Source organism: Klebsiella grimontii, from assembly GCF_900200035.1.
GTDB classification, from domain to species: Bacteria; Pseudomonadota; Gammaproteobacteria; order Enterobacterales; family Enterobacteriaceae; genus Klebsiella; species Klebsiella grimontii.
In genome coordinates this window covers 1-55,232 of the sequence record NZ_FZTC01000029.1, presented here as the reverse complement: position 1 = coordinate 55,232, position 55,232 = coordinate 1, and the positions used below count along the sequence as shown (strand labels likewise).

Below are 55,232 nucleotides of genomic sequence, written 5' to 3'. Positions count from 1 at the left end.
GTCAGTTGTTCTATCGTAATGACACGCAGCAAAACCAATAATTTCCCTTCCTGAAGGGAAGTAGTGAGTCCATTCCAGTGGAAGCACATACTTTGTTCTGCCAGGAGAATTTTCTGTAACCAACCCTCCAATTATTTTGTCTCCAGGACCAAAAATCGTTGCTCCCGGGATAACTTCACCAATAATTGGTTCAAGAATATCTTCCTCGGTCAGGTCCTTGCAGACCCAGACATCACAATAACTGGAAGATGTTCCAGGCACATGGTCGAAGGCGAGAAGTGCCAGAGCGCCGGTATTCTCCGGATTCTGGAGAGGATTTTGTCTGCCAAAGCCCGTCAGACGCTTTTCATCACGGGTTCCCCCGAAAAATTTATTGTTGTAGTAAATGGCCCTTACATCATGAAGGTCAGGGCAATCAGGATGAGATGACACGTGAACAGAAAAAAGAGCTTCAGGATTTCTTAACTGAGTATCACGGAGGGAGGGGAAGAGCTCATCAATGACGGCTCCCGGCATGTAAAGACCAGACTGGTGGGATCTTGTAGCGCCGGTATCGTTAGCGGATAAGCGCTTAACGTATATCCAAACATTCGCAGAACACTTTGTTTGCAACCACTCCGCCAGAAGACTCATTCAAACCACTCCACCATAAACACTCACTGTTTATGAGTGATGTTACGGATCCTGAGGTTAGAAGCAAGGCTAAAAGAGACAGAGTGGGGCTGGGGAAATGGGATGATTAACTGTGAATTTATTTAAATGTTCAAGAAGTTACGCTGATAAAAAAACGTGAATACTAGCACTAAATGTTTGAAAACAACGCTAATGACATAGGTTTAAATATCATCACCACCTCAACATTATGTTCCTCAACGTAGTCACACCAACATTTTAAATCAAGTTAGAAAACACAATGGCGCTATTTCTTCTTTATAATTTCTCACTGTTTATGAGATGGAAAATACCTGTTGAATTCAAATGTGGCATCCAAAGAATTTAAGGGATTGACGAAGCGACTTTAAATGTAAGAATAGATATGCGCGATGTTCTCATCAATGAAAGACTCACAGGAAAGAGCATTAAACTCGTTCCGATAAGTCTACACCATGCGTACTCATTATTATTTATTACAATCAAAATGCGGGATTTTATTGACTAAGCATTTATATGTGGAAAAATAGATGCATCCCGTATCACTCTAAAAGGTAACATATGAAAATCCGAGACCAGATTACTGCAGAATTGAATTACCAGGCATCTGTAGAAGGAGAGACGGGTAATATAAAAATGTGTCGTATTATTCTGGAATCTGTGAACAATGTTGTTGTTTACAATACAATGACAAAGGTGGAGAAAGCACCAAACGCTGACTCTAAAACCGACGAAGAGCAGTATTTCCACTATGTTCGGCCCTGGGTTATCCCGTTCATTGAAAAGATGTATATGGCTAAAGACAAATGAATGCTGCATCGCTAGAAAGGAAGAACTTATGGCATTACTGATTACAGCAGATGATAGTATACGCAAGCTATCCCCTCAGGACCTTGAAGGTAGCCGTAATAATGACGGTGCATTCTCGCTTGCAGATATGCAACAAATGGTAGGCGGTTACATTCAGGCTGTAATGCTCAATCCTGTTATTGTACATGATGGCATTCGTTACAGCTGGTTGGTCATTAATGAAGAAGGAAAGCTTCTGTCCTTACCAGGAAACAACAATGCGACACTCATAGCGAAAAGTGCTATCAGGCCTGATGACTATATAGTAGGCAATGCGTTGATGCTTGAAGAAAGCGAGTTTCAGTAATATCGAAGTTTTAAAATATTTATGTGGTGCACTGAGTTTGAGTTTTTAGTTTAGCCTGTCAATGACAGGCTTTTTTTTCAAAGAAAAATACCGGAACCGGGCTAAAAGTGAAGTGCAATCAGGTAGAGGAAAGTTACTTTTTTGATTTTCCGCAGCAGAGATGGAGTGCCAAGGTATCAGGCTTAACATCAACCATTGCCAATAAACATTCTTTATGCCCGTATGTGCTACCCCCTGATTTATCGATATATACGACTCCATTTTCTTTCAACCTTTCCCTTCCATAGCGGGCTGCATACGACTCGGACATATTTTCCGAGCAAATCTCGCAAGGCCCTAGGTAGTCACTACTCCGGCCTGTCGTCCTAATGACTTTTACCATCCGACCTGTAGGTACGTTAGAAATCATTTAAATAAGCCTCCAGCAAAATCCAAATTGAAGATTAAACGTTCCCCGTAAAAAAATTGTAAAGTAAAAAAACTAAAACACTAAACCCAAAAATATAGATCGTGATGATAAAGATTCTGGCGGAAATGGTTGGCGTCATTCTTGCGTTAAATGCACTGATGAATAGTGCGATTGCCGCAATGATTTTTATAATATACTCAGGGATAACATTGTTTTCACCTAAAATCTCGTATACCTGTGAGCTTAACAGGCAAAAAGAAAGAATAACAAGCGGACTCAACCATTTAAGGTTGCGAATTAAATACCAATCCTCTTTGCTGTTTTTCATACTCATTCATACCCTCTAAATTTAATTATCGACCAGATTCTAATTTCACATTACTTTTTTAGCTTAGATAGTACTTTTTTGAACGGGGTGTACTTATATGCGATCAATGTCATCACTGAAATCATACCAATAGACAGAATAAAAAGATTGAAACAATTTAAATAAAACTCAAGCCGAATGCTCAATTTTCTCAAGTCTTCAAGTTGCTTGAGTTCGTTACTGACATCATTCATTTCCTGATTACCTGCTAATGTCATCGAACGAAAGAGCGCATTTTTATCAATGGCGACAAGAGTCTCTTGAGCTTCTTTTGCGATATCAGAAGCCATCAAATCAACAATCTCACTCTTTGTTAATGTTAACTTATTGAGTTCCGCACCAACATTCGAAATATCCGCTTCGTTGTCTTTGCTTTCAATAATAGTAATCAGATGCTTAATGTTCGAATTAAGCTCTTCAATGTCACCTTGTTTAACTGTGTTCATCAACATCAGGGACATTTTATTTGACAGTTCGTCCAGTTCTTGATGAAGTGCGTTTTCCTCTGAAATCTTCACAGAGGTAGGGCCTCGTTCATTCATCAGATCGGTAATGTGATTCAACTCTCGTGAATCATTAGAGCAAAATGTATCTATGGGTGGCTCATCAAAACCTCTGGCAAAGCTACCAGAACTCATGAATACCGTCAGCAGAAGGGCTGGCAGTAGGGCACGGGGCAAGTTTGAAAATTTGGGGGTTTTCATAATAGCTTCCTGAACTTTTTGGATCGTAGTCTCTCTATCGTAAAGGTCAATGCTGTGGATTTTCTGTCTTTACTGACCATAAAAAAGGATTTAGCTTTTTTTTTTTGCAAAGTCAGTCTTGCGTATGCCCGCAACAGATAGGTGCTGATAGAATCAGCACCCCATCATCCGTTCCATTTTTTCCATTTGAGCTAAGTCAGCCAACTCACGACGATCGCGGCGTTCTAAGACCAGAGCTTTTTTTCACTGAAAGTCAGGGCACTGATGATGGGGACCTTAATTTTCCCACTGCCTTTACAGCTGCTGCAGGCAACATCATATGCACCGTTGAGGATCCTGTGCCGTTCCTCTGGCTCCATATCGTAAAGTTCAGAGCTGGTAAAACCATCCGAAAACGCCGGGTTGTCCATGGTACCGTGGCCTTCACAGTGAGGACAAATTGCCCAATAATACTTACCCATTTATGGCTCCCTTAATCAGCTGTTACACCATTCATCGTAAGTTTTTAGTGGTTTTCCGGTAGTGACGTCAATACCGTTACCATTATCTGCACAGGCAAGGTAAATCTGGTATTCACTGTCGTTATCACCACGAGAGCGGGTTTGCCAGTTTTCATTTTGTTGAAGTTTCATGACCACCTCTTTTTGAGTTATTAGTGTTATCCTACTCCATTTAACTCGCCCATCAACCCCCTAACATCTAGAATTATATTTAATAAAATATAGCTCCATAATAAAACCACTCATGTTCTTTCCTTTTTCTATAAAAGAAATGTTGCTTGCTATTTCAGTTAAAGATAATAAAAACTCTCACTGAGAGGAAGTCATATCATAATACTGTCCATAGGTTAATTTTTTAAACTCAGGGGGGATAGATACTTCGTTTCTGAATCTGTCTTCTCTATTCGGAATACAAAATACCAGAACATCATTTCTTTCACGGAGCATACCGCAATTTGTTGTCAGCATGGCTGTGGCATGCTTGTGGAAGGAGGATGGACCTCCTTGTGCTGTACGCATCACGCCATAGTGGTTAATGATGTAAGATGCCCAACAAGGGTAAGAACCGAGGCTTTCATTTGCTGATTTAATGACTGAATCCAGTTTTTTATTGTACTCACGACCTTCCTTTGTGTTGCCTTTGCCACGTACAATTACTACCGGTTTATTATTGAATATAGACCGTTCTTTTATCGTGATGGGGCACGGAAACGTAAAATCGGCATCCCAGGCAAAGGCGCGCAATTTATCCCCTTTATCCCCCAAACCGCTTGAATTAATGAATGCAATTGCCCCGACTAACTTGCAGGCGTCATCAAGCACCCTGGAACGTTGTTCGCCGAGTGCATAATAGGATTCAATTAACTCCTTAACCTTTGGCCCTTCAACAAGGTAATAATCATAATACTTAGCCTGGTCCGACATAGTGGTCTCTCTCGTGTTGTTGATAGTTGCTGCAATCAAAGAAAGTTACTTTTCTGAGACAGAAAGCCCAAGAACTTCTTTCATCTGTTTCTGTGTCCATATCGTTTTGGTAATGGTCAGTTCTACATCACCGCGATAGGCCGTACCATCAGGCAAGATCACCAGGCTAATTAGTTTTTTACCTGGTTTAGAAATTTCAAACCGGTCTTCACTTCTGTTTACGGTATAACCCTTTAACAGAGCCTCCTGTACGATTTTTTCTATTCCTTTCTTCGCCATAGCCCCCCCCCGGGTTTTAAAGCGTAGCAATCAGGGTTTATGATCAAATATCAAGGACTACATCGCCACAGGGACGGCAGCAGCATGGAAGAATTTCATCCGCACCCACGTAAGCCAGGGGGACGCAGTCGTAAGTGACTTCTCCTGATTTTTTCTTGAGCCTGCATGCACCACAAAAACCTGAACGGCATTGTGATTCAACAGGAACCCCCGCCGACTCAAGTTGCTCCAGGATAGAGTTTGCACTATTTTCTGAGGTTATAAGCATTTTGCTTTTTTCAGTAAAGATAGTCTGACAATTGATACAACCTGACATAAGCCGCCCCCTTTATCTTTATCATATTATATCATTTCACCAAGCCACCATAACCCCCTAATTATGCGATGAGTGAAAAATCACCTCGGAAAAGTATTATCATCATAAACATTCAGAAATTATGAAGTCAGAACCAGCCCTGTTGGAAAATCATCAATCATAAATGGCGGATGTTTATGGTAATTAATTTATGAATTTTCACGATCAAACTAAAAATGACCCCTTGATGCAGCGTTTTAATATGCAATCATGTTTTCAACAAAGGAGAAAATATGATTCATTCATTTGAAGAAAAGAACCTTGAGAAGTTATTTAAAAGCGGGAAATCGCAGTCAGGTCTTCCAACGGATATAACTAACAGTCTGAAAAGGGCGCTTGAGGAGCTGCATAATGCGGCAAGCGAAGCTGACCTGATACGCCTGAAGAGCCGCAACTATGAAAAAATCCATCATACCCGGCTGCGTGAACGTGAAAGGGCAGGCGAAATGTCGTCTATCCGGGTTTCATCAAAATACCGCCTGCTCTTTACCTGGGGTGATGGTGGCGCAAGCCGGGTCAAGCTTACCGCTCATGCCCATGCGTAAGGAGTTATGATGAAACAGCCAGAAACGGAAAGTACTCTGGACGAGGTACGGGCGATCGAACTGTTCAAGTCTCTTGGTCGGGAATGCGTACAAACCCGTCTTGATAGCCTTTCGGCTATAGCGATATCACGCTGGGAGGATGCAAAGCCGTTGCCGCCTGATTATTCGGGTACTCCGATCGATTTTCTCACGGATGAGGAGCGCGGAGAAAGGCATCTTATGTTGATAGGACAGATGCTCTGCATAGATGAAAGAGCAGAAGCCCGGGTACGGATCAAACAACGTATAGCCAATCGTCAGATGAGACGCCACCAGCTTTGTGCTGACTGACATTAATCATAGAACGGTCATTAGATTAAAATGTTAGAGAAAATTTACTACCTCGCCCTTATTCTGATTGCGTTTTTTATTACCTGTGGGTTTGTTTTAGCATGGTGCAGACGTAGTCCACTCGCTCTGACTTTAACAGTCAGCGCCCTGGTTATTTGTCTGGCTTTCCATTCCCTTGAAACCTCTGTAGCGGTTGGAATTGAGGAAGTATCGTCCGGCTCCAGGGACTTTACTCAGTGTACGTTCATTGACCAGCAAGGACCCGAAGTAAGCGGCCTTGGTTATCCCATCGTCGTTCTGATGTGTGATGACGGGCAACATGTTATCGACGCCAGGATTTATAGCCAGCAGCTGACGCACTATCAAGTGTGCAGCACTTCAGAAAATGAGGGGACTTTCTGCCCTTATGTGTAGCGACCTGCGTTTGAAATAGCTCCGACCTGCATTCAGCGGCTTTTTTGACCAGAATTAACTGCGACCAGCGCCCACCTCAAACCAAAGATAACTGCGAATGAACCTGCATTCAATCGCGCTGACCTGCATTTCATCGCCGCCAACCAGAATTAACTGCGACTGAAATATTGAAAAGGGGCAGGTTGTTCCATGCAAAAATTTGTTTCCTGGATGGCCAGTTTCGACCCAAAGGCGCCAGTGGCCATGAAAGTAAGCTGCCGCTCAACGTCCCGCATTAGCGGACGGAGCCAGTGGCGCGGAGCGCCGCTGGTGACGGTCCGTCTCGATGCGGTGGTTGGGCGTCATCTCGTACCAAGCACGCGGGCGAGCATGTAAACACCAAGTACGACGAGGCCAATAAAGAACCACCTGCGAAACATCTCTGGCTGGAGCTTACTGCGTACGCGCTGCCCGATGAACATACCCGCCAAGGCGGGCACAACAGCCAGGAGCGAGTTCGAGGCTGCTGTGAGCTGAAATTGACCACTCAGACCCAGGGCACACGCAAGCGCAACAGTGGAGACAGTAAAGGAGAGCCCAAGTGCTTGAATGAGATCTTCCTTCGCCAGGCCAAGAGAATTGAGGTAAGGGACCGCTGGTATGACGAAGACTCCCGTTGCGCCGGTGACAAGGCCTGTGACAAGACCGATCAGGGGCGAGAGCCAAGGCTCGACTTTCGCGGGAACCGTGAAGCGGGGCGCGGCGAGGCCGACTACCCCATAGAGCGCCAAGACGGCTCCGAGCGCCGCACCCGCCAATGATGCTGACTGCCCAGTGAGCACACCGATACCAAGGATGGTCCCTGCGAAGACTGCAACCATCATTGTTGCCAGCCGTCGAAGTAGCGCTCCAAACGCCGGCCCTGCCAGCAACTGCCAGACATTTGTAACGAGGGATGGAACAATCAACATCGCTGCGGCAGAAGCCGGCGCCATGACGAGACTGAGCACGCCCATCGCGACCGTGGGGAGGCCCATACCAACAACGCCTTTGATCAAGCCCGCGGCGACGAACGTCAGGCCGACCCAGATGATGATTGTGGTGGAGTCACTCATGCGTTTATGACGCCCAACGTTTGAGTTAAGCGGCGCCGTCAGGCGTCCGCTTGAACGAAGGGTTAGACATCTTCTCGCATGAGACGGATGTCGACCTCTCTGTCAACGTACTTCCATTCCTCTGTTGCACGCAGTTCGGAAAGCAATGCGTTGAACTCAGCCTCATGGGCTGGCGCGAACTCGAACCAATTGAGAAAATCGAACGGTTCATTTTCTGAGAGGTCACGGCAGTGGTGGAGCTTGCGCGCTACTGCAGGCAAGTAGTTAAGCCCGATTTGGATGTGCTTTGACTTTTCGAAAACACTCCGGCGCTCGTCTTGCGTGAATTCCCACCAAGCTGCGTTTTTTCGGATCGGTATCAACGCTGCGCAAGTTGCTTCCGGGCGCGCCAGCCCTTGCTGCTTCGCCACAATTTCGCTCTTCTCTTCGCGCATGACATACCGTTCATTGCTTGTTATTCCACGAAGTACCCAGGGCGCACTGGTTTCAGGTTGCAACTCTGAGGCAGATATTACGTTGAGCCTTTTGGCTTCAGGCAGTGACTTGCCAACTATGGTTTCGGTTCCAACGATCCGCCAAAGACCGATGTCTCCTCCGACGAATGCAAATAATCGTGTATTCATACCAACCCCCTTTCATGTGAGTGTTTTCATTTTTTCACAGCTTCAAAGAACCTATTTTCCCATCCCATTCTTCTGCATCATCGTCTTGTGTAGTATTGTATCCTTACCAGCGCACCCCAGTCAAATTGCCGATCTAACATCGAACTGGTCTGTGATACGAGCGGCAGAAAATGGCCGTTTGCTACCGGTCGCCTATGCCAAGTGTAGTCCAAAAAACGGAGGTTTTTTGCACTATCTCAAGTAAACCGCAAAAAGTGGCTATATCCTGCATTCCGGTGCTCCATCATCCCTTTCCAAGATTCAAAGTCCAGCTACACTGAAATTCCGTGATTAATTGGACTTGACGCCATGCTGCTCGGCTACGCTCGGATATCGACCGATGACCAGAACCTCGACTTGCAACGGGATGCCTTGGAGGCGGCCGGTTGCGAGCGGATGTTCGAGGACATGGCAAGCGGCGCGAAGGCCGATCGCATTGGCCTGGCCGCACTGATGACGGTGCTGCGCGCCGGTGACACCGTCGTCATCTGGCGCCTGGACCGGCTAGGCCGCTCGCTCAAGAACCTGATCACACTGGTGGAACGGCTCGAAGCAGCCAAGGTCGGGTTGCGCAGCTTGCAGGAAAACATCGACACCACGTCCAGCGGCGGACGCCTGGTGTTCCACCTGTTCGGCGCCCTCGCCGAGTTCGAGCGCAACCTGGTCCGCGAGCGCACTCTGGCGGGCCTGGCCGCTGCCCGTGCGCGCGGCCGGATGGGTGGCCGGCCAAAACGGCTCGACCCCGCCAAACTGGCATTGGCCTTGCGGCTCCACCATGAAGACAAGCACACGATCAAGGAAATCTGCCAGATGATGGGCATTTCCAAATTGACGCTCTACAACTATCTGACCAAAGCGGACAGCGATGTCGTCGGGGCGGCGTAAGCAGATCCCGTCCGATTCGCTACTGCAGTTGCGGCAGCGGTTGGACCGCTTGCCCCGCAAAAGTCCGGAGCGGACGGCGCAGGTGCAAGCGAGCGCAGAACTGTACGGCATCTCCGCCAGCACCGTGTATCGGGCGCTGAAGGACTTCCTCAAGCCGCGCGCGGCGCATCGTGTCGATCACGGCACGCCGCGCCTGATGCCCCGATCGGAGCTGGAACGTTATTGCGAGCTGGTCGCCGCCCTCAAACTCAGAACCACCAACAAGGCAGGGCGGCACCTGTCCACCAAGCGTGCCATTGAGCTGCTGGAAGAGTATGGCGTCGAAACTGGGCAAGGCTTGGTGCGCGCACCGCAAGGTGTTCTGACGCGCAGCACGGTGAATGAATACCTCACGCGTTGGCACCTGGATCAGGCGCGCCTGCGCCGGCAGCCGCCCGCCGTACGTTTCCAGGCCGAATACAGCAATGATTGCTGGCAGTTCGACATGTCGCCGTCCGACCTGAAACGCATCGAAGCGCCGTCTTGGGTGGACCCGGCCAAAGGCGATCCCACCTTGATGCTGTACAGCGTAGTCGATGACCGAAGCGGCGTGTGCTTTCTCGAATACCGCTGCGTCTACGGCGAAGATGCAGAATCGGCACTGCGCTTTCTGTTCAATGCGATGGCGGCGAAGGGCGAGGCCGAATTTCCATTCCAGGGCCGGCCCAAGATGATCTATCTCGACAATGGCCCGGTGGCCAAGAGTCGCGTATTCCAGAACGTGATGCAGTCCCTGGGCATCGAGTGGCTGACCCACATCCCGGCAGGCAAGGATGGCGAACGCGTGACAGCCCGCTCGAAGGGCAAGGTCGAGCGCCCCTTCCGCACCGTCAAGGATGCCCACGAAACGCTGTACCACTTTCACAAGCCGGAAACCGAACAACAGGCCAACGCGTGGCTGATGCGTTACCTGTTGCGCTACAACCGGCAAGACCACCGCGCTGAACCACATTCCCGGATCGAGGACTGGATCGCCAATTTCCCGCCCGACGGCATCCGGGCCATGTGCGCCTGGGAACAATACTGCCGCTTCGCCCGCGAACCGGAGCGGCGCAAAGTCGGCATTGATGCGCGCGTCTCGGTGGATGGCACCGCCTATGAGGTGGAACCGGACATGGCCGGCGAAACGGTGCTGTTGTTGTGGGGGCTGTTCGACAGCGAACTGTATGTCGAGTACGAGGGAACCCGAAGCGGCCCTTACCATCCGGTGTCCGGTCCGATTCCGTTGGGCCGCTACCGGGCATTCAAGCGCGGCGCCGCCTGCGAGCGGGCCGACCGCATCCGCTCGCTGGCGGACCAGCTCAAGCTGCCGATCGCGGCGCTGGCCGGGGAGGATCTGCGGCTGGCGCCGTTGAATCTATCCAGCGAGTTTCCCATACAGCCATTCGATGCGGAAGCGCACGAATACCATTTCGCCAGCATCATCGCCGCCAAGCTGGCAATCGCCAACGACCTGGCGCAACCGCTGGCCAAGCTCCCGCCGGCCGATCGGGCCTTCATCGACCAGGTGCTGGGCGAGACGCTGACCCGCAGCATTGTGCTGACGCGCGTACGCGATTATTTTCGCAATAAAAAATCCGGAGAAGACCATGCGAGTTGAAGTAATGCAGTATTACGGACTGACGCAAGCGCTCAGCCAGGCGGGCTATCATGAAACCGAGCATCACCAGCAGCTCATCAAGGACATCAGGGGCGCCATCATGCAAGGGCGGCTAATTGCGGTCTGCGGTGTCGTGGGCAGCGGCAAGACGGTCACCTTGCGCCGCCTGCAGCAGATCCTGAAGGAGGAGAACCGGGTGACCGTCGCCAAATCGATTTCGGTGGAAAAGCACAGCATCAAGCTCGCCACCCTGATTACGGCCCTCTACTACGACCTGGCCCAGGACAAGCTGGTTCAGATTCCCAAGCAGAACGAGCGACGCGACCGGGAGCTGCAAGAGCTCCTGAAAAAGGGCAAGCGCCCGGTGGCACTGTTCATCGACGAAGCGCACGACCTGAACGGACACACGCTGATCGGATTGAAACGCTTGATGGAACTGGCGGAAGATGTCGGCGGCCGGCTGTCGGTGATCCTGGCGGGCCATCCCAAATTGCGCAACGACCTGCGCCGGCCGACGATGGAAGAAATCGGCTATCGCACCGACATCTTCACGTTGGACGGCATCGCCGGCAGCCAACGCGACTACATTCATTGGCTGCTTGGCGTCAGTACCGGCAACACGGTCGAGTCGGAGTCGATCTTGACGGCCGATGCAATCGACATACTGGCCACCAAGCTGCGCACGCCGCTGCAAGTCCAGCTGCATCTAACATTGGCGCTGGAAGCGGGCTACCAGACCGGCGAAAAACCGGTGACGGCGGAATTGGTGGAAACGGTGATGTCGCGCCAGCTCGACGACCTGGAGCCGACGTTGGCGCGACATGGCTACCGGCTCAAGGACATGGTCGAGCAGTTCGACGCTAAGGCATCGGAGATCCGATCGCTGTTCAGCAATCAGCTTGAACCGAAGCGCACGGCAGAAATCCGTGAGCGCATGCTGGCTGCTGGCTTGCCGATATAGGACCAACGCAAGGGCCGAATGGCCCGCGCCGTATCTGGCCAGCGCCTCCCGGTCACTCGCAGTTAATTCTGGTTCGCGCCGATGGAATGCAGGTCGGCGCGATTGAATGCAGGTTCATTCGCAGTTATCTCTGGTTTGAGGTGGGCGCTGGTCGCAGTTAATTCCGGTCGAAAAAGCCGCTGAATGCAGGTCGGACCGTTTTCGATTGCAGGTCGCTACACTTAACAGTCAGAGAAAGTAACTTTCAAAATATAAATTGTCTGTAACGGCGTTTAATGGTGCCAAACGGGAAAAGCTCATTTTGAATCTGATAGTCTCGCCACTGGATAGAAAATTCAGTGATAGTTAACACTCAAAATTACATAGAGAAAAATCATGGCTTATGAACACAGCAAGTCCCCTCAGAATAATGATGCAGGTAAGAATGAGAAGGGTTGTGATAAAAAAGACCAGGGCAAAGAGTGCAGCATTTTGGCTCCTACGCCGGGAGTAAATAAGATTTTCCTCGACCAGCTTCGTGGTGGGCCTATGGACAAAGCATCGGTGAACTATGAATACCTCTCACCTGATCCTGCTGAAACTGCACAACGTCTTGCTTTAGCTCATTATGTTTCTTCAGGCCTGGACAGAAAGGTCTCTTTCAAACCTCTCAATCTGATTCATATTATGATGGACTATAATTTGGACGCGGATAAAGTTGCGGTGATCGCGGGTGTCGATTCTGCTGATGTCGAATCATGGTTTCACACCGGCCTTGCCCGCGAATCGGACTTATATAACATCGCTAGTGCTATTGGTGTGTCAACGGAATGGATACGCGGCTTTGTATCCGGAGAAGAGGATTCGTTGAAGGCTAATTGTGACGGTCTGGCTAAAGAACTGCAGAAGCTTCCAGATGAAGAAATCACTACTCTGGAAAGAAGCTTCAGGCTCAAGCTTGAACAATGTCAGGCGCTGGATACTCTCATCGAGCTTAATGAACCGCAAGAGAACCGGGAACAATCGCCTGATACGGTTAATCCATTCGATAAGACTGATTCAGAGCTTCTGATCTCGATCTACCGGTCTATGGACGAACCTGAGAGACAAAATCTGTATCGTATCGTCTGTTTACGCAGTAAAGAGCTCAATGCGTTACTGGAGCATCACAGTCAAAATATTTTACCTAATTATTGAATCTGTATGGTTGATGAGCTGGGCATTCGGTTTCATAGGGTGTTCAGTTTCACTCCCCTAAATGGTTTCAACTATTAAAAACACCATAAAGATTGAATGGGTTTATATATAACAGCGAAACAAATCTACACCTGGCAATGCCATTTTTAATACGATAATATACTCATGCTACTTATTGTTTTTATGGTGATGTACTTATTTAACTCGAAAATAAATGTTCAAGGATTAATTATGGCAATCTCAGACATCAGCAAAGCCGTTTCAGTCAAGGACCAGGACGTTTTCCTCGTTGAAGTTGTAGATGGCAAACCAGTTGTAAAACAAATTACTGAGGATTTTGTAATTATCAGTTCAGGAGATATTCCCTCTAACCGGGAAGAGTTCATGCATTTCAATGAGAAATACTTGGCTCCAAATGGGGTCGGTATCGATATAAACTCACTTTCTGACGACAAAATCGAGAAGTATATAAACGTATTAAAAGAATCCTTATCTAAGGATATGGCGTCTGAGATTACGACTGACTACTCTGGCCCCGCATTCAATTCACTTAATTAAACTACGGCACCAGCAATCAGGGGGGGCGATATGCCATCAGAAAACAGCGTAAAAATCACCTTCACTTTTAACGGTATGGCTCCTCAAAATTGGAAATCTGCTTTAAACAGTCAGAAGAAGGATTCGTGGATTGATCCGCAATCCAGTGGCAGTAAGGTACTTCAAGAAATCCTCCGCAATTCCGGTACCTCGGAAGACCGTACCTGTGGTTACGATGTTCTGTCGTTTTCGTTTCCCTCTCAGCGTGATATTTTGTCGCAACTCCTTGGTCTCTATGCTGTTGCAGACGCCATGGTCCTTCTCATGGCTGCGACGCCTCTTTGTCGCAACGTGTATACCGTTGTAGTCACCACCCACCAGCTGCTTTCAGACGGGAGCTCTATTCTCTCAGAACAAAAAGCCGTACGCAGCCTGTACTTCATGACACAAAACGGCATTTGTATTCAGTCCGACTTTTCAGTGGATCTGGATACTGACAAGTTACCGGGTGCCCGGTTTTTTTCCAGCGGAGATGACCTGGAACAGGCAGGCTTGCAGTACTGGGGGGAGAATGGAGGGGATGCCTGGAGAGCCATTGTTACAACCATGCATGGAAATAAAATGCTCCTCAATGGGGCCGGACAGATACTTGAACTTGGGGATACACCGGAAGAGCGAATTAACGCTGTCAGCAATTAAATTCATTTAAAGGGCGACGTTTATGAACACAACTTTTCTGGGTCAGAGAGAGTTTATCAAGCATGGATGTTTTTTATTCCTGTTATCTGACGAAAGCTGTTTTGCTGTTAATAATATTGAATGGGCGGAAAAAATCTTATCCAGTGATAATGTTAAATTTCAAAATGGTCGGATGTCTCATGAAGTCGCCCGCGAAGTTATGGAAGAATCTCAAGATGTTTTATTAAACTTTTTGAGTCTGACATTACCGCAAATTTCCACCCGATAATTTATCTACTGGAATCGAAAGAGACTATCGGGCCCCCTGAATTCAGGAGGGGCTCGTAACCATAACCAGAGCTCCTTCAGTCAATACAATCAGAAGTAAATAGTTTTATCAAAATATGAATGCAAACCAACCATAAACAGTTAATGTTTATGTTGGTGTCATCAACAACACACAATAAATTTTCCTTTTTTATAATCTACCCCTGGCGTACAGATCTAAATGTGAGATAATGGGTTTGTGAAATTTACCGGAGTCTTTTATGTCACGTCTGAACATGGATTTAATCGAAGCTATTTATTCTGAATCTGACCGCGAACTCACTAATGATGAGTTGTATCGGGAGGTTCAGTCTCGCCTTGCTATTTCAGATGATGCGTTCAATACAAAAGAAAAATTCGGTACGGCGGGTGTTGCCCATAATAAAATTAAACACCGTATTCGCTGGTTTCAACAAACACTAAAATCCATGAACGTCATCGAACGTTTAAGCTCTGGCCGTTCTCTATGGCGTCACTGCAGGAAAAACAAATCCGGACTTTCCGAAGCGCGGGAAGGGGCACGTCTAGTGGCATTCAGTACGGACCTTGGGGTAGCTATTTTTGGTAACTCTACGATGGCTCTACCAGGAAATACAGAACCGGTTCATCTTTGCCTGACGTCTCCGCCATATCCGCTAAGAAAGCAGCGTGATTATGCCGCCGCCTTCAAAACCGACAGTGACTATATTGATTTCATCGTAGACGCTATTCGCCCGATTGCACGCCAGCTGGTCGACGGTGGTTCTCTCGTACTGAATATCGGTCAGGACATTTTTAATCCGGGTCAGCCTTCACGTTCTCTCTATCCGGAGCGACTGTTACTGTCTTTGTGCGAGAAGCTTGACCTCTACCTTATGGACCGGTTGCCATGGGTCAATATGAGTAAGGCACCTTCGCCGACATATTGGGCTTGCCGCAAAAAAATCCACCTGCTGGCAGGCCATGAAATGATTTTCTGGCTGACCAATAATCCTGATGCTGTCCGCTCCTGCAACCAGCGTGTGTTGCAGCCCCATACTGAGAGGCATAGCGCATTGATCGCCCAGGGCGGAGAGATGCGTACGGCCATGTACGGTGACGGTGCTCATACCCTGAAACCCGGGGCCTTTTCTCACAACACAAACGGGGCTATCCCTAAAAATGTGATTATCAGAGGGCATGCATGTGCAGACACTCGCCGGTTTCATCAGGAGGCTAAGCGCTTAGGGCTGCCGGCACATGGGGCAATGTTCCCGACGGCCATCCCTGACTTTTTCATTCGGTTCCTGACAGACGAAAACGAACTTGTCGTTGATCCTTTCGCCGGGTCTCTCAAAACAGGCCTTGCCGCCGAACGGCTCAACCGCAGGTGGATGTGTTTTGATAGTATTCTCGAATGGTTACGAATTTCGTCCACCGGTTTTTTCTCAGAATTTCCGGGATTTGAGATGAACCCGATTATTGATAACGGTGAGTTATTCGCGTAGCGGCCGTTTTAGGTAAAAAACTCATTATTCATTCTGCCTGTAGCGGAGTGAACAATCACAGGAGATGGCTTTATGCCTGACATTATCCCACACGAACAGCAACCAGAGCGCCTTCAGAAATTCCATTCTCTCCAGGGTGGACAATACTGGCGTGCTAAGCACGCTATTCCTGAAGAACGTATTGAACAGGATGAAGTGCTACTGATTGAGTCGCTCCGCTGGGTCGATAATGCTCTGCACACTGTGATCCTCCGCACCCACCCATCAAAATTCAATAAGGACTTTGTTTACAAATATACCGATGCAGCTGGTCGCAGCTGCAGCACAGCAAAATCGTTCAAAGAGCATCGCTTTCTGTTCAACGACTTTCTGGACAAGTTTGAATTTGCAGATGACGGACAGGATATCCGTAGCCACGAACTTATGGCTGCTCAGAACCGTGTGAGCCAGCTTACTCAGCAAATGACCGAAACCATGGCTGATCCTGATGCTCTGCGAACTGAATTACTCTCGCGCGTAGAAGCTAAGAAGGCTAGTTCATCAGCTGCAGGTAATGATAAAAAACAGCTGCCCATGCTTACGCGTCACTCGCCGTCTACCGAAATAACCTCTCTTGGCTCCGCTCTGTCATCTGGTATCGACGAAACAAAGATAGCGCAGCTGCAGCAGGTCGTAGAGTTCAGACATGAAATCGCACAGGCTCAAATCGACTGGATTAAAGAAAAAAATTCTGCGATTTCGAGGGCGGTTCAGGCTATCACACCCTATCTGGAAGAATCAGCAGCAGCTCAACTTGCTGTCGCGGAAGAAAGCCGGGAAACGCTTAACAAGCTGATGGATGGTATTAAATCCCTCGACCTCTACATCGGAAAAGATGTTGTCGTGAACACTATCAAAGAAGGCGATTCGGCACCGGCACACGTTCCGTTAACCTTTGTTCAACGTAAGCTGGTGGTCGATGAAGAAACGGCGATTTACCTCGATATCGGAGAATGGTTCGATTTTGAAAAACTACCACTGTTTTTCAAAGCACTGAATGACCATCCTGGCTTGGTAGAGCAGATATTCCCGTCTGAGCGGTGTGTCGTGTGTATGACAACCACCCGCCGCTATATTGATTATCAGGACCGGTGGGCTAACTGGGAGATGAATGCCAGAAACCAGACCGTTTTCCTTATGGTCCGGGACGGAGAAAGACTGTTCCAGGTATACTCCGGTGTAGAATCTCACCTCGGCGCCCATACGCTTTTCCCGACAACTGATGAACAGGGGAATATTTTTCGCGGTGCTGATGGTGCACAGGTTACCTTCAATGACGTGTCCTATACGGACCGCCTGAAAACGCATGAGATGGTTGCTCTGCACTATTATCGGTTCCTCATCCTCTGCTGTGGTCTTGACCACCGGCTCAAGCTGTTTGGTGAGTTCTACGACCCGCAGGATCGCTTTAGTTTTGTTTCTATGGACTTCCAGGAAAAGTATTGTCGCTTTATTCATGACCATGACGGTACCGGGTTACTGGACGATCCTGACGCAAAAGTCCGTCCTTCTATTGAAGAATACATAAGTGAAGCCAACAGCCATTTGCGGCCTGGTTCAAGGGTGTTTTGCGAATGGAGAACTGTTTGTAACCCTAAAACCGCGCCGAGTGCTACGAAACCTGACACTGGCTCCAGTTATCGGGGCTCCTATTATTTTACGGCCGATTTTATCAATGATGAGGGAATGGCGGTGGCCTATACCCGAAACAATGAGATCTGCGTGGATGTACCGGTCAAAAAGGATATCTACCGGCGTAAACGGCCTAATGATGTGCGCGAGTTTAATGCGAAAGTGTCACTCACGAATTTCAAACGTGATGTGTGGGAAGATTCCAGCAGTGTGGGATACCTCTGTCTTGATGCGGTAAAAGCAGACGACCTCGACTATTACATTCACAGCCGACCAAGCCGTAAAGGTTTCATGTACTTCATAAAGCTATTCAAGCGTCTCTCTGCCGTTCTTCGAAAGGAAGAAGAACATGAGCAGCCATATCGACAAAAGCTCCTCAGAGCGCTGGTGGATGGCAACATAGGGACGAAAGCAAACCGTGCGGAGATCGTCGATAAGACAATCATCAACTGGCGGGCAGATAGAAAAGGCCAACCACTTAGCGAAGGCATTGAAAACGAGAAAAGCTGGAAAGAAATACTTGGCATGATGGACCTGATCGCATGGCGTGGTTTGAGCCATAAAGAGGCCGCCGTGGAGATGGCCATTTCTCGTGGGAGCCTGCCATTACGTCTGGTTGTTACCACTAATTCCCGGCTGGCGTTGTATGTTACCCCTACTGACGAGGAACGAGATGACCGCCTGGAAACCCATAAATGGGTTATATTGCTGACCTTTAAATTGTCACTAAAGGGGCTAAAACTCGATTCTTCCAGACCTGTATTGCTAAGCAAAAATAGCGTATGTGAAACCACACTCTACCAATGGCCGGAGGCCAGCGAGTGGAAAGGGTTGAAATCGGCTTTCGGCAGTTTCGAAGAGAAACAAAGAGCCTTTGAATTTATTGAAACGGGTAAAGAGGATCTGCAAAAGCTGTCTCCGGCTAATCCCGTAGAATTTGAGGCTGGAGTGCGTGAATGGATGATGGCTTACTGCGAAATGAATGATTACCGCAAAACCGGAGGCCAGGTGCAACAGCCCACTTTAATGATACCTGTTGGCATCTACATCGATCGCGGAGTCTGGCAGTACGTATACGTAACCACAGGAAATGAGGCTGTGGGGTATTTTTACCACAATGCCAGCGATTCCTTAAAAAAGGAACTTTTCCATGAGTACGTCTCGCGCTTTGCTCAAAAGGAAGGCAAACGGGAAAGGATTGAAAAACAGGGTAACCGACTGGCATTGGGCATGTCGCAGAAAACTCCAGATGTCGGCATGTTTAGCGCTGACCGTAAGCTTAGTATGGATAACGTTGAATACGGTTCTATTTCGTTCAGTGCCTACAGCCAACTCCGGATGTTAGAAAACCGACTCTTTTTTGTTATCTCGGAAGCTGAACGCGGACTACACCGCAATATATATATTGCCGATAATCTCAAAGACGATAACGACGAGTTTATCATCGATAAACTACTGGGCTCGTCTCACCAACAGGAGCAGGAAGCTGTTGATGTATTCGAAGTAAAACTGCCCAAGTCTCTGTCAGAAGGCCCACTCCCGGTGCTGAAATGTGATGGGGAAATATATCGAATTCACCACTGGTTCGATATCTGTCCACAAGGGTCGGACGGAACCATTTCATTGAGCAATATCGAAGCGCCGGTACATACGGTCACCAGGCACAGTTTTGATAATAAAGAGTTGGCAATGATGTTTATCCTTAAGGAGGACAGTTCCGTAAGGAAACATACGTCCGGTGATAAATTCAAACCGCCAGCAGGAATTAACGAAAGGTGGTATTAGGGGGGCTTAATGTTTAGCCAGTTCTTTGTTTTAACCAGTATTGTTGTGTGGATTATGCCGGTGATGACCATCGCCGGAGCAATTTTCCGTAAGGACCTGTTAAACCGGAAAGAATGGACATTTCTCGTATTCTTTAGCGTTATCGCTGCATCGTACGTGTCTTATTCCAGCTGGCAGGACAGAAACATGGGCCTGGTACCAATAGGGAAAGAATATTTATCTTGCAAGTTAAAATCGCGTAATGAGCCAGACCTCACAAGTTTCAGTTTCAGGACCGTGACACTTGATTGTGGCGGAGAAGAAAAAATGGCTAAAGAGGAATTGTATGATGCAGCCGTAAAAGCCGCCACGAAATACGGTTACGAGTAAATCATCAAGATCCACTTTTCTCCATTTTAACCCCCTGCAATTTAAATTTCGTTCAATCCACCAGCACAGGCCCACGGTCCCCGGTTTGCCGGGTACCGGGACCTGTGCCGTGAGACCACTTTAGCCGGGTCACATCACTTCAAAGGGAAGCTATCGCCGCCTCAGTCACCCGGTCACAAAATTTTTACAGGCATTCAGCCTGCAAAAATTTTGAGCTGCGGCTTCCTTCATCGCCCTTTTTTGTTCTGTTTTCCCCGTCTGCGTTTGTCTCACGGCACAGGTCAAGCCGCACACTATCCTTAACTGCTGGAGAATCCGCAATGAACGCTTTTAACAATCTGTTTAACCGTCACTGTCAAAACACTCTGCTGGGTCATGGTTGGCCTGCCGATCTGGAACTGGACTATTCATTACGTTACTGCCAGGGAGATGGAGTGGCATTTTACGGTGTGCTGCATGACAAAGAAATTTTGACCTTACTGTCTGGTCTGCTGAAAGATAACCACATCTCTGAAAAACTAGCAGAAGAGGTTGCCGAAGTAATAAAAGGCAGTGGCACTACACTCATCCTTGAGCGCAACGGTTATGGCTACCGATATTCGCATGCCAATACAATTCGGACCCTGTTAGAAAATTACCCTGACAACATCGAATATGAAGTCCGCTTTAATGACGTTCTGGAGAGCATAAGGGAAAGTATTGAGCAGATTTGTAACACGCTTGAAAACGACGGTTATAAAATTCATGAAAGCATGACTCCAGCCTATGAAGGCGAGCTTGTTATGTCACGAGCAACAGCCAATTTCGAAATCATTGTCACCGAAAGCGAAGAGGAGTTCTGGGACACGTCTGATACTTGGGATGATGAATATAAAGATTCGTGTATAGCGGATATTCTTAACGGAAAATGTGTACTGAAGAACCTCGAAATCATAGTGAGAGGGAAATCTACAGGAAAAGTTTACGGGCAACATTATGCCGAACTGGTCCACATTTACGAAAATAGTCCGGTGCGGAACTGGTTTGACCGGGAATGGTTAAGGGTAGCGTTTGAAGAAGCGCGTGGAAATATTGAAGATGCACGTAGTGAACTGAAAAACATCAGGTCATAATTTGTATTCAGGGAGGTGCGCCTATATATGATGTCGCACCTTATTTTAAATATTTCCAAACGAAGAACAAAAATACCTGTCACATTCAGAAAGGAAAATCATTATAGCACTATCCAGTAATTCATAAGGAATTATGGCGTAGAGAATATCCGATGTTTACTGGCTTAAATTTCGCTGAAAAAAATACGGCTGTTAAGTAGATACAGGTATCGGAATGCCCAGAACTTCCGTCATTTCGGCCCCGGTAGGGCAGTGGAACAGCGAAAGGTGATTGCCGCGCTTCGCCTTTCCAACCGGTGACAGCGAACGAAGAAATATCTATTCGTCCCCTATGGACGGTTCCGGTTAACGTCCTCAAAATGGTCAATGTCTCTAGGCTTTCAGGGATCCGCTTGGCCCGCTAATCCAACATTTCGCAGATCCTTTCCGGATCAAACAAGATCTAACCTTTCAGCAAGCCAATCCGTCAGTCAATTAGCCCCTCAGAAGCCCGTAAACGCTCTCTGGACACATTTATCAGAAAAAAGGTATCTACCTACGTAAAAATTTTACGATTAATCCTGTGGCGTTTCAGGGGCATTTTGTCCTAGAGGCGATTATTTTCACCGTTAGCTGTTCTAAAATTCTACCACCAGCATTGCCCGGCAGAGATACAACAGCCATTGTCATTTTATTTATCATATTAATAAATAACAGTTTTTAAAACAAAATGACAGCGCTCGTACGTTGTCTTTTTCCGCTTGTTTGCCGTTGTTTATCCCGATCTGGAATCCAGCTTCGGGAGGTGCAGGGGGTGAATACCCGGAAAGGAGCTATTTTGCTGGTTTTGCGAGCAACCTGGAGGGTCAAGACACTTATCACCGTTATCCACAGGGTATAACCAATAATAGATCCCAATATGATCCAAGATCTAACCCAAATAAAACCTAAAGGATCCCCGCTCCTTCATCCCATTGATTATATGAGAAAAATCGTCACTTTTTTACATCGTTCGTATGGGATTTTGACACCGTTCGTACGTGATTTTGTCATTGGTAGGTTGAAATTAGTCATCGTTTGTATGTATTTTTAACATCGTTGATATGATATTAGGTACTCGTTCGTACGTTTGCACAAGGATAGCCTGTGAAGAAAGTAAACCAAGAAATATCTAAAGATATCAGTGGGAAGGGTGATTTTTCTTTTGAAGTGACAGGACAAACAGGCAAAGTTACTCACTTCGCACCTGGGAACACAGGCACTGTCCAACCCGTTGCGCTGCTAAGACTAGGGGTATTTGTCCCGACTCCCTTGGCTACTGGCAAAACACGTTCCATTGATAAAGTCGTGACTATGGACGTGTCAAACGAGCTCCAGCATATGGAGGTCGCTTCCAGTGAAGGGTACAAGGAGATCTCCCTATCTAGCCCCCGGCTGGATATGAACACCGATTTTCGAGTCTGGCTGGGAATTGTCAGGACGATTCACGATTTTAACGATGTCTCAGTTTCGGGAAGAATAAAATTACCATTCTCAACGTTCCTCAAAAACTGTGGATTTGACCCGGCACGATCGAATAAGCACATGAAAGCGCGTATCGACGCCTCGATGGTTAAGCTAAGAATGGTGACCTTTCAGTTCAGAAACGAAGATTCCACGCTTACTACCGGCCTGATAAACTGGGCACGTTATAACATCAAAACAAATGAGATCGAGATAGAAGGTGACCCCCGCATCAAAGAGCTTTACGCGATTGATTATAAGGTTTTTTTGCGGCTTAAGGCACTGGACAGCTTACAACGAAAAGAGTCTGCACAGGCGTTGTATACCTATCTGGCGAGCTTGCCGAAGAACCCGGCTCCAATCAGCATGAAACGATTCCGAGACCGACTGCGGTTAACTTCCCGCGTCTCCGCTCAGAATGAAATTATACGGCGCTCACTTCATGAGCTACATGAGATAGGTTATCTGCAATACCATGAAGAGAAGGTCGGTAGAAACATCAAATTTCATATCCTAAAAAGAAGCCCATCTCTCGGTGCGAAAAAGGAACCTATTCTGGCACCCGCACAAAATGACCCGATCCTGGATGACCCGTTGCTTGAAAAACTGAAAATGATGAAAGCAGCTGGGTTTACCGGCGAAGAGATTGCTGCAGTTCTTGTTTCCATCGATAAGATGAAAAAGATAAACGGCAAGAATAATGATGAAGAGGCTGAAGACGCGGATTTTAGCGAGGAGTGAGACTGCTCAACTAACAGAGGGAGACTTGGATTTCTGAAACTACACGGGAAGCGCTTCCCTACCGTTCAGGGATGCCATGAGACTCGTTCATTTTCTGATTGCCTTCCTTCGGACGCAAAAAAACCTGGGGCATACCCCATCTAACTATCAAAACGTCATCGTTCGTACGTTCAAGGTCTCCGGATGCGTGTATCCGGACCTATTGTCATCGTTCGTACGTTAACGTACTTTGCTCGTCAAAAATACTCCCGACAAAAAGGCAAATGCCAGGAACGTTCTGGAACAAAACAGATTGTATGGATTGATGATTAAATTAATAAAAATCAATTGGATATATTGTCGCGAGCTACATATACACCTTCCCTTCACTCATACTGTCTTCTAAAGACAGTTCCCGCTATCACTAGCGCAACGCAAAAAGTCATCGTTCGTACGTATGAGCGATGACAAAATGGATCAGAATCATTGTTCTACTGAACAGAAAATCTGATAACAGATGTGTGCGGAACTAGTCTCCGGCCTAAACCCTTAACATTCAGCGTTATTTAATTGGTATTGATACTCGTACGGCGGTACTCCCTTACTCAAAAGTAACTTTTCATATTTGCCCGATGCGTTGTCCTGTTTAAAACTCATCAGAGTTTTCCAGACAGCGCGCTTTAGAGATTCAATCTTCCACCACTTAACTGGGACTAAAAGTTACTTTTGGCGATAAGCCCTGTCAGAGCAGCTGATCCCATTTCGTCGTGCATCCGGACGAACATATAAATGAGAGATAGGACTGAGCAAGGCATCGAAGGCCATAAATGAGTCTTCACTTGTACGTCTGGCTTGTCCTGGCCTCAATTGATCACTCAAGGCTTATCACAATCAAAAGTAACTTTTTTAAACTAACCCACCAGATGTAGCACCGGAATGTCGTTGCTCATCACAGGTTGAACAATTTTACAATGTGCTGAAATAATTTTTCGGAACTATGGGACTTTTTGGGAAGGATATAGGAAATAAACTCATTAGATATCAATACTGTATAAATAAACAGTGCGTCGATGATGCAGTAATCGATCTTCAAACTTTCAGTGAGGAAAAGAAATAACTTAAACAGTCCGTTACTGCTAGGAAGTCAGGGAAATGCTTTTAGATGGATGGTTATAATGAGTATTATTTAGATAGTTTAACTTCCGGGCGAGGTAACAAAATGAATAACATGAAACATTTACCACTCAAAGACACCCTTGTTGTGGGTATTCCCGCATTGCTGTTTATGGCGTTGCTTTACTCACTTAAAAGCAACTTTCCAGAGGTAGTCGAGCTTATAGGTACTTTAGTCGTTTTTATCATAACACCAGCCCTGGTTGCTCTGTTGGCAATAATAAGACGGGGAGCTTTCATGTTCTTTGCCGGAGCTCTCGTTACACAGGTGCTTACCGCTTGTCTGGTTTATCTTGTTTCTACCCGGGACATTAGCGAATCACTGGGCCTTGGAGCGTGTGCAATCGTGATTTACGTAATTGGTCTGTCGAAATTTGAAGATATCAACTCATAGGTAAAATAGGCAAATAAGCATAACTCAGCACATTAGTGCTGGCGGGTTTTACTTCCATCAGCACAATTTCATCTCAACATTGTAGCTTCAGTCTCTTCATTCATTTTATTCTAAAATCACTGAATGTTTATGAAACTAAAAGGATTTTTATTTCTAAATATTAACTTTGGGGGTTTACACAACGTTTAAATCTGTATAATTGTTCCTGTTGATTAGGAAGTAAAAGAAGGTGTAGAACGCTTATGGGGGGGAGAGGAAGCTGTCGGAGAACACGTAGCCTGCGTTGCGTACCTTGCTACGAAAAGAACTGGCACCGGGCCAGAGCAGGGCTCGATTATACTGGTTGGGAAGACGTCTCGGTCGAGGAAGCCAAAGGTACCGGCTATGTCTGTCGATGCAGGCAATGTGGACATGAATACATATCTTACTCATCTGCTGCGCGTCGTGTGCATCAATACCTGATGATAAGGAAAACAGGCATACTTGGCATTCAGGGAAAATAAATTTTCTACAAAGGGTAATTCATCTACATAACTAAGAAATTTATTTGTGCTTCAGGATACAATTTTGTTGTATTCAGGTCTTGCACGGATGTTATGAACAAACTATGTGCCGGTCACAAGATTCTATGTCCTTATATAGTTAATAAGGAATTATATCGGAGCAGCGAAGGTATATGATCCCTACTATTGAACCATTTCTGTATGGAAGGAATATTTCTGATATTTCGGAAAAACATTTCGCGCCCTGGTTTTGCCCTAATGATGAATACCCAGTTCTGGTGCTGGCCTCAACGATCACTGTCCCTGATTCACCCTCACAGGACTGGTTTCTCGGGGAAGAACAATGTGGAGGGTACAGTTGTAACCAGTTCCAGGCTGCGGTGTTACCGCTAAAAATACTCCCAGAAAAAATTGTGGTACTGGAGCAGGTTGCAGGCGAAGTATTTTGTCCAAAATCCCTCGACTATTTTAACTTTGATAGCGATGAGGTTCGACAATGTATCCGTCGGGATTACCAGTCATTTGTTATGTCTGCCGGGTTAACGTGCTCGGATGACAATGCGCTTCTTTTGACACAACCGCTATACCCCCTGGATGCGTCTGAATCAAACCTCAGGGCTTTAACCTCAGATCAGATCAATCTCGACAGACTTAATGTCAGTAATGGATTGGTCCTTTTTGTTGTGGGGGTGAACTGCGACTGAGAGCAAAGAAGGGTAGTCACACAATACACGAACTGCACATCAACCAATAAAAGTAACTTTTGAGGTAAAAATGAAGAACATTAAACGCGAAGCATTACTGGTGCCCATCATCGGCCTGCTGATTCTGTCTTATCATATGGGCTATTTCCTCTCGGATTGGGCGTTCTGGCAGGTATACGGGATCCTGGCTGTGGCCTATTTTATATGCCACATTGGACTGAAGAAAAAAGAAGCAAAAGATGCTGACCAAACGGGTGACGCAACCGGACAGTAAACAATTCCAGTGATGGCCTGGACTTTCATAATTCTGGGCCACACGATTTTGCTGATACACGTTAACTCAGAAAAGGAATCTTATGAGCAGCATGACAGTTTCATTTTATAGTCAGAAACACTACCAAAACTCAACTGAAGCTATCAAGTCAAGGGCGACGGTATCAATTGAGATCTGTTGTAATCCCAGCCTGAACAAACTTATGGCTATCTCAGAGGCTATCTGCACGTGCGCAGGCATTGAGCCATCGGTTGGTATCATTGTCGATGATGCTCTCACAGAGGACATTAGTGAGGGTGAGAGTATCTGTGTGGCCTTCTATAACCACAACAAGTACAAAACTGCTGATGCGGCTAGTCAAGCAGATGCTATCAGGCGCGTGAATCTGGATTTTTCCTTAACTCTTAATGATTTGCACATGATTATGGGTGCTGTAAGTCGATGTGCCGCTATTGATAATGTAATCGGTATTGCATTCCCTACGGCGACGGTTATTGATATTGGGCATTCCGGGCAATCTATGGACCAGAAAAGCATGCTGCATTCTTAAAACTCACTCGCAAAAGTTACTTTTGCATGGAGGTGCTTATGCTTTTTCGGAAATTGGTGCTGTTGGGTGGGGGCTGTATCTTACTTCTGGCCTATCACGGAGGCTATTTATTACGTAACTGGCCTTGGTTGTTTTATTACGGGATGATCGCATGGTTGTTTTCATTTAGCTGGCATCTTTTCATTACCCGTAACGCAACTTTTGAACCGGGAACGATAAAGAACGAAGAGAAATCATTACCCATCTTGGGTCAACCCCAGACTCATCGGTATAAACAGAATGATAGTAGTGATTCTTCACTGATTATGCATAGCGCTTATTATTCATCAACAAGCAACAATCATGCGGAAAGCATCATTAACAATGGTGCCGATTGCCGTAATTCGGATACTTCAGATTCAGGATGCGGTGGGGGTTATTAACAGTCAAGGATGAATAATTAATTTTCTCACAAATCAGTAGATAAGGAGGAGATATGGTATACACAGGAATAACCGATCACGCCAGACTCAGACTTATGCAGCGTTCCCGACTTCCCCTGCATGTACTCACTGATATGATCGACAAAAGGGAATATGTCGATTTGGGTTCAAAGCCAGGAATATTAAAAAAACATATACTGATTTATAGTCGCCTGGATGAAGGTTGGTACGTACTAATCAGGGATATAACATCTGGATGTATCGTTACGGTATTACCGGAGAATTATCATGATTCATCATTTATTAAAATCAACGAGTCAGATAAGAAATCTGCATATGATTTAGCATTTAAAGTAAGAGCTTTGCGCCCAGAATTAATTAGTATAAACCTTTGTTATAATGATTTCGATGGTTACCGGCACTCGAAAAATATTTATTCCATACCGATTTCACAGGTGGAAGTGTCGCAAGAGTCATTTTTAAAGTCAAAGTTTATAAAACTGCTTAAAAGAAAGATAAGGGAAAATAATGCACGTGGACTTTTCTTTGATGAACACACCATAGAGCCAGGGTATACGCCGCTGTTCCTGAACGTGAGGTTCAGTCCGGATAAATACAAAATATTATATTTCTGATTACAGGAGCACATCAATGAATGACAGGGCGGTTTTTTTAAATATCCATGGAGAAGATAAGACCCCATTTATTACCGAGGTAGAAATGCTTATTGGGGGAGTTCCACGGCTCATGTATCCAGATGGCACCGAGCAATTCGCGGACGATGAAACCGAGACAGTCCTGATTTATTCACCTCGACTGACCGAACCAGAACTTGAAGCCTTTTGTAAATCGAATATTGAGCATTACCAGGCTTTTCACGAGGCTAATTTAAAGAAACTACTTAGGGGAGACCGCGTAGCGATAACCCAGTTTTGGCTTGAATAAACTAAGCTGCTAGATCTGCAACGTTTTGGAGGGAATCATGTATCTGCATCTTGTTCCAACGCTATACCACATTATTTCAAATAAATGCCAACTTGAATCAGTGACGATCCCGGAATTGGAATTCGAGATTAAAGGTGATGCGCTTTCATGCGGAAGACCGTATCCAAATAAACGGCTTAATGTTGGCATGCTAAAAAACCGGAAAGCCATGGTTGGGTTGCTTCTTGAATATGACAAGCAAATCAGTCAATTTACAACGGAATATAAATGGGCTATTGAAAACATTGGCGTTGTTCAGCACAATATTAAAACGATTGTGCTGGACAGTGAATTTGACCTTATTTCGCAATGCATAGGGTTAAATATTGGCCTGGATGAATGGAAACCAAGACTCCATCCCTCTTATCAAAAAGTCGCACCCGTTAAAATACAACCTATGATGGAATCATACCGAACCGGCGAAGCGGTTAATAAATTGCAGCATGATGTATGGGCGAATAATGCTCTACTGTTCAGGACAGAGACATTGCTTTTGCATACTTTGGAATCAGAAAGACTCTCTAAGTATAGTTTTTTCATCGACAGGCTTCCTCAATTAGATTCTAAGATTTGCATCTGAATTAATTCAAAAAGCTCCGATTTTATTGAGGGGCTTTCCACCCCAAAGATACACCAATTTTAATTATACCCAATAAATCCACAACTATACCTCGAAATACAATCAGAAAAAAATTCACGATTTCAAATTGTTTCGCAGAGTCTGTTAAAGCAACTTTAAGTAACACCATAATCACTGAGTGATTTTAGTTTTATTCTGCTCTCCAGTTTTTATATTTATCGTAAACACTACGGCATCATAATCTCATGATTTTAGAATCTGAACGCTCACACTCCAAAAAGTAACTTTTCTATTAAAATTTTAAAAATAGGGGGTTGATGAGGTGATAAAAAAAGGTATCCTGGTTTCATCGAACAACACTTTGAATACTAGCCTTATCTACCCGGGAGTTTTATATGTCCGTAGAAAATACACTGACTGCTGAGCTAAACACATCAGAGAACACAGGGGAAATTATTCCTTCTGTTGCTATTGATTTAATTATTGCTCAACGCACAGCTGGGATTGCGGCGTTTATGGAAGGTTTAGAGAAACTCAGAGAAGCGGAACAGCTGTTTGCCGCTGCGGCTGAAAAGGACTGGTTCTCGGGGCTGGATGAGATCGTTGCGACCGGCAGGCGTTGTCATAAAGAAAATGATATAGAGGCTGTCCGACGCCGGGTGGCTCGTTGCGTTGATAGCAGTATCTGGACACGCTTGATGACCCAGACTGGGATGTTTACGTTGATGAGCAGTGAGCAACATGACAAATGGAATGACCAGCTATACAGCGAAGAATGCCCGGAAGTCACCCTAGACAATGTCATCAGTACGTTTCAGCATCTTCATGCCTCGAAAAATGAAACTTTTGTTACTGGTATTATTGATGTTTTCCGTAATCTGTCCTGGGACTACAAAACAAATAATCCCTGCCGTCTGAGCAAGAAAATTATCCTCGAAGGTGTATTGTCCATAAATGTGTCACGAACCCGATATGCTTCGGTCAGGTCTAATGCTCAGAACTGGATTAACGATCTCGCTCGTGCTTTTTGCCTGCTCGACAAGAAAAACGTGCCAGATTCCCGGGTTGCTGAAGGAAGCCAGTACAGGGATTTTATTAGCCTAAACAGCTATACGTTAGAAGGTGTATTTAGCTGTGAGTGGTTCACTATTAAATCCTTCTGGAAAGGTTCAGCTCATGTGACTTTCACACGCCCTGACCTCGTTGAAAAAATTAATGAGATTATGGCTAGTCGATACCCTGACGCTCTACCATCCAGAGTCTGAAAAATACACCCACTTATTTAAACATACAAGACTAATTGTTAAGGTAACCTGACATGACTATTGAAATTAAAGAAAACTACACCACCGCTGTTATCAGCACCGCGCACATTGCTAAAGAAGATACCGAGTTATTAACGGATGCCAGTTATAATCCACGTACAGATAGTGGACGTAGCTGGATTCACGTAAACGAATATGGTTTTATTATTCGGACCAGCGTTGAAAATCCGGGGTGGAAACAGCTTTTACGAGATGATGGTATCTCATGGCCTACAATTGAAAATATCGAAAAAGTACTTAAAGCAGGGTACGAATGTGTTCATTTTGACCGTGACGCAGAAATCGTAGATGGTCTGCTGGCGTGGGACTGGTAACAACTCATTACTAAGGACTCTCAACCTATCTGGCCGAGGTCTAAATGTTATGGGTAGTATAGAAAAACAAGGAGTCGGAAATGGGCAAAGAACACGGGTGTAATTCAGTTCAGCCGGATTTACCAGCCACCGATAATGGCGGTCGACATGAAGTTATTGTCACCGGCTGTGTTACAAAAATCGGTAGAGGGATTCATTTCTGTAATAATGAGCTTCTCAGTGGTGCTAATCATAATCTCTGGTTCCCGTTGAACTCTGACGACGACTGGTTTTCCGGAATTGAACGTGTGCTGGTAATGAATGGGGTGGCAGAGAATGTCGTTAAACTCAGTCCTCTTAATGACGGGAAAGACTATCACGACTGGAAAGTGATTTATAACTGCCGTGTCGTCTGACTACCTGGAAAGTAACTTTTTATATGTTTTTACCGGTTGCGCCAGGGAGTCATTGAATCTATTAATCTAGCGAAATTTTTTTGCCCCACCTTGCATGTGAATCTTATGTGCAGGGCCGATACCTGTTTTAGTGCAGGATAAATTTTTTCCGGAATGCCATCGTTGCTATCACACATACCGAGGATATTTTTAATGTTTAATCAAACTGAAAAGTCTATTGCCCAGATCGTGGAGTACATTCCCAGGGCCTGCCGTGATATGCAGTTAAAAGAGGCCAAGGCACGGCTTGCTACAAAAATTGCACTTTATATTGTTGACGGCAGTGATGCAGGGGTGCTCAACAATACCTTCGCTCGGGCACTCAACAGTCACACAAAGGAGGCATTCTTTGCAAACGTTGCTGCTCAGGTTGTTTATAATGACCCCTTATTACCATCAGAGTAAAAATAATCACGCTGTTACTATTCTGATTATCATATTCTCGCTGTAGTTCTCCAGTGATTATGGATGGTATGACGTATAAAATATTAATAGGGGTTGATTTAAGACTCGAAATTGCTATCCTGGTGGTAACAATAATAGAATTCACGTAGTGAAAGAGACAGGCAAATGAGCGCTCATATTCGTAACTTTAGTTGGAACCGCGTTAAACTGTCTACACTCACTTACGGCGAGTTAGACCAACTCAAAAAGAAAGTCGAAGAAGAACATGCCTGTAATAATGGGATCTACCTATATGACAAATCTGGGTTGAAAAAACTGGACGCTTTGAGTTGGGCTGTTTATCACAAAATGAAAGCAGAGAAAAAGGCAAAGCAGGGATAGTTAAGTTTACTGTCATAAATATAAATTCTCTTTTTGTTGCGCATAACCTGAAAATGCGCCCAACAGGCCGTTTTAAAAATGTTCTTCGTTTATACTATGACAAAAAGCTTCTTGGTTCTAACGCACAGATTGGTTACGTCAGGAAGCTCTGATTATAAATCGTGCACACAAAGAATTTACCTGCTTTTTGGGCCCAGTATCTTCAGGGTGCATTCTATATAACCAGGCAATAAGGATCCGCTTTATGTTAATAAAATGCATCAAAGACACTGAGGGTTGGTGGACCGAGGGCGAATATTACGAAGCCAGAGTTGTAAGTGGCGGTTTTGCGCTAGTTGGCGATGATGATGAACCAGACGGAGAAGGTTGGAGCGCAACGCCTATAGATAACAAGGACGACGGCTCGATAATTTACGCCTTAGGCGGTATCGATGGCGAAGTTCTATTTGAGGAAAGCGCAGTATGAAATTTGCGAAGTTCTGTGAACTGGTGACAACCATATGGGCAAACAAAATCAACCAGCGCCGCGATCCTGAAGTCACGATCCTAATCCACTCTCCGGGTAGTATCGGAGCAACACCATCAGTAGAAGTCGAGTCCATTCAGGCTGGATTCGACTGGGATGCCGGTCAGGTGTTGATTTACCCGGCACAGCCTTTGACCACGCTGACGCCAGAACAGGTAGCGGACATTACCACAAGCGTGCGCAAAGGCCAGTCCTGGCACGCCTATGAGGCTTACAAGAAGCATAAAGCCGCAATGGAAGCCGCCGCGATTGAGTATGCGAAGGTAGCAGGGCAACGTGATGAATTACTGACAGCCCTGGAAGGACTTTCTGCTGCTTGCGACACCGGCGAGCGCGACCAGGATGGAAAACAGCGTGGACTCGCCATTCCTGACAAACACTCTGTATGGGCAGCGCATGAGGCCATCGCCCGCGCAAAAGGTAGTCCAGCATGAAAACTGATATCACCGTACTGCCGCCTAAAATTAACAATGGCGTACTCCGACGTTGGAATGCTCAGCGTGGGCAAAGAAATGGCAGGGGGGGGAGATATAAACGCTTCCCTTCAGTTCACAACTTGAACAAGTGGATCGTTGATCGTTTGATCTCAGAAATTATCGGTGAGGACAGAGATGCCTGATATCACTGAACTGACACAAGATGAAATCAATGCTGCGTTGGCACAGCTGAAGCTGATCAGTGAATTCCCCACACCTTCTACTCAATACGCACGGGTCGTACGAAAATATATTGCAACGCTGGTGGAGGCACAGAAGAAGGCGCATTCAGTGATGAGTGGAGTCGTAACCGCAGCCTGTATCCGGGGAGTCAGACCATTTGATGGAATTGAGTGCGATCCCCCAACTCTGGAAGAAAATGCGGAAGCGTGTGGCGATGCCATGTCTGCTCGAATCAGAGAACTGGAATCTAACCCACCAAAACCTAAGGAATTAGCCGAAGCGCTTTTTCTGATTGCAACTTTACGTGAGCAAAGCGACGGTTGGGAGCGTAAAGCCATTAACAGTTTCGCTGAGCGTACGCAGATGTTCCAGCGCATTGCCGAGTTGGAAAAGAGAAACCAAGAACTGGAGTCAGGGCTGTTAATTCCAGCCGAAGTTGTGCGACTGGACCGAGCATCTGGCATGAACGCTGAGGCAAGTTGTGTCGACAGGAACAAGCCTGGAAAGATTGTGGCGGTGCACATAGATGCCGGTGACTTTGTTAATGTTAATGGTCTGATATTAAGGGTAATTGAAACCGATTTTGACGACCACGACGTAACTTTATATTTGGCTGGTGGTCAAGAGTTTAAATGTGCTGCTGGTTACCAGATAGAAGTGGTCCCTGTACCAGAGGATGAGGAGTAATGGCTAAGCGCGATTTTATCCCTGCTGGCGCGACCTGCTGGCAGGGCGGTTGTTGTACTCACAGGGGGATTACCCGTCGCCATCGTTATGTCACAGGTGGGGATGGGAGGAAGTTCGAATCGTGCTCCTATACTGACGACTGGTACGCACTTGGCGACACGATAGACTCGTTCGGGAAGCCATACAGGTATCGAATAACTGGCGAGAAAGCCACGGCCCTAACGCAGTTCTGCATTGACAACTTAAAGTCAGACGGAGCCAACCAATGACCAAATATGAAGTGCTCGATTTAAAAATAATGAACAAAATTGGTGGGCAACCAACGCCATTTTCCAGTGTGTACGTCAGGGATGTAGCTGAGGAATGCAAAAAAATCGCGGCTGAAGAGAACAAGCCGGAACCGTTCAGAATCCTTGACCGCAGACTGCAAGCACTACGTAAGGCAGGGCAAATCCGTAGCACCTCTAAAGGTTGGGTGAGGGCTTAACAAATGACCACTAAATTACCTTTAACAGACGAACGCCTCTCCACCATCAGTGATTACTTTGTTGCGATGGAAGAACATTACAGTGACCCGGCAGACAGAGAGAATTTTGAAATCTTCAGTGATGCTAAAGCCTTTCTGGCAGAGCTACAGCAACGTCGCAAGGCAGCAACAGGTCGCGAACCGGTGGGCATTAAGCTTCCCCCTAAGATGTCGAATGATCGCATAAATGCGCATGAATTAAGCACAGGCGTTGACGTCTGGCACCGATGTATTGATGAAGTGGCAAAACTGAACGGAAAATGTATCCCGTCAGTTCCATCCGGGCTTCACCCGGATACGCAAAAGCTGGTGACCAACTTCTGCACAGCACTGGCTGAAAAACTGTATAAGGCGCAACTCAAGTACGGCCACTCAGATAACTGGTCATACGCAAATTGGGAAATTGAGTGCCAGACAGCTTTCCACGAGCATATCGCTAAAGGTGACCCCCGCGACGTTGCCGCGTACTGCGCATTTATGTGGTATCACGGCTGGAGAACCGAGGTCGAGCGGCGAGAACAGGTCGTGCCAGATGAGGTCGAGCATGTAGCCGCCGTACTAGAGCTTATCGGTGGTTTTGAGGCTGCTGATATCGATAGCGACACAGTAGATTTACGGTTTGAGATCGACGATGTGGACACTGGCTCTGACGTATCCATTACTGAATATGCCGCACGCGGTTCCGCTATTATCCGTATGCTGGCTGGCAATGCTCCGGTAAATCCAGACAGTTGCATTCTAGAGGCGCTGGAGAACATACAAACCGAGAATGAAGTGGCACGAGACCAGTTAGTCATTCTCCAGCTAAAGCTATTAAAGCAGCAGAGAAAGATTGCAGAGCTGGAGTCCCGCACCGTGAAGCTGCCGAAACCTAAAGATTCTGGCCCGGGTTGGAAAATTGATCCGGAATTTATCAGCAAAGTTCAGAACGCGATAGGCTACGACGACAAATGCGAATGTTGGGAGGGCACTCCTTCCATGGAGGTAGTAGAGGCCGTTTTGCTAGCTGCTGCTGGCATCAAGGTGGAGGCTGAGTAGATGGGCATAACTGAGGGATTTTGCGCAGATTTGTATTGCGACTGTGAAGGTTGTCAGTCTGGGGAAATTTATCCGCAAGGGCAGGCTGATTTTATTGGCCGGAATATGACCGACATTTCTCAGCAGGCGCGCGAAGCTGGCTGGCGGATCAGCAAAGACCGGCAACGCTGTTATGCTCCGGGCCATAAAATTTCACGAGGAACCAATCAGTGACCAATAACCAGTTAACAGATCGCCGGATTTCAGAATTGTTGGAAAGTGCCACAGAATACGATTTAACAGCGTTTGCAAAGAATGACGACCTCGCACTGGCGCTGCGAGAGCTACAGGAACGTCGCATGGCCGCAATGGACGGCGAGCCGATAGTGTTCACCGATGAACGAAACCTTCATCACATTGCTATGGGCCGAGAAACCTCTCTGATTTGGGGCAAACAGAACCATGAGGCGGGAGATATCCCGCTCTTTCGCCACGCTAAGCCAGCGCCGGTAGTGCCGGTAGTGCCGGATGCATTGATTAAAGCTGTAGATTTTTATGAACAGGTTAAACGTGAAAATCCGTCAGTAGAAACGGGAGCCTGGAAAGATGCCGTGGAGTGGGTACTGAAGGAAGCCTGCCTGGCTGCTAAAAAGGATGAGTCATGACACAGAAAATCAGATTAACAGACGCGCAAGTCTATACGCTGCGCCGAATGAAAAGCGGCACCAGATACTTTCTACAGGGCGATGGAAGGCGTGGAGATGAGGACAACGGTACGCGCAGAGTCAACTGCCCGTCGCTTCCCGTCCTCTTTAGAAATGGTCTCGTTGATTTTTGCAGTGATTGCGTAAAGCAGAATTACACCTGGTATAGCGTGAAGTTGACGCCTGAAGGAGCAAAAGCCGCAAATGGTTCTCAGACAAGGAAAGAGCGCGGTTTGCCCTGATGAGGGTTGCTTACAGTGCCATGATGCAATTGATCTCGGATACCTGTCAGCATAACAGTCAGAAAAAGTTACTTTCTTTTCTCCCCAGCAGTGATAATCCCCGGCACTATCGGGTGTTTTTAGATATTCTCCATGTTTACTTTTTCATGCTTCGGGGAGAATATTTTAATTCATCGTTAATTATTTCTCAGTGTTTATGAAATCACCATGGTTTATTTTTTGTGGAGCGACCATTGGATGCCGTCAGAAAAAGTTTCTTTCCTGGTGATATGCAATTAGGGGCTTGCGAAAACGATTCGAAATAGTATCCTGGTTTGAGGTCGAATAATTTTATCCAAGACTGGACACCACATTCCGGGAGCGATGAACATGAGCAAGGTACCTGAACAAAAAAAGCATGTAATTAATTTTGAATGCGACCATTGCGGACGCAGCTATGACGATACTGATGTTTGTACTTCTGACGATTGCCCTGATAATGAAATCGCTATGCCAGACCTACTTAATTACTGGACAGTTGATGAAGTGGCTGAATGTCTCGACGGCGTGGGTGATGATCTTTACAGAAAGCTATGGTCGTACATTACAGCAGAGACTGATGGTAACCCGCCACTGGCTAAAGTTGCCTGGGAAGCGTTGACTCATGAAGAGAAGGCTGAAATGGTCCAGGCAGTGGAACAAGAGTTCCCTGACGGTGATTAAGTTCAGTAATGTGTGACAAACAAAGTGTCGTGCCGGTAATGGGTAAAGAACGGAAATAATACACAGCAAACCCTATAAATACCTTCCACCAGCAGCAATGGACATTTACGCTTGTATCCATTCTGGAAGAGCAGGCGACAGGCCTGCTTTAAAAAAGAACAACTAAACAGCTGGTGGATTGGGATAATTTAATCAACTTTAGTGTTATCTGAGTGGTAACGCGATATTTTCACTTAAATATTTCATGGTGAATTAAATGAAAGCATTAAACGAACTACAGTTACGCCAGATATCCGCATGCCCTGGGAACATTGAGTTACAGGATTGGTTGAAAATACTTGTTGCTGATAATGCAGTGCTCGTTCGTTCTTTAACGGTCATCGCTAATTCAGATGAGCATCATGGTAAGACGATGGTCTGTGATTTTGATTCGTTGATTTCTGTAGCTACTGCTGGTCTGAAAGAGCATGAGCAACTCCTTAAAGGGAACACTTCACCTGATTGCGAACAACAAGAAACAAACATCCCTATGTTCTACGTGGATGGAGAGGCGGCAATACGTCTTCTCAAGGGGCATACTCGTTATGCAGCCATGACGACTGAGCCAAAGTCTGGTAAGACGTTGCCGCTTTACATAAACGCTCAATCTGCGTCAGTCGCACCGGCAGAAACAGAGCGAAAAGGTAAAAGGCTCCGCGTTGCAGAAGGGAGGTATGCTGCTTTTTTCCCTCAAGAGCGGCCACTCGATGGAGCGCAGATCATCGCATGGGATGAGAACGGTAATTTGTTAGGCATTGGTTTTGTACGAGACACACGCGATACGGGAGTTGCTATCATCGTCAACGGAAAAAAATACGACTCAAACCATGTGATTCACTGGTGTAGTTAGCCATTCGAATGTGGCCGGTATGAAAGGAAGATGAGAATTATGACCAGTACCAACAGAGTTCGGGACGCTGAAATCTTTCGGGCCAGAACGGGGGAGTATCCGGTTGACATGTACATCAAGTGGCTGAAGGATGGCGCACTGGATTTCGATGCCGACTATCAACGTGACTATGTCTGGGGGCATGAGGAACAACAGGCTTTTTTACAGGGGCTGATATCCGGCTTTCCTCTGGGGTATGTGGCGCTGGCGAGAGCCCCCGACTGGGCGTCCCGGGATGGTGCATATATTGAGGTTGTTGACGGCAAGCAGCGACTGACAACGTTAAGGCTGTTTATCAACAACAAAATTTCACTGGCGCTCGCAGGGGGGCCGGTTTTCTGGCAGGACCTAACTCGTGGTGAGCAACTCGCCTTTGGTGCCCCCACGTTAACCGCCGTGGTGCTTGATGACGCCACGCCACAAGACCGTCTTGACTATTTTATTGCAGTTAACTTCACCGGCATGCCACAAAGCGAGGAGCATAAACACAGGGTTCTCGCACTCAAAGGAAATATTCAGTAACGATCAGTCAACTTGTCAGTTAACGAGAGCATGATGAGTCAGTTGCTGGTTTGCACCAACCCTTTCAGGATGTATATCGGGAGGTCTGTTAAGTGGATCAGAATCAGGTTTTAGACGCAATCAATAATGACGATGTTACAGCACATGAATTGTTGAGCGAAGCAATGCCAAACGCCGCCTCCCGTTTTTACCGGACGGCAAAAAATCTCTCCAGACTCCTGGATGAAATTCACGAGCATTTCCCGGATGCATCGTATTATGCCGCATCCGGCACGTTATGCTTACTGCTGGGGGAGAGCCATAGCAAGTCTGACGTGGCGCAGCAGGAGCTTTTAGCCCATGCAGCTCCTGGCTTGAGGGTTGAAGGGGGGGACTGGTAGTGGAGAATACTTTCGGTAAAGAGTGACTGGTAAACGTCATTGTGGGGGATATTAGTTGGCCGATTATTTTGTCAGTAGCCGTAAATCCTGAATACCGTTACTATCCGTAAATCGGCAGTCTTTCCTTGAACGTTGAGCCGTATATTAGCATTAATACCTAAAACCCCCTCCGGCTATTCGCCGGAAAATCAGATACTGGGAAAGGGAGGAAGAAAGTGATGCTTATGAATTTTTTCCATGAAGGTGGTTAGTATGCGTAAATCCGTTTCATTTGCAGTGGTTACTTTTTTTACTGGTATCAACCTCGTTATAAACCCGTTCCTGGAGGAACCTGCATTATGGGGGGCGCTCCTTGCAGGCATTTTCATTCTGATAAACATTGTGGCGGAAAAAATGCATCTTTGGAGTGGCGTTGCGTGGATTATAGCCGCTGGCATAATTCTCGCCATGATGATTAATGGTTACGTTCTAGGCGATAAATTCAAATATCTTATCTGCGTTTTCTCTTTCTTGTCTTCTGCCTGGTATTCCGTTGTAGAGTTTAGGAAGAAAAAAGCAGCGCAGGCTTCATAATATAAGGGTTTATGCGCGAGCAGATTAATATACTTTTCGCGAAATCTAACCTGATTTTTTGTGTTTAACCAGAAAGTAAAGGCTGAATTATGGTAACTGAAAAGGAACTAATTGAATTTGACCTACTACAGAACTTCGGCGAACGATGGAAATACCGATATTCAGCTGGCGCTAAATATATCTTTGCCAGCAGTAAGGCTCGGGCAATTGAAGGTGCTACAGAAGCATTCAGGAAAGCTAGACCGGGTGAGCTTTTAACACGTGAGGAACGCTATGAGAAAGCAAACCAAGATGATATCGAACAGTCGGATAATCGGTGGAAACACCTTAACCTTGACGATCTGCAAGCGCTTTTCTCACGAATGGGAGGTGATATTAAGTCGCTACAGGGGGCCTCTCTACGTGAGTTCACCGGGAACGGCGGTCGGCGTACGTCAAGTGCGGTTGCGGCTCAGGGGGCACGGGATACAGCACTAATGTGTATGCGACTTGAGCGCTACATACAATGGCGGCGGGAAAAATAGACTTTCTTGGCTCCATATCCCTGCATCAGCTGCAATACTGTGATAATTTTACGTCATCAACGTCTCGGAAATTCAGGTAGGCCGTATGAACGCTATTTTTTCTGATCTCCCAGTCAAAGACGGTAAATCCGGCTCGTGGACATTGGATACTTTCACTATCACCGAAAATGACGCAGAACGTCTTGCTATTCGTGCCGACTTTTCAGGCAATCAGGATGAATTTATTCCAGCGGGAGAGTATCGTCGTCTCTCATACAACAGTGATGTCGTGATGTCCAACACACCGATGGAAATACGGACCTGCATGGATTTCATCGAGCGGGCGACAGGCCACGTGCTTATCAATGGACTGGGCCTTGGAATGGTGCTTAATGCAGTATTAATGAAAGCAGACGTCACGCACGTTACTGTTATTGAGAAAGAGCAGGACGTGATCAACCTTGTCGCCGCGAGCTTTGCGGACGATAAACGCGTAGAAATTATCTGTGCAGATGCGATGACTTTCGTTCCACCAGCAGAGGTCACCTATGATGTATGCTGGCACGACATATGGCCTCAGTTCTCAATGGGGAATCTTGATGAAATGGAAATGTTGGAAAGAAAGTACCTTTATCGTTGCCAGTGGCAGGGTTCCTGGGGTAAGGAACAATGCCAGAAAGAGTTAATTAATTTTATCCAGATTGAGGGTGAAATTGAAAAATGGCTGCAAAGGGTTTAATGAAAATAAATTTTCGTATATAACACCGGTATGGCCGTGTTTTAATTCAGAAGTTATGACGTGGTATGTTTAGGTGCTATTGTTGTTTTTCTGGCTTAATTCGAGTTAATAGATCTTCCGTTAACCTCCATCTTTGTTATTAAAATGGGGGTTGCATACGCAATTAAATAATGTACCCTGGAGTTCGGGTTATCTGTGGTTTTCGCACATAAATTGCGCATCACTACAAGGTGATATATCTGCTTACTTTATTCTGGGGTTTATTATGAGTACACAAAATTCTTTAGAAATACTTCTCGCCTGGCTTAAGGGTAATGTTGAAATGGAAACAGATATCATCTTTGCTGATGATATTGACTCCGCAGCCATGATACCCGCAGTTCAGTCTGCTATCGCTGGTTTAAAATTTGATGTATTTAACGATGAAGTGAGTAACCTATTAAAGGTTAAACATAAGCAGGTCGTTAAAGACGCTCTGGACGCAAGCTCAGACTTTCTGGATGCGGATTGCGTCATGGACCGACTGGGTATTTCATACAGTGATGCAGAACTCCGGACTTCCGGTGCTCTGGAGCTGCATAACGCTCTTCTCGGATGGGCATCAGAATGACCGAAATAGCCCAATGCCCGGCAGTTAAGCAAATTAACTTTTATATACTGGAGGCCTCACCGGAGTTGCTGGTGGATCGCCGGGTATATCTTGAAGTTGTGTTGCTGAAAATCTGGCGAAGCCGACTTGAGACCATTCGGTCCTGGAATTGTGTTTCTGATGAAGATCGCATTCTGGCTGAAGCATATCAACGTGGCATAGATTTTCTGACGAAAACATTCAGGCTCGTCACCCTGGATTGATCCTTTAACTCAACTGAGATGCAGAGGACGGAACATGTCTGAGAGCAAAGCCTTCAGGCCCGATGGCGGTGGAATGAGCTTAGGGCGCATTAAGGAAATTGCTGATAACCCGTATTGTGATGAAGAAAAACGGTGGCTGGCTCAAACGTTTTTGGCAAGAGCCAGTCAAAAACCAGTTGCATATGTGGATGCGGTTAATCTGCGCCAACTCCAGCGGGGGGAAGTGGAATCAGCGGTAATTTTCACCAATATGGAATGTACAGCACTTTATCTCAATCCTCCTGCCATTCTTAACGGCGTCGATACTCCGCAGGTGACGAGATGTGCAGACCTGCTCGATTTAGAGCTACGCATTGCAGAAGCCAAACGAATGGGTCTCGACACGACCTCGGTTGAACAGAAGTACAATGAGTTAATTGAAGAGATTCGAGCGAAAAGGCATCATTCGGGGAATGGACGCTGACCTGCTCAGCATGAGCATGGTTTGCAGTCAGAAAAAGTTACTTTTAAAAAACACTATAAATAAAATGGTTAAGAGAGGTTTGAATGAAAACTAACGAACAATTACTCAGTGCACTGGTTGCTGCGCTGGAGTGGATTGATGCTGTGCCTTCTGATACGGTTCTGCCCGCAATGCCAGGATTTGACCGCGACGAAGTGAACGAGTTGATCGCGAACGCTCGCAAAGAGCTGCAATCAAAGGCGAGCTAAACAGATGCGCTGATCTGTGCATAGCAGGATACTGGTACCTGCTATGTTTCCGACGGCGTGGTTCTGAACCTGCAAAGTTACTTTTTCATCGTCGTTCGTTCGTCCATTTTTCGAACAGGAATCAACATTAGAGGTCGAACGTCTATGATTTTCACAATCAGATAAAAATAATTTTTCCTTTCCCCACAAACTTTGCCTCCTTACCCGATCGTTGCTTTTATCAAAAAGTTACTTTTGAAAACACGGACTCAGCACCTGAATAGTTACTTTTCTGCCCTGGTAAACGTGTCCGAGCGTCTTTTCTACCCTCAAAAAAAGTAACTTTTGACGATTTATGCCGTAAAACCAATGAAACACGCATCCTCTCTATGACCCTTCATTTCTCGCATCTCATTAAAAATGCTCCAGAAATTATGGAATACGGGAAACCACTACAAAAATTTTCTTCCTCTAAACACTAAAATCCGCCTCCTGGTTCCCTTGTCACAAAGAAATCATGTGTAGAATTTTTGCCGTGAACAAAAAAAAGTAACTTTTTTCACGCCAAAGTGAAAATAGGGGCTTGATGGAGCGTTTTGAAAATGTATCCTGGGTCTAACAACGGCAATGACCGTTTAACCACATACAACAGGAAGAGGAAAATTCAATGACTACTGCAACTATGGCAACTCCAGCTAAAACCAAAATCGAAAATGTTTCTCTGCGCACCTTCTTAGAAAAAAATGGTATCGGTGGTCGTCTGGGCAATGGTCTTGTTATGGACCCGACGCATCTGAACATTATCCCTGGCTTCAACACCCGTACCGCAGGCCTGGGTGAGGCTTACTGGGAACTCCCGGAAGTTAAGGACCACCTGGCGCGTCTGGCGCAGCAATATGCCGATAGCCCTCTGGAAATGGCCCCTATGGTTGTCCAGGTTCGTGATGGCCAGGTTGTCATTCGTCAGGGACACTGCCGTCACCGTGCAATCCCTCTGGCTAATAAAATTCGCGAAGAACGTGGAGAAGGCCCGGTAGATAAAATCCGTGTTGACGAGTTTCGTGGCTCGGATGGTAAAGCAGAGCTCTTTAACCTTAAAGGTAACGATCAACTGCCGGTTTCTATCGTTGCGCAGGCAGAATCACTGTACCGCCTGCACAACGATAGCGAAGAGCCTATGAGCATTGAGGAACTTGCCGAAGCCCGGAAAGTCTCCGTTACCCATGTTCGTAAATTGCTCAAAGTTCACACCGCCCCGGAAGCGTTAAAAGGTCTGGTCGTAAAAGGTGTTGTCGCATATTACGCGGCGCTCGACGTGATGGAAAAATACCCTGATAACTGTGTTGCTATCATTCAGGAAGCGTTTGATAAGTTTGGTAAAGCCACTGACAAAACTATTGGTCAGGTCATTCTGGCTCAACGGACAGGCGAAAACGGCCCCACCGGTGAATCTGATGGCAACGTGACAACCATTACAACGACTGATGCAGGTGACGCATCCGGCGCATCCGGCGCATCCGGTGGTGCGGTGGATGGTTCTGCGGGTAGCGTGGCTGGCGCGGCTGGTGGCTCGGAAGAAGGTGCAGAGAGTAACAATACCGAACCAACACCAACACCGGCACCGAAACGCGAACCTAAACCAAATATCAAAACTCAGCCGTCTGTATTCGATGTGCTGCCGAAAAAAATCTCTAAGGAGATTGTAGACAACTCCCTTGATGTTATTAACCGTATCGTTACTGAAGCGAAAGAAATTCCGTTTATGGAAGACGGTGCGGAAGTTCTCGCTAAAGCGCAGTATCAGCTGACTTTATCCTATGAAGAGTTTCTGCTGCTGACTGCGGCCAAAGACAGCTACGATAAACATCTGGAAAAAATCCAGAAAAAAACTACAGAACAGTAAGGTAATAATCCGTAACCGGGGAGATATCCCCGGCTAACATCCTGTTAAGTTCATTTCGAACACATTACCGGCTTGTTTTCAGACAAGCCAGGGACATACATAAAATGAATTTTATTAAGCTTATTATTTTATTTGCCGTTGTGGCTTTGCTGGTTTATGGATTCAGCGGTTTATCAGGAAAAGATTCCGTCGCCTTTACATTTCTGAGCTTTGGTTTTTCAGCTGTTATAGCTGCATTTTTCTGGATAATGATTGTGTTGCTGGTGGCTCTGTATTTGTTTGCTTCAAGCTCAATCAGTATTTATCCAAAAATGCTTTTCCTGGAAGGTACACTTTTTGGCTGGTGGTATTTTGTTTTCAATTTTCTTATACCAGACGGACAGTCTCTAACCTTGCTGGGCGTAAATATCTATAACCTTGGGGGTTATTTTATATACGGAACGACCGTGCTTATTGGTATCGGTATTGTGATGATGATGTTCCGGCGGTCAACTAATCAGGTTGATAAGGTGAAAAAGCATGGCTGATTTCGCTTCAACAAAACAAAATTCATCGTTTGAGCTTTGGTTTGAACAACTCCAGATTTTGGCTGAACTGAATGGTGATGTCGCTGGAGAAAAGGCTGACTGGGTGCAGGCCTATGAAGCGGGAATGGCTGTTGATTCTGCGTACTATGAAGCCTTTGGTGACAGTGATGACTGACACGAACAATCAGGAAAGAAACGGTTCAAAATTTCTGTTTGGTGTGACTTCTACCGACCGCATTATTCAGACTGAGCAAGGCGATGGATTCATTAATTCATGTATCGCAGCTCACGGGATTATCACCAAAATTATTTTGACGAGCTATCGTGCTGCTGGTGCTCTTACGGAGATGGTTCTCTTTAATGAGCAAGGTGCTACCTTCGTTATTACCATTGAGTCAGGGGTGTTTACACCTTCTGGATTAGTGCTAACAGATGAAGATATCCAGATAGCACACAAGCAGATCACATTATCCGACACAACAGACATATTAATCCTGGCAACGAGGATGGCTAGACGTGCAGGGCTTAAGCCTGTTTTTCCTGAACAATCGGAATTTAGTTCGATTTTAGAATTTACAGTCAATTGACGCACATTTGTTAAGGTGAAAATATGAGTTCTGATGGTGTTGAATTGTCTTCTATATGGGAGGCGGGTTCCTGGTTTCCCGTTCGTGCGTTTGGCATTCTGTTATTAGTTATGCTGTTCCTGATGATTGTTTTTGGTGTTTTTAGGAAAGATTTTTCCCATTTAAAACCACTGCTCACATTGTTTGTTTTGTTAATTGCTCTTGGCGGGACGATACTCTTTACGACCTTATTCTTTTCTGCCAAAAACAAAAATGAAGCTGAATGGCGAGACTGGGCAAAAGACCACTGTAAAATTGTTGCTAAAAAAGATGGGTCAACAACCACTGGTGTCGGTATATCCCTGAAAGGGCAGGCAGGCCTGTTTATTGGCGGAGAGCCAGGGCAGACCGGTTACAGTTGCGATGATGGCGTGACTTACTGGAAAAATGATTGATACGTATTTTAGTAGTGTTCTTTTTTCAATGAAATAAAAACTAATAAGGTATTTTCTATGAAACGAGATAATGCATTGCCCGCTTTAGTAAAAGCAAATGTGGAGAATTACAGGGGCGCGATTGCCCTTTATCTAAAGCAAACAGAAGATAACGCACTGGTATTTATCATCGGTGAAGCAGGCGCAGGTAAATCTTATCTGGCAAAACTCGAATTACCGAATGCTTTATATCCCACACCTCAGCAATTTGCCGAATGTGATCATATCTCCACGATGTTCACAGGATTTGACGTAGTCATTGATGACATTCTCCGGTTTGACTCAGACAAAGTCATAGAATGTATTCAGGCGGTCCATGCTTCTGGGCATAGAGTCATGGTCACCGGGCAACCGGTCGACCTTGAATTGTGCACGGGCCTACTGTCGCGTTTACCAGTGGGTTACCGCACTATGTTTTCGACGCTGATGGGGCATAGCGATTTGCAAGAGATGAAAGGCAAAGACAACTCCGTGGAACCACCGAAAACAGGTCCCGTTCTGCACTAGAAAATAAGTGATCAGGTGAAGGCGATCATCCCCCACCTTTTCTGGTTGAGGTCTTTCATACCCCAATCAAAGAATAAAATGTCCTCTCAGTCATTTCTCTGGTTGAGGGTGGACAGCGGTTATGCATTTTTAATCTTGCCGCCATCGCTATGGTGGGCTTTTAAGGGGAATAATTTTGACTCATCCAGTCGATTTAGTCTTTCAGTCGCTTACACATATCGTGGAACCTTTCATGGGGGAATCAGTATCTATCCCTCAAAAATGTTCATGTTGTCAGCGTGACCCGGACGAGTTTGGTCATGCCGGTTTCCTGATGGTCAATGGCTATGGTGAAAACGTGGCTCATTGCCGTTCCTGTCAGACTTTTTTTGTCTCAGCGCCAGAGCTTATGGGCGTCGAGAACCCAAAAAAACCCACCACCGGACAGAAATTTGGCATGTGGTCAGGGGTAGGGGCAGTCATTAATCTGGAAAATAACAGCGCTGTTTTATTGGCTCCTCAGGGGGTGGTCAATAAGCTACCCACGCATTTTTTCGAAGCAGTGAACGTTGTGACTGCAACGAGCGGTCAGCACCTGGAATATCTGTTTAACACCAACCTGAAATTCCCGATCATTTATATCCAAAACTTCGGTGTCAAAACATACGAGCTTATCCGGTCATTACGGGTTAGTCTTAGCGGCGATGCTATTTTTACCTGTGCGGATCAGCTAATGACCACTCAGAATGAAGTCCTTTTCACGCTCGATTTAAATAAAGCTAAAGAACTTCATCTGGAAATGCAGAACTATTCCAAAAAAGAAATAGATGCCTTTATTCGAACGGTAACCCAACTGGCCTTTTCACGGATAACCCCTGAGGCAGCATCTAATCAGTTTAAAAAAGACAACCTCATTCCTTTGTTGCAGTTGTTACCGACTGATCCGCATCAGCGCCTTAGCATTTTGCGTCTTTTGAAAAAGGTATAACTATGATTTTCTACGATAATGCATTTCGTTTACGGATACCGCACACGAGTATTTATCGAATCCACCAGCACCTGGATTTCTTCGTTCAGGAGCGGAAGGGGGAGAAGCTGCCATATTCTTTTAAAATTCTTCCTGGTACCGCTAATGATGCACAGTTGCTTGTTCGCACAGCATCACCTCTTGGCCTACCCGGTGAAAAACCGCGTGAGCTTACGCTATCCGAGGGGGATGGGATTTCGTTCATCACTTCCATGGCCATTTTCCATAAAGCCAATCAGACAGAAGGTACTGGCCGACGTCAGTACGCACCTTCTGACGATAAAAAACATGATCTGGCCGTTAACAAAATAATCAATGCCGGTTTCGAGCCCGACCATATTGTCGTAGGTGGGGCTGAAATTGTTCACGTTGGGAAGGGCAATTCCGGTCGTGGCTTTACGCTACCGGTGTTCACGATCCAGGGTACGGTCGTTGTCAGCAACAAACAGGAAGCAGAGAAAGCTATTGTCTTTGGCATTGGTCCCAAACGAGTCTTTGGTTGCGGCTTCATGCACCTGACAGGGCAGGGACTATGAACATGGATACAGCTGCTTGTTTCACGAGCGCCGGGCTTTCTTTACGTAAAGTCCAGCAGGACTTTATTGAGGCCGCTGGCCTGGGCCTTAATGTCCAAAACAAGCTGGCGTTACTCAGCGCCGAAACAGGTGTGGGTAAAACGTTAGGGTACCTGGTTCCGGCCATGCAGATTCTGGTGAAAAACCCTGGGGCAAAATTTGTTATCGCAACTAACTCCCATGCCCTGATGCATCAGATTTTCAGAAGCGACCGTCTAAGTCTGGAACGTATGGCAGAAGAGGCCGGAATAAAAGTTACTTTTTCCCGTCTGATGGGGAAAGCCAGCTATATTTCGCCGGATAAAGTGCGGGAGCTCCTTCGGGTGAGTGATACCTATGATTCGGAGACCGTTCAGCTTCTTGAAAAACTACGGGGCTGGTCAAAACCTCTGGTTGAATTTGAAGAGGAGTATGGTGAACTACCGACGCTGATAAAGCCGGATATGGTCACGTTTTCTTTCTGGGATGATATCCAGAATGTTAACGATATTCGACGTGAAGCACTGAACGCAGACTTCATCGTCACAACTCACGCTATGGTGATGATTGATTGCCTTTGCAATCACGGCATCCTGGGAGACAAAGAGAATCTGTACCTGATCGTCGATGAGGCGGACATGTTTGTCGATATGTTAGAGGTCTGGAAACAACGCCGCTTCAATCTCCGCGAGTTGCTCAGTTCGTTCAGCGCATATATCCCTAGAACTGGCGTTGAGATTATCAAAGAGCTGGAAAGCGATATTACCAAAATCGCTGGTGGTCTGCATTTTTGTAGTACGCCCGAAGCCGTTGAACTCTTTGACCGCAGCTTTAAAGCGCTGGCGATGGTCGGGCGAAAAATCAAAGATGAAGAGCCCCGTAAATCTTTCTTTGATTGCATCTACAGGTGGGAAATGCTCGGGATGTCCGGAGGGCAGAAAGGGATCGGTGTCTCCAAAGTTCGCTATGAACCCGCTTTAATCGCTGTTAATCCGTTTATTGGTATGAACCTTGGCAGGTACTGCACCCAGTGGCGCAGCGCATTACTGACGTCCGCTACGCTTGCGATTACCAACACACCAGAGGGCGGCATGGAGTGGTTGTGCAAAACGCTGGCGCTCAATGACGATATGGTTTCAATCAAAAGAATTTTCGCTCCAGAAAGCTATGGCACTATGACTCTTACTATAGCCGGTGCGGCTTTCCCTAAAGTCTTTAGCGACCCCAAAGAACAGGAGTTTTCCAGTAAATGGCTTGCTGCAGTCACTGACCAGCTATCCCGCATGCCTGGCCCCGTCCTGGTGTTAACTGCGAGTCATTCAGAAACCCGTGCTATCGCCGGTCGACTGGGTGAAGTTTCGCAACCGGTATATATCCAGCAGGCGGGTCAGCCGCTATCTGAAATAATCAAACTCTACCAGAAGAAGCCTGGCATTCTGATTTCAGCTGGCGCATCTGTTGGTCTGAGTCCGAGAGGAGAGCAAGGCGAACAGATTTTCCACGATCTACTCATCACCAGAATCCCTTTCCCGCCGCCGGACAGGATGAAGGTTGAAAGCCTTTACGGTTACCTGAAAGACCGTGGCTATGGACTCACTCTGGAATCCGTTCACCGGACTATTTACCTCGAAAATTTGCGAAAAGTTATCCGCAAAGGGAAACAGTCGGTAGGGCGGGGTATCCGCAGTGAAACCGATAGTATCAGAATAATGATTCTTGACCCGCGCTTCCCGGAACCTGCCGACCTGTCGTCAAGGCATCGATCCCTGGAACATATCATTCCCGTTCGATTCCGCCGTGAATACCGCTCATGCGAAATACTCTCTCCGGCACATTGTGAAGAGGACATCCAGTGTTAAATCTAAAACCGTATAGGGTAATTATGTCATCCCTGACGCCGGTAGTAATCAGCGGGATTGCCCCGTCATTAGACGGCATCCTCTATGAAGCACTATCTCAGGTTATCCCCAGTAACGAGCCTGATACTGTTCTGGCACGACTGAAAGAAATTCTTCTTTTTAACGACGAACTAGGTGTTTTCCACGCTTCATCTCTGCGTTTTGGTATTACACCTGAGCAGGGGATAGGTGCGGCCAGCAGCGTGCGGTGTGATTACCTCGGAGATGAGAAATTAAGCTCCGCTATGTTTTCACCTCGCTCCCGTGGCGGCAAGTTCACCCGGGTAATCACGACCGGTGGCCCAACTAAAAAAAGGATGACAACCCGACCTGCGTATTCCGCACCTTATTTAACTTTTGATTTTGTCGGCGACGACGAATCTGTAGAAATTCTCCTTAACCACGCCCATGTTGGCGTCGGGTACGACTATTTCTCAGCGGCTAACGGGGAATTCAATAACGTGATGATTATTCCCCTGGATTGCGACACGAGCATTTCCTTCGAAGGGATGGCGACAAGACCCGTACCTGTTAATAAGGGACTAGATGGGATTAGAGGTGTATCTCCTCTCGTTCCCCCCTATTTCATCGGTGATAAAACCAGCGTGGTTTATCCAGCACCAGTCCGAACTCAACTGATTTCTGCTTTATTGCGAGGCTAACTAATATGAGAACTTTAAATTTCAACGGTAAAATTTCGACTTTAGAACCAATGACCGTTTCCTTAAAAAATGCAGTCACAACTACAGGGCATCGTTTGCCTCGCAACGGTGGCTTCAATTCCGCACCGTATTTCCCCGGCACCAGCATTCGAGGTACCCTCCGCCATGCTGCTCACCTGGTCGTTGTCGATCGTGTGGGTCTCAATACCGAAGGTAAAGCTCCGTTCGACCTTGCCGAGCACTTCATGCTCGCCCAGGGCGTAGATATTAATGGTGAGGCGGAAACTTTTGCTGCAGGCGAAATTAATGCCGGTTCTGAACTGCGTAGCAAAAATCCCCTGCTCAGTCTTTTTGGCCGCTGGGGTCTGAGCGGGAAAGCTGGCATTGGAAATGCTATTCCGACAGGTGATAACCAATGGGCTATGTTTGGCGGCGGGGCTCGCGCCATTATGTTTGAAAGAAACGAAAACTTGATGGATTATCTTGAGACGGACCAGGTCGACCGCCTTGAACGGCTGTTGGAAGAACAGGCAGAAGCCAGTGTTGATATCTCCCAGATTAAATCTGAACAAGACGCAATCAAAAAAGAGATGAAGTCTGCAGATAAAGACGCGAAGGCTGAGCTCCAGATCAAATTGAAAGTTCTGGACGAAAAGATTCAGGCAAGGAAGGACCAGAAACAGGAATCCCGTGAATCTATTCGACGTCCTATCGACCCGTACGAAGCATTCATTACCGGCGCAGAACTCAGCCACCGCATGAGCATTAAAAATGCGACTGACGAAGAAGCCGGACTGTTCATTTCCGCGCTAATTCGTTTTGCTGCCGAACCTCGTTTTGGTGGTCATGCAAACCATAACTGTGGGCTGGTGGAGGCAAACTGGACAGTGACTACGTGGAAACCGGGTGAGTTGGTCCCCGTTACTCTGGGGGAAATCAGCATCACACCTAATGGCGTAAATATTAAAGGGGATGAGCTGACTGCGATGGTGAAGGCATTCAATGATAACCAATCGTTCGATTTCACTACCCGCTAACGCCATTAGTTGGTAGATTTGCGAGTGGCATTTTATTATTTTACAATCAATTGGTTAGTTTTGGAGTATGTCCCCCGCTGGCGGGGGTTATCGGCGATTGGATTACTGGCTCTCGTTGTTGGGCTAGTATGTCCCCCGCTGGCGGGGGTTATCGGTATTTAGTCAAACCATGAGACCGCGCACTCTGGTATGTCCCCCGCTGGCGGGGGTTATCGGCCACAGGGGCGGTGAGCTGCTTATTTGATTATGTATGTCCCCCGCTGGCGGGGGTTATCGGTCTCCGTTAACAGTTTCATCGCCAAGGACTGTATATGTCCCCTGCTGGCGGGGGTTATCGGTAGGCAGAAATGACCTGGATGAGCGAGGTTATGTATGTCCCCCGCAGCCGGGGGTTATTGGTGTCCCATTTGCGGCGCTGTTGCCAAAACGCGGTCTGTTTCTCGCAGGCGGGGGTTATCGGGGCAGGCGCTCTACCTGCTGAGCTTAACCAGCAGTATGTCCCCCGCTGGCGGGGGTTATCGTCATATCAATGATCCCAATTCTGTTCAGTTGCAGTGCGTCCCCCGGGGACGGGGGTTATCGGTCCACAACCAGATCATAAAATCTCCTTCCCGAGTGTGTCCCCCGGTTGTGGGGGTTATCGGTAGACTAAATATGGGGCGACGACCTCGCCACAGTTTATCCCCCGGATGCGGGGGTTATCGGTTGTATGACCGGGTTCCACCTGGTGTCTGGAAGTGTATCCCCCGCATCCGGGGGTTATCGGTTCTTCAGCGCGTCAGTCCCGCTTCCCTGTATGTATGTCCCCCGCATGCGGGGGTTATAGACCAGTTGGTCTTTTCGGAATTGATGGTTTTCGGGGCGGGCCCCGTAAACGGGGGGATGGACGATAGCGAAAGCTCTCCGTGATTCCTCTCTTGTGTGCCCACAATCTCGTGGGGAGTGATGCGAATGAATTTTGGCGAGCAGGGGGCGCATCCCTGATTTCGTCTAGTCGATTAACTCAAACAGTAGCGCGTTCCTGGCAATTTCTTCTCCTGCATTCATGATGAAGCAACTCAATGTTAGAATATTTGCTCAAGGAAAGTTACTTTTCTTTCGTATAGACGTTTACACAAAATTCAACTCAATAACCTAATATCCTAGATAGCTCCACGGTATTATGCCTGGTGCCAAGGGGTTACATATGAGTTATCAGGTCGTTTTAATCTAAAATTGACGTGCGGGAATTCTCCCCGATGCTCCACTATCCATACTTCCTTGACCACTTCTTCGCGTCCTGAATTCGCCTTAACTATGAATGCTCTTACGGTTTCATCTTCCGGATCGATAACAATACATCCCGACCTAATGTCATCGCCAAATAAGGTAGGACAATCTTTATTCCCATATACTTCTGCAATACTTCCGTGATCGTTAATTCTCCAACCTGGAGAAATAACTATCGATGGTAATTTAAAAGCATCATCCATTAAGAAAACCTGCTTTACATAATTGTCAACCGAGTCTTTAACTTGATCGCATCCAGTAAGCAATAAGCCTGACATTATTGTTAGAATGATAGGTTTCATTTTCATGAGAAACGCCCTCCTTTTTTTATAATTTATCACGTGTCGTAATTGTAATCATTATTTATGAGTCACAAGCGGGAATTAAAGGGCTGATGCAATCAAAATGGAGTGTACGATCAGCTTCATCATTTGATATCGTCTGGTAGACGCCTCGATGCCAGTGTTTGGGTTTACCCAGATGAAAAACAGCCAGAAATTATGAGGTTGCCTTTGAATCTGTTTACTTGAGTCCTGATGGACTAGGCACCTGAAAAAATACAAATTATACTGTGTATTTATACAGTTGTGTATTTTTGAGAGATTCTGCTTATGTTTTTGATTCCTAAAGATAACCCTGAAGTAATCGCGCTCCCATTGTTTGTGGACCGATGCGCTGCCGGGTTTCCAAGCCCGGCCCAAGACTATACCTCCAGTGAGTTAGACCTGAACGATTATTGCATAAGGCATCCCTCTGCAACCTATTTCGTCAGGGCGCAAGGGAACAGCATGCAGGATGTAGGAATGCGGGATGGAGATTTGCTGGTGGTGGACCGTTCACTACGTCCTCAGAACCGAGACATTGTGATTGCCGAAGTGGACGGTGGCTTCACAGTTAAACAGCTCCAGACTACTCCGGAACTGGCCCTTCTGCCCATGAATAATGCCTATTCGCCTATTTTCCCTAATCCTGATGAACTTACTATTTTCGGCGTGGTGACACATTGGGTTCACCGTGCTCGGGGTAATATCTGATGTATGCACTGGCTGATGTAAACAGCTTCTATGCAAGCTGCGAAAAGGTTTTTCGCCCTGACCTTAGAGATAAGCCATTGATTGTTTTGAGTAATAACGACGGCTGTGTAATCGCCAGATCAAAAGAAGCCAAAAAATTAGGTATTCCTATGGGATTACCTTGGTTCAAATTACGTGATCAGAAGTTCTCAGAACCTGTTATAGCCTTTTCGTCCAATTATGAACTCTACGCGAGTCTAAGTTCCCGGGTACAGTCCTGTCTGGCGGAATTATCGCCTGGCGTAGAAGAGTACAGCATTGATGAATCTTTTATTTGGGCGGGTGGCATTGAAAACTGTATGTCATATGAAGATTTCGGCCACCAGCTGCGTGAGCACGTCTACCGAAGTACAGGCCTGACTATTGGTGTGGGGCTGGCTCCGACCAAAACGCTGGCAAAAGCCTGCCAGTATTCCAGCAAGACCTGGCCCCAGTTCGGAGGGGTACTCGCGCTGACTGCAGGCCAGCGTAATCGGATCGACAAGATGCTTTCTCTGATGCCGGTAGAGGAGGTGTGGGGGGTTGGTGGACGAACCACGAGTAAGCTTCATGCAATGGGCATAACCACTGCGCTGGAGCTGGCTAGGGCAAACCCTGCATTCATACGAAGAAACTTCACTGTAGTCCTTGAGCGTACCGTAAGAGAACTCAGGGGGGAAAGTTGTATTAATCTGGAAGATGCCCCTCCGCCAAAACAACAGATCGTATGCAGCAGGAGCTTTGGACAGCGCATTACAACGTATGAATCCATGCGGCAGGCAATTTGCCAGTATGCTGAACGTGCTGCGGAAAAGCTGCGGCAGGAACGTCAGTACTGCGGCCACCTGTCTGTTTTCATTAAAACCTCTCCTTTTTCCAAAAATGAACCGTATTACAGCAAAATTGCAAGCGAGCGACTCAGCATCCCATCACGTGATACACGAGACCTTATTGCAGCTGCTGGGCGTGCTCTGGATAAGATCTGGAAAGAGGGACATAACTACGCCAAGGCAGGCGTCATGCTGAACGATTTCAAACCAGCTGGCGTGACTCAGCTCTCGCTGTTTGATGAAGGGAAGCCTTATGCGAACAGCGATGCACTCATGAACGTACTGGATACGATCAATAATTCAGGCAAAGGCAAAGTATGGTTTGCAGGTCGAGGCATCGCACCGGCGTGGACAATGAAGAGAGACATGCTCTCTCCGGCTTACACGACCCAGTGGGACTCCATACCGATCGCTACACTCTGAAGTATCACAATCAGGGAAAATGTATACAGGCTGCTCAGTCTCATTAGCTGGTGGTTGATATTTGCACAACAATAACTATTCCAATATGCCGCTACTGCTATTTGATAATGCCTGGGGAATTTTGACATGGTCACTCGTCGTTTTTTTAGAGTTAATCTTCAAACAGCAGCCCCGACCCTTCTGTAAACAAAAAGTACGAGCGTATCTGGAGAACAAGGGGGTTGTTTTGGCGCTGCTCTGTGTCTACACAGAACCATACATAGCCCAATACGAACGTGGTAACTGGACTGTTAGTCACCGCCTGGCACGACAACATGGGCAGTTTCAGGGAAAGCAGAAGGGGATAATCGGGAGAAGACCGGCAGGGAGCAAGAGACGACTCAACCTCAGAAGAGGCTGGTGAGCCTGGCAGAAAATACGTCAAAAACTATCTAAAATATTATTCACTTATCATCATTTTAGACCTGGGAGGGTGGGGTTATACAGGGTATAATGATGACGGCGCTTGAGGCTTTTTTGCCTCATGATGTTTGAGTGGTTTGGATGTTGTGTGGCAGAAAGCAGAAAGCCCCGAGTAATTTTTCAATTAACCTGCACTGCACCCATTTAGTTG

The 55,232-nt window shown here is 46.5% G+C and carries 72 protein-coding genes (1 of these 72 running past the window's edge); 61 read left to right on the top strand and 11 right to left on the bottom strand.

What is annotated here, in order from left to right; translation table 11 throughout:
* Positions 1 to 633, bottom strand: the 5' portion of a protein-coding gene (locus KOSB73_RS25140) for a type II restriction endonuclease (RefSeq protein WP_098141141.1). The gene continues 570 nt to the left of window position 1, outside the view; only the first 633 of its 1,203 coding nucleotides appear in the window; its start codon is at positions 631 to 633; the stop codon falls past the left edge of the window.
* Between the two features lie 579 nt (positions 634 to 1,212).
* On the opposite strand from KOSB73_RS25140, the gene KOSB73_RS25135 reads away from it, so the two are divergent.
* Positions 1,213 to 1,461, top strand: coding sequence for a hypothetical protein (locus KOSB73_RS25135; RefSeq protein ID WP_009652449.1), 249 nt, complete (start codon positions 1,213 to 1,215; stop codon positions 1,459 to 1,461).
* Positions 1,462 to 1,489: 28 nt separating this feature from the next.
* Positions 1,490 to 1,807 carry a DUF3846 domain-containing protein gene (locus tag KOSB73_RS25130; RefSeq protein WP_042927306.1) on the top strand — a complete coding sequence of 106 codons (318 nt, stop codon included), beginning with the start codon at positions 1,490 to 1,492 and terminating at the stop codon, positions 1,805 to 1,807.
* 443 nt (positions 1,808 to 2,250) lie between these two features.
* Here the strand turns inward: KOSB73_RS25130 and KOSB73_RS25125 are convergent, their stop codons facing one another.
* The 7 genes from KOSB73_RS25125 to yfaE form a co-directional block, all read right to left on the bottom strand.
* A complete protein-coding gene (locus KOSB73_RS25125; RefSeq protein ID WP_223290594.1) occupies positions 2,251 to 2,544 on the bottom strand; it encodes a hypothetical protein in 294 nt (97 codons plus the stop codon).
* 50 nt (positions 2,545 to 2,594) lie between these two features.
* Positions 2,595 to 3,287, bottom strand: coding sequence for a hypothetical protein (locus KOSB73_RS25120; RefSeq protein ID WP_064371310.1), 693 nt, complete (start codon positions 3,285 to 3,287; stop codon positions 2,595 to 2,597).
* A 224-nt stretch (positions 3,288 to 3,511) separates the two neighbouring features.
* Complete coding sequence (locus tag KOSB73_RS25115; RefSeq protein ID WP_243395053.1) at positions 3,512 to 3,748, bottom strand: hypothetical protein; 237 nt, start codon at positions 3,746 to 3,748, stop codon at positions 3,512 to 3,514.
* A gap of 15 nt (positions 3,749 to 3,763) precedes the next feature.
* A complete protein-coding gene (locus KOSB73_RS30950; protein WP_155765188.1) occupies positions 3,764 to 3,919 on the bottom strand; it encodes a hypothetical protein in 156 nt (51 codons plus the stop codon).
* 177 nt (positions 3,920 to 4,096) lie between these two features.
* Positions 4,097 to 4,711 (bottom strand): hypothetical protein, encoded by a 615-nt coding sequence (locus KOSB73_RS25110; protein ID WP_064371308.1) that lies wholly within the window; start codon positions 4,709 to 4,711, stop codon positions 4,097 to 4,099.
* Between the two features lie 45 nt (positions 4,712 to 4,756).
* Positions 4,757 to 4,990: a hypothetical protein gene (locus KOSB73_RS25105; RefSeq protein WP_064371307.1), complete on the bottom strand. Its 234-nt coding sequence runs from the start codon at positions 4,988 to 4,990 to the stop codon at positions 4,757 to 4,759.
* A gap of 43 nt (positions 4,991 to 5,033) precedes the next feature.
* On the bottom strand, positions 5,034 to 5,306 hold the full coding sequence (gene yfaE / locus KOSB73_RS25100; RefSeq protein WP_085551598.1) for a class I ribonucleotide reductase maintenance protein YfaE: 273 nt from the start codon (positions 5,304 to 5,306) through the stop codon (positions 5,034 to 5,036).
* Positions 5,307 to 5,578: 272 nt separating this feature from the next.
* Between yfaE and KOSB73_RS25095 the strand changes: the two genes are divergently transcribed.
* Together KOSB73_RS25095 and KOSB73_RS25090 are read left to right on the top strand one after the other, a co-directional pair.
* Positions 5,579 to 5,890, top strand: coding sequence for a type II toxin-antitoxin system RelE/ParE family toxin (locus KOSB73_RS25095; protein WP_064371306.1), 312 nt, complete (start codon positions 5,579 to 5,581; stop codon positions 5,888 to 5,890).
* Positions 5,891 to 5,896: 6 nt separating this feature from the next.
* Positions 5,897 to 6,220 (top strand): hypothetical protein, encoded by a 324-nt coding sequence (locus tag KOSB73_RS25090; RefSeq protein WP_223290595.1) that lies wholly within the window; start codon positions 5,897 to 5,899, stop codon positions 6,218 to 6,220.
* A 755-nt stretch (positions 6,221 to 6,975) separates the two neighbouring features.
* Here the strand turns inward: KOSB73_RS25090 and KOSB73_RS25080 are convergent.
* Together KOSB73_RS25080 and KOSB73_RS25075 are read right to left on the bottom strand one after the other, a co-directional pair.
* Positions 6,976 to 7,728, bottom strand: a complete 753-nt coding sequence (locus KOSB73_RS25080) for a sulfite exporter TauE/SafE family protein (RefSeq protein ID WP_064371303.1) — start codon at positions 7,726 to 7,728, stop codon at positions 6,976 to 6,978.
* A gap of 62 nt (positions 7,729 to 7,790) precedes the next feature.
* Entirely contained in the window at positions 7,791 to 8,351 is a 561-nt protein-coding gene (locus tag KOSB73_RS25075) for a chlorite dismutase family protein (RefSeq protein ID WP_001097410.1), read from the bottom strand.
* Positions 8,352 to 8,699: 348 nt separating this feature from the next.
* On the opposite strand from KOSB73_RS25075, the gene KOSB73_RS25070 reads away from it, so the two are divergent.
* From KOSB73_RS25070 to KOSB73_RS24800, 55 genes are all read left to right on the top strand, one after another.
* Positions 8,700 to 9,275, top strand: a complete 576-nt coding sequence (locus KOSB73_RS25070; protein WP_000924255.1) for a recombinase family protein — start codon at positions 8,700 to 8,702, stop codon at positions 9,273 to 9,275.
* 4 nt (positions 9,276 to 9,279) lie between these two features.
* Positions 9,280 to 10,914, top strand: a complete 1,635-nt coding sequence (locus KOSB73_RS25065; protein ID WP_206536233.1) for a DDE-type integrase/transposase/recombinase — start codon at positions 9,280 to 9,282, stop codon at positions 10,912 to 10,914.
* Entirely contained in the window at positions 10,904 to 11,875 is a 972-nt protein-coding gene (locus tag KOSB73_RS25060; RefSeq protein ID WP_001262009.1) for an ExeA family protein, read from the top strand. The genes KOSB73_RS25065 and KOSB73_RS25060 overlap by 11 nt, the downstream gene beginning before the upstream one ends.
* Before the next feature lie 375 nt (positions 11,876 to 12,250).
* Entirely contained in the window at positions 12,251 to 13,051 is an 801-nt protein-coding gene (locus KOSB73_RS31220) for a hypothetical protein (protein ID WP_223290596.1), read from the top strand.
* A 231-nt stretch (positions 13,052 to 13,282) separates the two neighbouring features.
* Complete coding sequence (locus KOSB73_RS25050; protein WP_064371302.1) at positions 13,283 to 13,609, top strand: hypothetical protein; 327 nt, start codon at positions 13,283 to 13,285, stop codon at positions 13,607 to 13,609.
* A gap of 30 nt (positions 13,610 to 13,639) precedes the next feature.
* A complete protein-coding gene (locus KOSB73_RS25045) occupies positions 13,640 to 14,287 on the top strand; it encodes a hypothetical protein (protein ID WP_064371301.1) in 648 nt (215 codons plus the stop codon).
* A gap of 22 nt (positions 14,288 to 14,309) precedes the next feature.
* On the top strand, positions 14,310 to 14,555 hold the full coding sequence (locus tag KOSB73_RS25040) for a hypothetical protein (RefSeq protein ID WP_064371300.1): 246 nt from the start codon (positions 14,310 to 14,312) through the stop codon (positions 14,553 to 14,555).
* A 259-nt stretch (positions 14,556 to 14,814) separates the two neighbouring features.
* Positions 14,815 to 16,059 (top strand): site-specific DNA-methyltransferase, encoded by a 1,245-nt coding sequence (locus KOSB73_RS25035; RefSeq protein ID WP_085551601.1) that lies wholly within the window; start codon positions 14,815 to 14,817, stop codon positions 16,057 to 16,059.
* A 72-nt stretch (positions 16,060 to 16,131) separates the two neighbouring features.
* Positions 16,132 to 19,515 (top strand): hypothetical protein, encoded by a 3,384-nt coding sequence (locus KOSB73_RS25030; RefSeq protein WP_064371412.1) that lies wholly within the window; start codon positions 16,132 to 16,134, stop codon positions 19,513 to 19,515.
* Positions 19,516 to 19,524: 9 nt separating this feature from the next.
* Positions 19,525 to 19,884 (top strand): hypothetical protein, encoded by a 360-nt coding sequence (locus KOSB73_RS25025; RefSeq protein ID WP_042928351.1) that lies wholly within the window; start codon positions 19,525 to 19,527, stop codon positions 19,882 to 19,884.
* 320 nt (positions 19,885 to 20,204) lie between these two features.
* A complete protein-coding gene (locus KOSB73_RS25020; protein WP_009654233.1) occupies positions 20,205 to 20,996 on the top strand; it encodes a hypothetical protein in 792 nt (263 codons plus the stop codon).
* A gap of 1,125 nt (positions 20,997 to 22,121) precedes the next feature.
* Positions 22,122 to 23,219, top strand: a complete 1,098-nt coding sequence (locus KOSB73_RS25015; protein WP_009654211.1) for a RepB family plasmid replication initiator protein — start codon at positions 22,122 to 22,124, stop codon at positions 23,217 to 23,219.
* Between the two features lie 1,198 nt (positions 23,220 to 24,417).
* On the top strand, positions 24,418 to 24,765 hold the full coding sequence (locus tag KOSB73_RS25010; protein WP_094645179.1) for a hypothetical protein: 348 nt from the start codon (positions 24,418 to 24,420) through the stop codon (positions 24,763 to 24,765).
* A gap of 676 nt (positions 24,766 to 25,441) precedes the next feature.
* Positions 25,442 to 25,972, top strand: coding sequence for a hypothetical protein (locus tag KOSB73_RS25005; protein WP_009654212.1), 531 nt, complete (start codon positions 25,442 to 25,444; stop codon positions 25,970 to 25,972).
* Positions 25,973 to 26,042: 70 nt separating this feature from the next.
* The gene (locus KOSB73_RS25000; protein WP_009654220.1) at positions 26,043 to 26,246 is read left to right on the top strand and encodes a hypothetical protein; all 204 of its coding nucleotides are present in this window, start codon (positions 26,043 to 26,045) and stop codon (positions 26,244 to 26,246) included.
* Between the two features lie 82 nt (positions 26,247 to 26,328).
* Positions 26,329 to 26,796 (top strand): hypothetical protein, encoded by a 468-nt coding sequence (locus KOSB73_RS24995; RefSeq protein ID WP_098141139.1) that lies wholly within the window; start codon positions 26,329 to 26,331, stop codon positions 26,794 to 26,796.
* A 38-nt stretch (positions 26,797 to 26,834) separates the two neighbouring features.
* Complete coding sequence (locus KOSB73_RS30735) at positions 26,835 to 27,218, top strand: hypothetical protein (protein ID WP_133116578.1); 384 nt, start codon at positions 26,835 to 26,837, stop codon at positions 27,216 to 27,218.
* Positions 27,219 to 27,271: 53 nt separating this feature from the next.
* Entirely contained in the window at positions 27,272 to 27,853 is a 582-nt protein-coding gene (locus KOSB73_RS24990) for a hypothetical protein (protein WP_042928356.1), read from the top strand.
* Positions 27,854 to 27,869: 16 nt separating this feature from the next.
* The gene (locus tag KOSB73_RS24985; RefSeq protein ID WP_042928358.1) at positions 27,870 to 28,163 is read left to right on the top strand and encodes a hypothetical protein; all 294 of its coding nucleotides are present in this window, start codon (positions 27,870 to 27,872) and stop codon (positions 28,161 to 28,163) included.
* A 37-nt stretch (positions 28,164 to 28,200) separates the two neighbouring features.
* Positions 28,201 to 28,782, top strand: a complete 582-nt coding sequence (locus KOSB73_RS24980; protein WP_009654198.1) for a DUF6012 family protein — start codon at positions 28,201 to 28,203, stop codon at positions 28,780 to 28,782.
* A gap of 395 nt (positions 28,783 to 29,177) precedes the next feature.
* The gene (locus KOSB73_RS24975; RefSeq protein WP_009654232.1) at positions 29,178 to 30,047 is read left to right on the top strand and encodes a DUF4942 domain-containing protein; all 870 of its coding nucleotides are present in this window, start codon (positions 29,178 to 29,180) and stop codon (positions 30,045 to 30,047) included.
* Positions 30,048 to 30,100: 53 nt separating this feature from the next.
* Entirely contained in the window at positions 30,101 to 30,421 is a 321-nt protein-coding gene (locus tag KOSB73_RS24970; protein WP_009654224.1) for a DUF5983 family protein, read from the top strand.
* 80 nt (positions 30,422 to 30,501) lie between these two features.
* The gene (locus KOSB73_RS24965) at positions 30,502 to 30,816 is read left to right on the top strand and encodes a hypothetical protein (protein ID WP_042928360.1); all 315 of its coding nucleotides are present in this window, start codon (positions 30,502 to 30,504) and stop codon (positions 30,814 to 30,816) included.
* Positions 30,817 to 31,008: 192 nt separating this feature from the next.
* Positions 31,009 to 31,260: a hypothetical protein gene (locus tag KOSB73_RS24960; RefSeq protein WP_042928361.1), complete on the top strand. Its 252-nt coding sequence runs from the start codon at positions 31,009 to 31,011 to the stop codon at positions 31,258 to 31,260.
* A gap of 165 nt (positions 31,261 to 31,425) precedes the next feature.
* Complete coding sequence (locus KOSB73_RS24955; RefSeq protein WP_042928363.1) at positions 31,426 to 31,641, top strand: hypothetical protein; 216 nt, start codon at positions 31,426 to 31,428, stop codon at positions 31,639 to 31,641.
* A 244-nt stretch (positions 31,642 to 31,885) separates the two neighbouring features.
* Complete coding sequence (locus KOSB73_RS24950) at positions 31,886 to 32,107, top strand: hypothetical protein (protein ID WP_042928365.1); 222 nt, start codon at positions 31,886 to 31,888, stop codon at positions 32,105 to 32,107.
* Positions 32,104 to 32,601, top strand: coding sequence for a hypothetical protein (locus KOSB73_RS31550; protein ID WP_064371378.1), 498 nt, complete (start codon positions 32,104 to 32,106; stop codon positions 32,599 to 32,601). Before KOSB73_RS24950 ends, KOSB73_RS31550 begins: the two co-directional genes overlap by 4 nt.
* A 177-nt stretch (positions 32,602 to 32,778) precedes the next feature.
* Positions 32,779 to 33,513, top strand: coding sequence for a hypothetical protein (locus KOSB73_RS24935; RefSeq protein ID WP_064371376.1), 735 nt, complete (start codon positions 32,779 to 32,781; stop codon positions 33,511 to 33,513).
* Between the two features lie 265 nt (positions 33,514 to 33,778).
* A complete protein-coding gene (locus KOSB73_RS24925) occupies positions 33,779 to 34,000 on the top strand; it encodes a hypothetical protein (RefSeq protein WP_042928367.1) in 222 nt (73 codons plus the stop codon).
* Positions 34,001 to 34,003: 3 nt separating this feature from the next.
* Positions 34,004 to 35,077: a hypothetical protein gene (locus KOSB73_RS24920; protein ID WP_009654209.1), complete on the top strand. Its 1,074-nt coding sequence runs from the start codon at positions 34,004 to 34,006 to the stop codon at positions 35,075 to 35,077.
* Positions 35,078 to 35,290: a hypothetical protein gene (locus KOSB73_RS31215; RefSeq protein WP_009654219.1), complete on the top strand. Its 213-nt coding sequence runs from the start codon at positions 35,078 to 35,080 to the stop codon at positions 35,288 to 35,290. It begins immediately after the preceding gene.
* A complete protein-coding gene (locus tag KOSB73_RS24910) occupies positions 35,287 to 35,721 on the top strand; it encodes a hypothetical protein (protein WP_370516297.1) in 435 nt (144 codons plus the stop codon). Before KOSB73_RS31215 ends, KOSB73_RS24910 begins: the two co-directional genes overlap by 4 nt.
* Positions 35,718 to 36,002, top strand: coding sequence for a hypothetical protein (locus KOSB73_RS24905; protein WP_017900702.1), 285 nt, complete (start codon positions 35,718 to 35,720; stop codon positions 36,000 to 36,002). Before KOSB73_RS24910 ends, KOSB73_RS24905 begins: the two co-directional genes overlap by 4 nt.
* 369 nt (positions 36,003 to 36,371) lie before the next feature.
* A complete protein-coding gene (locus KOSB73_RS31395) occupies positions 36,372 to 36,704 on the top strand; it encodes a hypothetical protein (RefSeq protein WP_305955157.1) in 333 nt (110 codons plus the stop codon).
* A 256-nt stretch (positions 36,705 to 36,960) separates the two neighbouring features.
* Positions 36,961 to 37,593 (top strand): hypothetical protein, encoded by a 633-nt coding sequence (locus KOSB73_RS24895; RefSeq protein WP_064371374.1) that lies wholly within the window; start codon positions 36,961 to 36,963, stop codon positions 37,591 to 37,593.
* A gap of 39 nt (positions 37,594 to 37,632) precedes the next feature.
* Complete coding sequence (locus tag KOSB73_RS24890; protein ID WP_017900700.1) at positions 37,633 to 38,154, top strand: DUF262 domain-containing protein; 522 nt, start codon at positions 37,633 to 37,635, stop codon at positions 38,152 to 38,154.
* A gap of 92 nt (positions 38,155 to 38,246) precedes the next feature.
* Entirely contained in the window at positions 38,247 to 38,534 is a 288-nt protein-coding gene (locus tag KOSB73_RS24885) for a hypothetical protein (protein WP_009654227.1), read from the top strand.
* A gap of 252 nt (positions 38,535 to 38,786) precedes the next feature.
* Positions 38,787 to 39,107, top strand: a complete 321-nt coding sequence (locus tag KOSB73_RS24880) for a hypothetical protein (RefSeq protein ID WP_009654204.1) — start codon at positions 38,787 to 38,789, stop codon at positions 39,105 to 39,107.
* An 89-nt stretch (positions 39,108 to 39,196) separates the two neighbouring features.
* Positions 39,197 to 39,631: a hypothetical protein gene (locus tag KOSB73_RS24875; RefSeq protein ID WP_042928370.1), complete on the top strand. Its 435-nt coding sequence runs from the start codon at positions 39,197 to 39,199 to the stop codon at positions 39,629 to 39,631.
* 85 nt (positions 39,632 to 39,716) lie between these two features.
* Complete coding sequence (locus tag KOSB73_RS24870; protein ID WP_009654218.1) at positions 39,717 to 40,349, top strand: polyamine aminopropyltransferase; 633 nt, start codon at positions 39,717 to 39,719, stop codon at positions 40,347 to 40,349.
* A gap of 265 nt (positions 40,350 to 40,614) precedes the next feature.
* Positions 40,615 to 40,959 (top strand): DUF957 domain-containing protein, encoded by a 345-nt coding sequence (locus KOSB73_RS24865; RefSeq protein ID WP_009654234.1) that lies wholly within the window; start codon positions 40,615 to 40,617, stop codon positions 40,957 to 40,959.
* Positions 40,956 to 41,201, top strand: a complete 246-nt coding sequence (locus KOSB73_RS24860) for a hypothetical protein (RefSeq protein WP_042928371.1) — start codon at positions 40,956 to 40,958, stop codon at positions 41,199 to 41,201. Before KOSB73_RS24865 ends, KOSB73_RS24860 begins: the two co-directional genes overlap by 4 nt.
* Before the next feature lie 34 nt (positions 41,202 to 41,235).
* Positions 41,236 to 41,664 (top strand): hypothetical protein, encoded by a 429-nt coding sequence (locus tag KOSB73_RS24855; protein WP_042928372.1) that lies wholly within the window; start codon positions 41,236 to 41,238, stop codon positions 41,662 to 41,664.
* A gap of 83 nt (positions 41,665 to 41,747) precedes the next feature.
* The gene (locus KOSB73_RS30945; RefSeq protein WP_009654241.1) at positions 41,748 to 41,912 is read left to right on the top strand and encodes a hypothetical protein; all 165 of its coding nucleotides are present in this window, start codon (positions 41,748 to 41,750) and stop codon (positions 41,910 to 41,912) included.
* Positions 41,913 to 42,558: 646 nt separating this feature from the next.
* Positions 42,559 to 43,794 carry a hypothetical protein gene (locus tag KOSB73_RS24850; RefSeq protein ID WP_009654221.1) on the top strand — a complete coding sequence of 412 codons (1,236 nt, stop codon included), beginning with the start codon at positions 42,559 to 42,561 and terminating at the stop codon, positions 43,792 to 43,794.
* Between the two features lie 104 nt (positions 43,795 to 43,898).
* A complete protein-coding gene (locus KOSB73_RS24845; RefSeq protein WP_009654205.1) occupies positions 43,899 to 44,321 on the top strand; it encodes a hypothetical protein in 423 nt (140 codons plus the stop codon).
* Positions 44,314 to 44,496: a hypothetical protein gene (locus KOSB73_RS24840; RefSeq protein WP_009654202.1), complete on the top strand. Its 183-nt coding sequence runs from the start codon at positions 44,314 to 44,316 to the stop codon at positions 44,494 to 44,496. Before KOSB73_RS24845 ends, KOSB73_RS24840 begins: the two co-directional genes overlap by 8 nt.
* Positions 44,489 to 44,908: a hypothetical protein gene (locus KOSB73_RS24835; protein ID WP_042928373.1), complete on the top strand. Its 420-nt coding sequence runs from the start codon at positions 44,489 to 44,491 to the stop codon at positions 44,906 to 44,908. Before KOSB73_RS24840 ends, KOSB73_RS24835 begins: the two co-directional genes overlap by 8 nt.
* A gap of 23 nt (positions 44,909 to 44,931) precedes the next feature.
* Complete coding sequence (locus KOSB73_RS24830; RefSeq protein WP_009654235.1) at positions 44,932 to 45,342, top strand: hypothetical protein; 411 nt, start codon at positions 44,932 to 44,934, stop codon at positions 45,340 to 45,342.
* Between the two features lie 57 nt (positions 45,343 to 45,399).
* Positions 45,400 to 45,888 carry a hypothetical protein gene (locus tag KOSB73_RS24825; protein ID WP_009654200.1) on the top strand — a complete coding sequence of 163 codons (489 nt, stop codon included), beginning with the start codon at positions 45,400 to 45,402 and terminating at the stop codon, positions 45,886 to 45,888.
* 232 nt (positions 45,889 to 46,120) lie between these two features.
* Entirely contained in the window at positions 46,121 to 46,855 is a 735-nt protein-coding gene (locus KOSB73_RS24820) for a hypothetical protein (protein ID WP_009654207.1), read from the top strand.
* Positions 46,856 to 46,857: 2 nt separating this feature from the next.
* The gene (locus KOSB73_RS24815) at positions 46,858 to 47,430 is read left to right on the top strand and encodes a type I-E CRISPR-associated protein Cas6/Cse3/CasE (protein WP_064371373.1); all 573 of its coding nucleotides are present in this window, start codon (positions 46,858 to 46,860) and stop codon (positions 47,428 to 47,430) included.
* Positions 47,431 to 47,432: 2 nt separating this feature from the next.
* Complete coding sequence (locus tag KOSB73_RS24810; RefSeq protein WP_009654201.1) at positions 47,433 to 49,307, top strand: helicase C-terminal domain-containing protein; 1,875 nt, start codon at positions 47,433 to 47,435, stop codon at positions 49,305 to 49,307.
* On the top strand, positions 49,301 to 50,008 hold the full coding sequence (locus KOSB73_RS24805; protein ID WP_042928379.1) for a hypothetical protein: 708 nt from the start codon (positions 49,301 to 49,303) through the stop codon (positions 50,006 to 50,008). Before KOSB73_RS24810 ends, KOSB73_RS24805 begins: the two co-directional genes overlap by 7 nt.
* A gap of 5 nt (positions 50,009 to 50,013) precedes the next feature.
* Complete coding sequence (locus KOSB73_RS24800) at positions 50,014 to 51,045, top strand: CRISPR-associated protein Csf2 (protein ID WP_170916005.1); 1,032 nt, start codon at positions 50,014 to 50,016, stop codon at positions 51,043 to 51,045.
* 1,160 nt (positions 51,046 to 52,205) lie between these two features.
* Here the strand turns inward: KOSB73_RS24800 and KOSB73_RS24795 are convergent.
* Positions 52,206 to 52,622, bottom strand: coding sequence for a hypothetical protein (locus KOSB73_RS24795; protein WP_052544865.1), 417 nt, complete (start codon positions 52,620 to 52,622; stop codon positions 52,206 to 52,208).
* 303 nt (positions 52,623 to 52,925) lie between these two features.
* On the opposite strand from KOSB73_RS24795, the gene umuD reads away from it, so the two are divergent.
* Entirely contained in the window at positions 52,926 to 53,348 is a 423-nt protein-coding gene (gene umuD, locus KOSB73_RS24790; protein WP_042928382.1) for a translesion error-prone DNA polymerase V autoproteolytic subunit, read from the top strand.
* Positions 53,348 to 54,619 (top strand): translesion error-prone DNA polymerase V subunit UmuC, encoded by a 1,272-nt coding sequence (gene umuC, locus KOSB73_RS24785; protein ID WP_064371437.1) that lies wholly within the window; start codon positions 53,348 to 53,350, stop codon positions 54,617 to 54,619. The genes umuD and umuC overlap by 1 nt, the downstream gene beginning before the upstream one ends.
* Positions 54,620 to 55,232 lie beyond the last annotated feature (613 nt).

Coding starts and splice junctions, on each gene's coding strand:
- KOSB73_RS25135 (WP_009652449.1), top strand. CDS start 1,213: ATGAAAATCCGAGACCAGATTACTGCAGAATTGAATTACCAGGCATCT.
- KOSB73_RS25130 (WP_042927306.1), top strand. CDS start 1,490: ATGGCATTACTGATTACAGCAGATGATAGTATACGCAAGCTATCCCCT.
- KOSB73_RS25125 (WP_223290594.1), bottom strand. CDS start 2,544: ATGAAAAACAGCAAAGAGGATTGGTATTTAATTCGCAACCTTAAATGG.
- KOSB73_RS25120 (WP_064371310.1), bottom strand. CDS start 3,287: ATGAAAACCCCCAAATTTTCAAACTTGCCCCGTGCCCTACTGCCAGCC.
- KOSB73_RS25115 (WP_243395053.1), bottom strand. CDS start 3,748: ATGGGTAAGTATTATTGGGCAATTTGTCCTCACTGTGAAGGCCACGGT.
- KOSB73_RS30950 (WP_155765188.1), bottom strand. CDS start 3,919: ATGAAACTTCAACAAAATGAAAACTGGCAAACCCGCTCTCGTGGTGAT.
- KOSB73_RS25110 (WP_064371308.1), bottom strand. CDS start 4,711: ATGTCGGACCAGGCTAAGTATTATGATTATTACCTTGTTGAAGGGCCA.
- KOSB73_RS25105 (WP_064371307.1), bottom strand. CDS start 4,990: ATGGCGAAGAAAGGAATAGAAAAAATCGTACAGGAGGCTCTGTTAAAG.
- yfaE (WP_085551598.1), bottom strand. CDS start 5,306: ATGTCAGGTTGTATCAATTGTCAGACTATCTTTACTGAAAAAAGCAAA.
- KOSB73_RS25095 (WP_064371306.1), top strand. CDS start 5,579: ATGATTCATTCATTTGAAGAAAAGAACCTTGAGAAGTTATTTAAAAGC.
- KOSB73_RS25090 (WP_223290595.1), top strand. CDS start 5,897: ATGATGAAACAGCCAGAAACGGAAAGTACTCTGGACGAGGTACGGGCG.
- KOSB73_RS25080 (WP_064371303.1), bottom strand. CDS start 7,728: ATGAGTGACTCCACCACAATCATCATCTGGGTCGGCCTGACGTTCGTC.
- KOSB73_RS25075 (WP_001097410.1), bottom strand. CDS start 8,351: ATGAATACACGATTATTTGCATTCGTCGGAGGAGACATCGGTCTTTGG.
- KOSB73_RS25070 (WP_000924255.1), top strand. CDS start 8,700: ATGCTGCTCGGCTACGCTCGGATATCGACCGATGACCAGAACCTCGAC.
- KOSB73_RS25060 (WP_001262009.1), top strand. CDS start 10,904: ATGCGAGTTGAAGTAATGCAGTATTACGGACTGACGCAAGCGCTCAGC.
- KOSB73_RS31220 (WP_223290596.1), top strand. CDS start 12,251: ATGGCTTATGAACACAGCAAGTCCCCTCAGAATAATGATGCAGGTAAG.
- KOSB73_RS25050 (WP_064371302.1), top strand. CDS start 13,283: ATGGCAATCTCAGACATCAGCAAAGCCGTTTCAGTCAAGGACCAGGAC.
- KOSB73_RS25045 (WP_064371301.1), top strand. CDS start 13,640: ATGCCATCAGAAAACAGCGTAAAAATCACCTTCACTTTTAACGGTATG.
- KOSB73_RS25040 (WP_064371300.1), top strand. CDS start 14,310: ATGAACACAACTTTTCTGGGTCAGAGAGAGTTTATCAAGCATGGATGT.
- KOSB73_RS25035 (WP_085551601.1), top strand. CDS start 14,815: ATGTCACGTCTGAACATGGATTTAATCGAAGCTATTTATTCTGAATCT.
- KOSB73_RS25030 (WP_064371412.1), top strand. CDS start 16,132: ATGCCTGACATTATCCCACACGAACAGCAACCAGAGCGCCTTCAGAAA.
- KOSB73_RS25025 (WP_042928351.1), top strand. CDS start 19,525: ATGTTTAGCCAGTTCTTTGTTTTAACCAGTATTGTTGTGTGGATTATG.
- KOSB73_RS25020 (WP_009654233.1), top strand. CDS start 20,205: ATGAACGCTTTTAACAATCTGTTTAACCGTCACTGTCAAAACACTCTG.
- KOSB73_RS25010 (WP_094645179.1), top strand. CDS start 24,418: ATGAATAACATGAAACATTTACCACTCAAAGACACCCTTGTTGTGGGT.
- KOSB73_RS25005 (WP_009654212.1), top strand. CDS start 25,442: ATGATCCCTACTATTGAACCATTTCTGTATGGAAGGAATATTTCTGAT.
- KOSB73_RS25000 (WP_009654220.1), top strand. CDS start 26,043: ATGAAGAACATTAAACGCGAAGCATTACTGGTGCCCATCATCGGCCTG.
- KOSB73_RS24995 (WP_098141139.1), top strand. CDS start 26,329: ATGAGCAGCATGACAGTTTCATTTTATAGTCAGAAACACTACCAAAAC.
- KOSB73_RS30735 (WP_133116578.1), top strand. CDS start 26,835: ATGCTTTTTCGGAAATTGGTGCTGTTGGGTGGGGGCTGTATCTTACTT.
- KOSB73_RS24990 (WP_042928356.1), top strand. CDS start 27,272: ATGGTATACACAGGAATAACCGATCACGCCAGACTCAGACTTATGCAG.
- KOSB73_RS24985 (WP_042928358.1), top strand. CDS start 27,870: ATGAATGACAGGGCGGTTTTTTTAAATATCCATGGAGAAGATAAGACC.
- KOSB73_RS24980 (WP_009654198.1), top strand. CDS start 28,201: ATGTATCTGCATCTTGTTCCAACGCTATACCACATTATTTCAAATAAA.
- KOSB73_RS24975 (WP_009654232.1), top strand. CDS start 29,178: ATGTCCGTAGAAAATACACTGACTGCTGAGCTAAACACATCAGAGAAC.
- KOSB73_RS24970 (WP_009654224.1), top strand. CDS start 30,101: ATGACTATTGAAATTAAAGAAAACTACACCACCGCTGTTATCAGCACC.
- KOSB73_RS24965 (WP_042928360.1), top strand. CDS start 30,502: ATGGGCAAAGAACACGGGTGTAATTCAGTTCAGCCGGATTTACCAGCC.
- KOSB73_RS24960 (WP_042928361.1), top strand. CDS start 31,009: ATGTTTAATCAAACTGAAAAGTCTATTGCCCAGATCGTGGAGTACATT.
- KOSB73_RS24955 (WP_042928363.1), top strand. CDS start 31,426: ATGAGCGCTCATATTCGTAACTTTAGTTGGAACCGCGTTAAACTGTCT.
- KOSB73_RS24950 (WP_042928365.1), top strand. CDS start 31,886: ATGTTAATAAAATGCATCAAAGACACTGAGGGTTGGTGGACCGAGGGC.
- KOSB73_RS31550 (WP_064371378.1), top strand. CDS start 32,104: ATGAAATTTGCGAAGTTCTGTGAACTGGTGACAACCATATGGGCAAAC.
- KOSB73_RS24935 (WP_064371376.1), top strand. CDS start 32,779: ATGCCTGATATCACTGAACTGACACAAGATGAAATCAATGCTGCGTTG.
- KOSB73_RS24925 (WP_042928367.1), top strand. CDS start 33,779: ATGACCAAATATGAAGTGCTCGATTTAAAAATAATGAACAAAATTGGT.
- KOSB73_RS24920 (WP_009654209.1), top strand. CDS start 34,004: ATGACCACTAAATTACCTTTAACAGACGAACGCCTCTCCACCATCAGT.
- KOSB73_RS31215 (WP_009654219.1), top strand. CDS start 35,078: ATGGGCATAACTGAGGGATTTTGCGCAGATTTGTATTGCGACTGTGAA.
- KOSB73_RS24905 (WP_017900702.1), top strand. CDS start 35,718: ATGACACAGAAAATCAGATTAACAGACGCGCAAGTCTATACGCTGCGC.
- KOSB73_RS31395 (WP_305955157.1), top strand. CDS start 36,372: ATGAGCAAGGTACCTGAACAAAAAAAGCATGTAATTAATTTTGAATGC.
- KOSB73_RS24895 (WP_064371374.1), top strand. CDS start 36,961: ATGAAAGCATTAAACGAACTACAGTTACGCCAGATATCCGCATGCCCT.
- KOSB73_RS24890 (WP_017900700.1), top strand. CDS start 37,633: ATGACCAGTACCAACAGAGTTCGGGACGCTGAAATCTTTCGGGCCAGA.
- KOSB73_RS24880 (WP_009654204.1), top strand. CDS start 38,787: ATGCGTAAATCCGTTTCATTTGCAGTGGTTACTTTTTTTACTGGTATC.
- KOSB73_RS24875 (WP_042928370.1), top strand. CDS start 39,197: ATGGTAACTGAAAAGGAACTAATTGAATTTGACCTACTACAGAACTTC.
- KOSB73_RS24870 (WP_009654218.1), top strand. CDS start 39,717: ATGAACGCTATTTTTTCTGATCTCCCAGTCAAAGACGGTAAATCCGGC.
- KOSB73_RS24865 (WP_009654234.1), top strand. CDS start 40,615: ATGAGTACACAAAATTCTTTAGAAATACTTCTCGCCTGGCTTAAGGGT.
- KOSB73_RS24860 (WP_042928371.1), top strand. CDS start 40,956: ATGACCGAAATAGCCCAATGCCCGGCAGTTAAGCAAATTAACTTTTAT.
- KOSB73_RS24855 (WP_042928372.1), top strand. CDS start 41,236: ATGTCTGAGAGCAAAGCCTTCAGGCCCGATGGCGGTGGAATGAGCTTA.
- KOSB73_RS30945 (WP_009654241.1), top strand. CDS start 41,748: ATGAAAACTAACGAACAATTACTCAGTGCACTGGTTGCTGCGCTGGAG.
- KOSB73_RS24850 (WP_009654221.1), top strand. CDS start 42,559: ATGACTACTGCAACTATGGCAACTCCAGCTAAAACCAAAATCGAAAAT.
- KOSB73_RS24845 (WP_009654205.1), top strand. CDS start 43,899: ATGAATTTTATTAAGCTTATTATTTTATTTGCCGTTGTGGCTTTGCTG.
- KOSB73_RS24840 (WP_009654202.1), top strand. CDS start 44,314: ATGGCTGATTTCGCTTCAACAAAACAAAATTCATCGTTTGAGCTTTGG.
- KOSB73_RS24835 (WP_042928373.1), top strand. CDS start 44,489: ATGACTGACACGAACAATCAGGAAAGAAACGGTTCAAAATTTCTGTTT.
- KOSB73_RS24830 (WP_009654235.1), top strand. CDS start 44,932: ATGAGTTCTGATGGTGTTGAATTGTCTTCTATATGGGAGGCGGGTTCC.
- KOSB73_RS24825 (WP_009654200.1), top strand. CDS start 45,400: ATGAAACGAGATAATGCATTGCCCGCTTTAGTAAAAGCAAATGTGGAG.
- KOSB73_RS24820 (WP_009654207.1), top strand. CDS start 46,121: ATGGGGGAATCAGTATCTATCCCTCAAAAATGTTCATGTTGTCAGCGT.
- KOSB73_RS24815 (WP_064371373.1), top strand. CDS start 46,858: ATGATTTTCTACGATAATGCATTTCGTTTACGGATACCGCACACGAGT.
- KOSB73_RS24810 (WP_009654201.1), top strand. CDS start 47,433: ATGGATACAGCTGCTTGTTTCACGAGCGCCGGGCTTTCTTTACGTAAA.
- KOSB73_RS24800 (WP_170916005.1), top strand. CDS start 50,014: ATGAGAACTTTAAATTTCAACGGTAAAATTTCGACTTTAGAACCAATG.
- KOSB73_RS24795 (WP_052544865.1), bottom strand. CDS start 52,622: ATGAAAATGAAACCTATCATTCTAACAATAATGTCAGGCTTATTGCTT.
- umuD (WP_042928382.1), top strand. CDS start 52,926: ATGTTTTTGATTCCTAAAGATAACCCTGAAGTAATCGCGCTCCCATTG.
- umuC (WP_064371437.1), top strand. CDS start 53,348: ATGTATGCACTGGCTGATGTAAACAGCTTCTATGCAAGCTGCGAAAAG.